The 49,825-nt window shown below is 74.0% G+C and carries 40 protein-coding genes and 1 pseudogene; 13 read left to right on the forward strand and 28 right to left on the reverse strand.

Features of this window, described 5'->3' with window-relative positions:
* The 5 genes and pseudogenes from ACPYOM_RS02690 to ACPYOM_RS02710 form a co-directional block, all read right to left on the reverse strand.
* Positions 1-482: pseudogene (locus ACPYOM_RS02690) on the reverse strand (hypothetical protein); the annotation flags it as partial.
* Positions 483-496: 14 nt separating this feature from the next.
* Positions 497-1,402 carry a hypothetical protein gene (locus ACPYOM_RS02695; protein WP_481340301.1) on the reverse strand — a complete coding sequence of 302 codons (906 nt, stop codon included), beginning with the start codon at positions 1,400-1,402 and terminating at the stop codon, positions 497-499.
* A 47-nt stretch (positions 1,403-1,449) separates the two neighbouring features.
* Entirely contained in the window at positions 1,450-2,550 is a 1,101-nt protein-coding gene (locus ACPYOM_RS02700) for a hypothetical protein (protein WP_481344796.1), read from the reverse strand.
* 82 nt (positions 2,551-2,632) lie between these two features.
* A complete protein-coding gene (locus ACPYOM_RS02705) occupies positions 2,633-4,744 on the reverse strand; it encodes a S8 family serine peptidase (protein ID WP_481344797.1) in 2,112 nt (703 codons plus the stop codon).
* A gap of 183 nt (positions 4,745-4,927) precedes the next feature.
* Complete coding sequence (locus ACPYOM_RS02710; RefSeq protein ID WP_481344798.1) at positions 4,928-5,560, reverse strand: thymidine kinase; 633 nt, start codon at positions 5,558-5,560, stop codon at positions 4,928-4,930.
* Positions 5,561-5,675: 115 nt separating this feature from the next.
* On the opposite strand from ACPYOM_RS02710, the gene ACPYOM_RS02715 reads away from it, so the two are divergent.
* Positions 5,676-6,578 carry an aminoglycoside phosphotransferase family protein gene (locus tag ACPYOM_RS02715; RefSeq protein WP_481344822.1) on the forward strand — a complete coding sequence of 301 codons (903 nt, stop codon included), beginning with the start codon at positions 5,676-5,678 and terminating at the stop codon, positions 6,576-6,578.
* 210 nt (positions 6,579-6,788) lie between these two features.
* Positions 6,789-7,463, forward strand: coding sequence for a hemerythrin domain-containing protein (locus ACPYOM_RS02720; RefSeq protein ID WP_481344799.1), 675 nt, complete (start codon positions 6,789-6,791; stop codon positions 7,461-7,463).
* On the opposite strand, the gene ACPYOM_RS02725 is transcribed toward ACPYOM_RS02720, so the two are convergent.
* Positions 7,444-9,915 carry an ATP-binding protein gene (locus ACPYOM_RS02725; RefSeq protein WP_481344800.1) on the reverse strand — a complete coding sequence of 824 codons (2,472 nt, stop codon included), beginning with the start codon at positions 9,913-9,915 and terminating at the stop codon, positions 7,444-7,446. The genes ACPYOM_RS02720 and ACPYOM_RS02725 overlap by 20 nt on opposite strands.
* 137 nt (positions 9,916-10,052) lie before the next feature.
* Between ACPYOM_RS02725 and ACPYOM_RS02730 the strand changes: the two genes are divergently transcribed.
* The gene (locus tag ACPYOM_RS02730; protein WP_481344801.1) at positions 10,053-15,611 is read left to right on the forward strand and encodes an ATP-binding protein; all 5,559 of its coding nucleotides are present in this window, start codon (positions 10,053-10,055) and stop codon (positions 15,609-15,611) included.
* 28 nt (positions 15,612-15,639) lie between these two features.
* Here ACPYOM_RS02730 and ACPYOM_RS02735 read toward each other — a convergent pair whose 3' ends face one another.
* From ACPYOM_RS02735 to pdxY, 4 genes are all read right to left on the reverse strand, one after another.
* On the reverse strand, positions 15,640-16,728 hold the full coding sequence (locus ACPYOM_RS02735; RefSeq protein ID WP_481344802.1) for a YdcF family protein: 1,089 nt from the start codon (positions 16,726-16,728) through the stop codon (positions 15,640-15,642).
* Between the two features lie 96 nt (positions 16,729-16,824).
* Positions 16,825-17,286: a hypothetical protein gene (locus tag ACPYOM_RS02740; RefSeq protein ID WP_481340286.1), complete on the reverse strand. Its 462-nt coding sequence runs from the start codon at positions 17,284-17,286 to the stop codon at positions 16,825-16,827.
* A gap of 121 nt (positions 17,287-17,407) precedes the next feature.
* Positions 17,408-18,628 (reverse strand): ATP-binding protein, encoded by a 1,221-nt coding sequence (locus tag ACPYOM_RS02745; RefSeq protein WP_481344803.1) that lies wholly within the window; start codon positions 18,626-18,628, stop codon positions 17,408-17,410.
* Between the two features lie 224 nt (positions 18,629-18,852).
* Entirely contained in the window at positions 18,853-19,701 is an 849-nt protein-coding gene (gene pdxY, locus ACPYOM_RS02750) for a pyridoxal kinase PdxY (RefSeq protein WP_481340282.1), read from the reverse strand.
* A 94-nt stretch (positions 19,702-19,795) separates the two neighbouring features.
* Between pdxY and ACPYOM_RS02755 the strand changes: the two genes are divergently transcribed.
* Positions 19,796-20,125, forward strand: coding sequence for a rhodanese-like domain-containing protein (locus ACPYOM_RS02755; protein ID WP_481340280.1), 330 nt, complete (start codon positions 19,796-19,798; stop codon positions 20,123-20,125).
* A gap of 27 nt (positions 20,126-20,152) precedes the next feature.
* Here ACPYOM_RS02755 and ACPYOM_RS02760 read toward each other — a convergent pair whose 3' ends face one another.
* Genes ACPYOM_RS02760 through ACPYOM_RS02770 form a run of 3 tightly spaced genes read right to left on the reverse strand, consistent with a single transcriptional unit; the run spans position 20,153 to position 22,934 of the window.
* Complete coding sequence (locus tag ACPYOM_RS02760) at positions 20,153-20,905, reverse strand: hypothetical protein (protein ID WP_481340278.1); 753 nt, start codon at positions 20,903-20,905, stop codon at positions 20,153-20,155.
* A gap of 52 nt (positions 20,906-20,957) precedes the next feature.
* Entirely contained in the window at positions 20,958-21,818 is an 861-nt protein-coding gene (locus ACPYOM_RS02765; RefSeq protein ID WP_481340276.1) for an Fpg/Nei family DNA glycosylase, read from the reverse strand.
* A 12-nt stretch (positions 21,819-21,830) separates the two neighbouring features.
* The gene (locus tag ACPYOM_RS02770) at positions 21,831-22,934 is read right to left on the reverse strand and encodes an App1 family protein (RefSeq protein ID WP_481340274.1); all 1,104 of its coding nucleotides are present in this window, start codon (positions 22,932-22,934) and stop codon (positions 21,831-21,833) included.
* A gap of 68 nt (positions 22,935-23,002) precedes the next feature.
* On the opposite strand from ACPYOM_RS02770, the gene ACPYOM_RS02775 reads away from it, so the two are divergent.
* The 3 genes from ACPYOM_RS02775 (at position 23,003) to ACPYOM_RS02785 (ending at position 27,415) form a co-directional block, all read left to right on the forward strand.
* Positions 23,003-23,647 carry an N-acetyltransferase gene (locus ACPYOM_RS02775; protein WP_481340272.1) on the forward strand — a complete coding sequence of 215 codons (645 nt, stop codon included), beginning with the start codon at positions 23,003-23,005 and terminating at the stop codon, positions 23,645-23,647.
* 50 nt (positions 23,648-23,697) lie between these two features.
* Positions 23,698-26,700, forward strand: coding sequence for a penicillin-binding transpeptidase domain-containing protein (locus ACPYOM_RS02780; RefSeq protein ID WP_481344804.1), 3,003 nt, complete (start codon positions 23,698-23,700; stop codon positions 26,698-26,700).
* A 127-nt stretch (positions 26,701-26,827) separates the two neighbouring features.
* Positions 26,828-27,415, forward strand: coding sequence for a hypothetical protein (locus tag ACPYOM_RS02785; RefSeq protein WP_481340266.1), 588 nt, complete (start codon positions 26,828-26,830; stop codon positions 27,413-27,415).
* A gap of 80 nt (positions 27,416-27,495) precedes the next feature.
* Here ACPYOM_RS02785 and ACPYOM_RS02790 read toward each other — a convergent pair whose 3' ends face one another.
* Entirely contained in the window at positions 27,496-29,556 is a 2,061-nt protein-coding gene (locus ACPYOM_RS02790) for a M4 family metallopeptidase (RefSeq protein WP_481340264.1), read from the reverse strand.
* Positions 29,557-29,890: 334 nt separating this feature from the next.
* Here ACPYOM_RS02790 and fdhD point away from each other — a divergent pair, with 334 nt between their 5' ends.
* Positions 29,891-30,742, forward strand: coding sequence for a formate dehydrogenase accessory sulfurtransferase FdhD (gene fdhD / locus ACPYOM_RS02795; protein WP_481340262.1), 852 nt, complete (start codon positions 29,891-29,893; stop codon positions 30,740-30,742).
* A 46-nt stretch (positions 30,743-30,788) separates the two neighbouring features.
* Positions 30,789-31,127, forward strand: coding sequence for a YciI family protein (locus tag ACPYOM_RS02800; protein ID WP_481340260.1), 339 nt, complete (start codon positions 30,789-30,791; stop codon positions 31,125-31,127).
* 139 nt (positions 31,128-31,266) lie between these two features.
* On the opposite strand, the gene ACPYOM_RS02805 is transcribed toward ACPYOM_RS02800, so the two are convergent.
* Both ACPYOM_RS02805 and ACPYOM_RS02810 read right to left on the reverse strand, forming a co-directional pair.
* On the reverse strand, positions 31,267-32,901 hold the full coding sequence (locus tag ACPYOM_RS02805; protein ID WP_481344805.1) for an ABC-F family ATP-binding cassette domain-containing protein: 1,635 nt from the start codon (positions 32,899-32,901) through the stop codon (positions 31,267-31,269).
* The gene (locus ACPYOM_RS02810; RefSeq protein ID WP_481344806.1) at positions 32,898-34,112 is read right to left on the reverse strand and encodes a molybdopterin molybdotransferase MoeA; all 1,215 of its coding nucleotides are present in this window, start codon (positions 34,110-34,112) and stop codon (positions 32,898-32,900) included. The genes ACPYOM_RS02805 and ACPYOM_RS02810 overlap by 4 nt, the downstream gene beginning before the upstream one ends.
* Before the next feature lie 101 nt (positions 34,113-34,213).
* Between ACPYOM_RS02810 and ACPYOM_RS02815 the strand changes: the two genes are divergently transcribed.
* Complete coding sequence (locus ACPYOM_RS02815) at positions 34,214-34,441, forward strand: VOC family protein (protein WP_481344807.1); 228 nt, start codon at positions 34,214-34,216, stop codon at positions 34,439-34,441.
* On the opposite strand, the gene ACPYOM_RS02820 is transcribed toward ACPYOM_RS02815, so the two are convergent.
* Positions 34,428-35,801, reverse strand: coding sequence for an L-serine ammonia-lyase (locus tag ACPYOM_RS02820; protein ID WP_481344808.1), 1,374 nt, complete (start codon positions 35,799-35,801; stop codon positions 34,428-34,430). The genes ACPYOM_RS02815 and ACPYOM_RS02820 overlap by 14 nt on opposite strands.
* Before the next feature lie 167 nt (positions 35,802-35,968).
* Between ACPYOM_RS02820 and ACPYOM_RS02825 the strand changes: the two genes are divergently transcribed.
* On the forward strand, positions 35,969-36,937 hold the full coding sequence (locus tag ACPYOM_RS02825) for an ornithine cyclodeaminase family protein (protein ID WP_481344809.1): 969 nt from the start codon (positions 35,969-35,971) through the stop codon (positions 36,935-36,937).
* A 177-nt stretch (positions 36,938-37,114) separates the two neighbouring features.
* On the opposite strand, the gene ACPYOM_RS02830 is transcribed toward ACPYOM_RS02825, so the two are convergent.
* From ACPYOM_RS02830 to ACPYOM_RS02845, 4 genes are read right to left on the reverse strand one after another with little or no spacing between them, the layout of a single operon-like run.
* Positions 37,115-37,861 carry an SRPBCC family protein gene (locus tag ACPYOM_RS02830; protein ID WP_481344810.1) on the reverse strand — a complete coding sequence of 249 codons (747 nt, stop codon included), beginning with the start codon at positions 37,859-37,861 and terminating at the stop codon, positions 37,115-37,117.
* 6 nt (positions 37,862-37,867) lie between these two features.
* The gene (locus ACPYOM_RS02835) at positions 37,868-38,725 is read right to left on the reverse strand and encodes an FAD binding domain-containing protein (protein ID WP_481344811.1); all 858 of its coding nucleotides are present in this window, start codon (positions 38,723-38,725) and stop codon (positions 37,868-37,870) included.
* Positions 38,722-41,208 (reverse strand): xanthine dehydrogenase family protein molybdopterin-binding subunit, encoded by a 2,487-nt coding sequence (locus ACPYOM_RS02840; protein WP_481344812.1) that lies wholly within the window; start codon positions 41,206-41,208, stop codon positions 38,722-38,724. The genes ACPYOM_RS02835 and ACPYOM_RS02840 overlap by 4 nt, the downstream gene beginning before the upstream one ends.
* Positions 41,205-41,687 (reverse strand): (2Fe-2S)-binding protein, encoded by a 483-nt coding sequence (locus ACPYOM_RS02845; protein ID WP_481340242.1) that lies wholly within the window; start codon positions 41,685-41,687, stop codon positions 41,205-41,207. Before ACPYOM_RS02845 ends, ACPYOM_RS02840 begins: the two co-directional genes overlap by 4 nt.
* A gap of 191 nt (positions 41,688-41,878) precedes the next feature.
* Between ACPYOM_RS02845 and mgrA the strand changes: the two genes are divergently transcribed.
* The gene (gene mgrA / locus ACPYOM_RS02850) at positions 41,879-42,922 is read left to right on the forward strand and encodes an L-glyceraldehyde 3-phosphate reductase (RefSeq protein ID WP_481344813.1); all 1,044 of its coding nucleotides are present in this window, start codon (positions 41,879-41,881) and stop codon (positions 42,920-42,922) included.
* Positions 42,923-43,050: 128 nt separating this feature from the next.
* Here the strand turns inward: mgrA and ACPYOM_RS02855 are convergent, their stop codons facing one another.
* From ACPYOM_RS02855 to ACPYOM_RS02865, 3 genes are all read right to left on the reverse strand, one after another.
* Complete coding sequence (locus ACPYOM_RS02855) at positions 43,051-43,842, reverse strand: S1 family peptidase (RefSeq protein ID WP_481344814.1); 792 nt, start codon at positions 43,840-43,842, stop codon at positions 43,051-43,053.
* Positions 43,843-43,978: 136 nt separating this feature from the next.
* Positions 43,979-44,815: a sterol desaturase family protein gene (locus ACPYOM_RS02860; RefSeq protein WP_481344815.1), complete on the reverse strand. Its 837-nt coding sequence runs from the start codon at positions 44,813-44,815 to the stop codon at positions 43,979-43,981.
* Positions 44,815-45,558, reverse strand: coding sequence for a FadR/GntR family transcriptional regulator (locus ACPYOM_RS02865; RefSeq protein ID WP_481344816.1), 744 nt, complete (start codon positions 45,556-45,558; stop codon positions 44,815-44,817). Before ACPYOM_RS02865 ends, ACPYOM_RS02860 begins: the two co-directional genes overlap by 1 nt.
* Positions 45,559-45,642: 84 nt before the next feature.
* On the opposite strand from ACPYOM_RS02865, the gene ACPYOM_RS02870 reads away from it, so the two are divergent.
* Positions 45,643-46,125 (forward strand): PaaI family thioesterase, encoded by a 483-nt coding sequence (locus tag ACPYOM_RS02870; protein WP_481344817.1) that lies wholly within the window; start codon positions 45,643-45,645, stop codon positions 46,123-46,125.
* A 4-nt stretch (positions 46,126-46,129) separates the two neighbouring features.
* Here ACPYOM_RS02870 and ACPYOM_RS02875 read toward each other — a convergent pair whose 3' ends face one another.
* The 4 genes from ACPYOM_RS02875 to ACPYOM_RS02890 form a co-directional block, all read right to left on the reverse strand.
* Entirely contained in the window at positions 46,130-47,332 is a 1,203-nt protein-coding gene (locus ACPYOM_RS02875; RefSeq protein ID WP_481344818.1) for an XdhC family protein, read from the reverse strand.
* Positions 47,325-48,452: a vWA domain-containing protein gene (locus ACPYOM_RS02880; RefSeq protein ID WP_481344819.1), complete on the reverse strand. Its 1,128-nt coding sequence runs from the start codon at positions 48,450-48,452 to the stop codon at positions 47,325-47,327. Before ACPYOM_RS02880 ends, ACPYOM_RS02875 begins: the two co-directional genes overlap by 8 nt.
* Positions 48,449-49,336 (reverse strand): AAA family ATPase, encoded by an 888-nt coding sequence (locus ACPYOM_RS02885; RefSeq protein WP_481344820.1) that lies wholly within the window; start codon positions 49,334-49,336, stop codon positions 48,449-48,451. Before ACPYOM_RS02885 ends, ACPYOM_RS02880 begins: the two co-directional genes overlap by 4 nt.
* A 79-nt stretch (positions 49,337-49,415) precedes the next feature.
* The coding region (locus ACPYOM_RS02890; RefSeq protein WP_481344821.1) for a nucleotidyltransferase family protein at positions 49,416-49,825 on the reverse strand (410 nt) is incomplete at its 5' end.

Raw genomic sequence — 49,825 nt, forward strand, 5'->3', positions numbered from 1 at the left:
TCCGTCGTCGGCAGCGTCAGATGTGTATAAGAGACAGGATCGGGGTCGGCCGGGAGAGCGCTGCGCGGCCGGGTGGGGTCGGGGTCGGCCGGGTCGGCCGGGTCGGCCGGGTCGGCCGGGTCGGCCGGGTCGGCCGGGAGAGCGCTGCGCGGCCGGGCGTCCATGACGACCCGGAGCCGCATCTGCGTCGAGGCCTCGTAGCCCAGGAGCGCCGCGTCGACCGGGTTCGCGGTGCGCACGATCAGGCTCGGCCGCCCCGGCACCGTCGCGGAGACCCGCGCCGCCAGCTGCACCTCGAGGGCCGTCGAACCGACGGTGAACCAGAGCGGCGGTGGCACCGGCACGTCCCCTGGGGGGTCGTTGAGCCACGCGTCGGTGCGGGTTTGCGCATCGGCGTCGATCGTCGCCTGCGCGTCGACGACCGCGCCGAGGAGCCCGGCGACGAGGTCGCCGAGCTCCGCGGCCGGGCTGCTGCTGCCCATGGCGGTCGCGGCCGTCAGAAGACGACGGTCGTGTCGTTGGAGACGATGCCGATGCGCGCCGAGACGATCGACTCGACCGGCGAGCGGTCCGCCGCCTCGTCGAGGAAGGTCCGCCGCAGCAGGATCTGCACGGTGCCGTCCGCGTCGGTCTGGTCGACGCCGCCGACGTACTCGAACGGCACGCCGGAGGTCTCGATCGAGATGGTCTTGCCCGCGATCGGCGTGCTGTCACGGCGGAAGTACTCGACCGTCACCTGCATCGTCCGCTGGGCCGGCGTGCCGCCTGCCGCGGGGATGTCGATGATCTCGCCGGCACTGACCGCCAGGCGTGGCCCTTGGACCGCCTGGCGCGGCTTCGGCACCCCGATGTCGTGCCGCGGGGTCAGCTCCGAGTACATGCGGATCCGGCCGCGGGAGACGTCGGAGGTCACCTCGCTCGTGCCCGTCGTCGTCGTGCGGTCGTAGTCGAGGTAGGTGCGACCGCCGCCGAGGATGACGAACAGGCCGCCCTGGCTCGACCCGTCGCTGTCGGTCGTGGTCGTCGAGGTGCTCGATGCCCCGGCCGACAGCTCGCTGGCGACGAAGCTGCCCTGCAGGCGCACCTGGCTCCACTGGTAGAGGACCGGGTCGATGAAAGTGATGAGCGGCAGGCGCTGCTCGTGCGACACCGACTCGTCGATGTTGCCGTCGTCGTCGTAGACGGTCTCCTGGACCGCGAGCACGTCGACGGTGGTCTCGGCGAGCGCCGTCGTCGTCGTGACGGCGGTGTCGTTGAGCTTGCGCTGCGTCGTGGCGACGGCCTGGCCGACGCCCGCGACGAGGTCGCCGAAGGACGTCCCGGCGCGCGCGAGCTCGTCGCTGACGTCGGAGTTGGGGATGTCGAGCGGGGCCGTACCGGCCCCGACCGGGATGATGCTCATGGTGTGCTCCTCGTGGTGGGGGCTCCGCGCGTCGCTGCTGCGACGCGTCAGAGCGTGACCTGGCTGCTCTGGCGGACCTGCCCCAGCGAGGCGGTGACCGGGAACTGGCGGGGCGTGACGGTGGCCCCGACGGGGACGACGCGCGAGAGGGTGACCTCGACCTCGCCGTCCGTGTTGGTGGTGCTGCCGCCGAAGCCACCACCCGTCGTGAAGCTGATCCCGAGCCCGGTCGCCTCGACGACGAGGTTCTTGCTCGGGTTGACGGCGCCGGACGCCTTGAGGACCTTGATGCGGACCTTGACCGAGCGCGTCCGCACGCCGGCAGCCGTCGTGTCGGTGACCGACCCCTGCGAGAAGTAGAGGCGCGGGCCGATGTCGACGTTGGCCGGCGGGGTGAACCCGTTCGCCTCGCGCGGCGCGAGGAGCGCGTCGACGCGGACCTGCCCCTGTGACCAGTCGACCTCCTGCTCGGAGCTCGACGTGACGGTCGTCGTCCTCGACTCGTCGTGGGTGTCGAACCAGCCGAGGAAGCCCCAGAACATGCCGACGGCGTTCGAGCCGATCGAGACCTGCTCGCGCTTGAACGTCATGGCCTGGGTGTTGTCGATCTCGCCGACCTCGAGGTCCATCGCGAGGCGCACGAACTTCCACTCGTGCACCGTCGGGGTGATGAAGTTGAGCACCGAGACCTCGGAGGTGACGAGCTCGGTGGCATCGAGGTCGGGCAGGCCGTCGTCGTCGAGCGTCTGGATGACGTCGGTGACGACCTTGACCTTCTTGTCCGAGAGCGCCTTGACGCTGTCGACGAGCCCCTTGTCGAGGGCGGTCTGCGACGTGGCGACGCCGAGACCGATCGAGGACAGGACGTTGCCGAACGTCGGGGCGACGCGGCCGAGCTCGTCGGTCACGTCGGCGCCGAGGGCGGCGGGCGTCGTGGCGGCGCCCGCCGGCACGGTGTCGTCGAGCGCGACCCCGCCTGCCGGACGCGTCGCGCCTCGGGTGAGCGCCGTCGACGTGCGCGACGCCGTCGACCCGTTGGCGCCGTCGGCGCCGCCGGTGGTTGCCGATGCGCTCGCCGCCGGGGACGCCGTCGTGGGACGGCGTGCCGAGGTGCGGCGGGCGCGCGGCGCTGTCTTCGTCTCAGCCATGATGTGGCTCCTGCCTTGTGCGTGGCCGGTCTGCCTCGCAGACCGTCACGGGGGCGGACCCGTGCCCCCGTGGGAGTCAGAGTCAGGACGGCGGTGGGGTGATACGTCCGGATGTGCGCCGTAGCCGGCTGCCGCGCGGGGTGCGCACGGCGAGCGCGAACCGGCGGGGCCCGGTCATGACACGGCTGCCGGCGACCTCGATGCGGTACAGCCCCTCGGCCGCGGCCGGCAGGTCGACGACCTCGACGGTGTGCACGGTGTCCGGTCGGCCGGGCGCACCGTCGGGGTGGTTGCCCCACCACGCCGTGCCGTCGGGGGTGGCGACGACCAGGTCGAGGTCGTCGACGAGGCGCGGGTCGGGCGCGTCGTACCAGGCCAGCGCCACCCGGACCGCACCTCCACCGGGCGGCACCCGCAGCGTCCAGGCGCGTCGGTCACCGGTGTCGAGGGCGTCGGCGTCGGTGTCGACGAGCCAGGCCACGTGCGCGGGTCCCGAGGGCAGCGAGCCGGCGACGTCGAGGCGTCCCCAGCCGCACACCTGCGGGTCCTCGCGCTGCCCGGTCGTCGAGCCACGTCGCAGCACGGGCGCCGCACCCATGAGGAGAATCGCCTTGAGCCCCAGGCCGGTCGGGCGCCGACGCGTCCGCTGCCAGCCCTGGAGCACGAGGGCTGCGCCGCCGCCGAGGACCCCGACGGCGATCGACGTGCCCGACCGGTAGCAGTAGTACGGCTGGGGCGAAGCGATGCCGTTGCCGATGTCCGGCGACACGAGGCTGCGCAGGCCCACGAGGTTCGTCCCGGGGGCGCACAGGTCGGGTTTGCGGCGTCCGTCCGGGGTCGGGCCGGTCGAGGTGAGCAGCGCGATGCGGTCGGGCTCGCCACTGACCGGGTCGACGCGGTCGGCGGGGTTGGGATACCGGCGGGACGCGTTCTCGAAGGCGGCCCACCCCCGACGCTCCCCGACGCCCGCCGTCGGACCCTCGGTCGCGCCGACGGCGAGGACGTTCTTCGCGCAGGCGGGCGAGTAGACGGTCGTCCCGTCGGGCGCTCGGTCGGCGTCGGGGTCGGAGCCGAGGTTGCCGGACGCGTAGAGGATGAGGTGGTCGGGGTGCTCGGCGAGGAAGAGGTCGACCTCGTGCGCGTCGTCGGTGTACGCGCCGGCGACGGCGTCGCCCCACGCGTTGACGTGGACCCGTGCGCCCTGCCCGGCGGCCGTCTCGAAGAGGTCGCGCAGGTCGAGGGGCCGGCCGGCCAGGTAGTAGCCGTCCGGAAAGGCCTTCTCCTGCAGGGGTTTTGCATCGACGTACTGCTCGATGGCCTGCACGACGACGCGCGCGCCGGGGGCGACCCCGTGCTTGACCCCCTGGCTCGCCGCACCCGTGCCCACGACGGTCCCGGTGACGAAGGTCCCGTGGCCGCGGTTGGTGTCGGCCGCCCCGTCGTCGGCACCGGGGTGCACCGCGACGGCGTCCCAGCTGGCGTCGATCGGTCGGCTGACGAGGCCTGCCACGCGGCCGCGCAGGTCGGGGTGCAGGTCGTCGAGGCGTCCGGAGTCGAGGCCGGTGTCGACGACGCCGACGACGACGCCGCTGCCGTCGAGACCGTCCTGCCGCGGCAGGGTCGCACCGACGGCGGTGTCGAGCGGGTCGTCGAGGACGTGCGGCAGGCGCGGCGTCGTCACGAGCTTGACGCCGACGACCGCGGCGAGGTCGGCCCGCGTCGTTCCGGCCGCGAGCTGCACCCGCAGCTTGCTCCGGTCCTGGGCGAGCACCCGGTGCCCGGCGTCCCGGAGCCGTCGCGCGACCGCGTCGCGCTCGGCCCGCTCGAAGACGACCACGTCGACGACGTCCGGGCCGGCCACCGAGGGAGGCACGACCTCGCGGGTGCAGTCGGCGGCCCGGTACGGGACGGCACCGACGGCTCCCGGCACGGAGTCCTCGAGCGGGCCCGACGCGTCGGGCAGGTCGACGCACGCGCCCGACGGCGGGCACCAGAACCGGACGGTCACACCCGCGCGGGCGAGCGCCGCCCGCAGTCCGGCGTCGACGGGCGTACCGAAGCGGACGACGACCCTCGGGCCCTCGCCGCGGCGCCACTCACCGCCCGGCACCCGCACCGGGGTGCCGTGCACGAACACGACGTCGTGGCTCATCACCGACAGTGGCCCGAGCGCGCCGCGCTGATACGTGCGCACAGCGGCCGCGTCGTCGCGTGCGCCGTGGACACGGGCCGCGCGCCGCCGTTCCGGATGACGACCACCATCGGCCGGTGGCCGTGTCCGGTGTGCTCAGCGTCGCGCAGGCGCGGGGGTCGTGGTCGTCATCCGGTGACGCCGCGGAGCCTCGGGCGCCCATGGCGAGCGCCATGACGAGCGCCGTCAGTCGCGCGGGCGGACGAAGCACGTGCGGCAGCGTGCCTCGTAGGAGAACGTGCCGTCGTCCGGAAGGGCCTGCGTGCCGCCCGATCCGCCCGATCCGCCCGCTCCGCCGAGCCGGTCGAGGAACGGCACTCCACCACGCAGCACCTGGGTGTGGGTGGCGCTGAAGTCGCGGCACACGTCGCACACGGCTCGCCGGTACGTCACGGCGTCGGGTCCGAGCTCGAGCAGGGCCCGGACCGGCGCGAAGAGCTCGCCGCGGTGGTCGAGGTCGATGCCCGCGACGACGACGCGCGTGCCGCGACGCAGCAGCTGGCCGACGACCTCGATGTCGGCGACGTCGAACATGTGGACCTCGTCGACGGCGACGAGGTCGAGCTCGGCGTCGAGCGCCTCGGCGAGGGCGAGGGTCTTGGTCGTCGTGAGGACGCCGCCGCTGCGCGAGGTGACGCCGGTGTCGCGCACGTGCCGGGCCGACTGGTAGACCCGGTGCCTGACGCGCGTGTACTGCAACGGCGACAGCAGGGAGATGAGCTCGAGGCTCTTGCCCGACTTCATCGGCCCGAGGACGACGTCGAGCGACACCTCGCTCGCGGTGCGGACGGCCTGCCTGACGTCGTCGATCGTGGTCACGGGCCGCAACGCTATCCGTCGGCGCCGACGGTCCTGGCCCGCTCCCGACCCCCGCGCTCGGGACGCAAAGGGTTCGCCCGTCGCAGGCGTCGGCGCCTAGGGTGGCCGGGTGCCGATGCACGCCGACGAGGTCCGGGCCACTCCCGCGCTGGTGCGCCGACTCGTCGAGGACCAGTGCCCGCAGTGGGCCGGGCGGCCGGTGACGCCGCTGCCCGACGACGCGGAGGGCACGGACAACGTGCTCTTCCGGCTCGGCGAGGACCTCGTGGTGCGGATGCCGAAGGTGGCCCACGCGGCTGGGCAGGCCGCGTCGGACGCGCGCTGGCTCCCGGGGCTGGCGCCGCACCTGCCTGCCGAGGTCCCGGTGCCGGCGCACCTCGGTCACCCGGGAGGGCGTTACCCGTGGGCCTGGGCCGTGGTGCCGTGGCTGCGCGGCACGACGCCGCCACGGCTCGGCTCCGACGACGTGCCGCTCGCGCGCGACCTGGCTGCCTTCACCCGCGCCCTGCACGCGGTCGACGCCACCGGCGGCCCCTCCCGGCAACCGGGCTCACGCGGCGCGCCGCTGCGGCACGTCGACGACGCCGTCCGCGGAGCGCTCGGGCGGCTGCAGGACCAGGACGACGGCCTCGACCTCCGGGCCGCCGAACGCGCCTGGGAGACCTGCCTCGCCGCGCCCGACTGGGACGCTGCGCCGGTGTGGATCCACGGTGACCTGCAGCCCGGCAACCTCGTCGTCGACGCGGGCCGCCTCGTCGGCGTCATCGACTGGGGCGGGCTCGGGGTCGGCGACCCTGCCCCGGACGTCGCCGCCGCCCTCTGGACGTTCACCGGCGCCGCCCGCGACGCGTACCGTGAGGCGGTCGCCCCCGACGACGCCACCTGGCTCCGGGCGTGCGGCTGGGCGCTCGCGCCGTCGCTGACCGGCGTCGACTACTACCGGCACACCTTCCCGCGGATGGTCGAGCACGGCCGGCGGATGGTCCGGGCCGTCGTCGCCGAGCTCGCGTCCGCCTGACCGACCACCGGCACCGTCGTCCGGCACCTACGTCCGGGCACCGGGTCGCGCACGAGGTCCGGCAGCGGCCGGCTCGTTCCGGCTCGTTCGGGCGTGGTGCGTGGTGCGTGGAGGTGGTGTGGGTGCGCTGTGGAGCCGCCGTGGCTGGGGTGTGCCGCACCCGCCGCCCACGCTGGACAGGTCAGCACCACGCCAGTGAAAGGGCTTGTCGTGAGCGCCACCACCTTCAGCACCACCCCGACGTCGGACCGCCCGTGGGTCCACGAGATGGTCATCGTCCACCGCGCCTTCCGGCGCGAGACGCGCCTGCTGCCGGGGCTCGTGCGCCAGGTCGCCGACGGGGACGTCGAACGGGCCGGGACCGTGGCCGGGGCCGTGCGCCTCGTCCTCGCCGGTCTCGAGATGCACCACACCGGTGAGGACGCGGTGCTGTGGCCCGCGCTGCTGGAGCGGGCCGCGCCCTCCACCGGGCTCGTCGAGACGATGCAGGCGCAGCACCACGGCATCGAGGACCACCTCCAGCGCGTCGAGCACCTGCTGCCCACCTGGGAGGCGGCACCCACCCGGGCCCGCGGCGCGGCGCTGGCCGACGTCCTCGAGCGTTTCGCCGCCGATCTCGCCCAGCACCTGGACCTCGAGGAGCGCGAGATCCTGCCCCTGTGCCTGCGGTACCTCACCGTCGCCGAGTGGGACAGCCTCGGCGAGCACGGGATCGAGAAGATGACGCGGTCCCAGCTGCCGCTGCTCTTCGGGGCGCTGCTGGAGGAGTGCACCCCGGAGGAGCGCCGGGCGATGCTCGCGAAGCTGCCCCTGCCGGTCCGGCTGCTCGTGCGCACGGTCGGCGCGCGGCAGTACCGACGCTTCGTCAGCCGCGTCCGGGGCTGACGTGCGCTTCGCCTTGGGAGGTGATCGCGTCCGCGACCTCTGCCGCGAAACGGCTCACCTCCTCCGGGGTCGCGGTCCGACCCGCCTCCCACGCGGCGGCGAACTCGTCGGGACCCAACCGCGTCCGGGCGGCGACCAGCCCGGCGTCCACCGTGGCGCGCGAGGGCGGGTAGTGCGGGTCCACCGCCGTTGTGTCACCGAGCGTGGCGGCCGCCCCGAAGAGGAACGCTGCGGCCTCGGGCCGCCCCGACCGTGCGGCCACACCGGCCATCTCCGGGACGGCGTACCCGAGCGTCCAGGCGAGGCGTAGCGGAAAGGAGACGGCGAGGGACTCGCCGAGCAGGGCCGCTGCGTCGGCATCCGCACCGGCGTGCTGTCGGGCCGTCGCCAGCGTGTTGAGCGCGGTGGCGAGGCCGAACTCGTTGCCGAGCGCTCTCGCCGCCGAGACCGCCTCCTCGAGCAGTCCGGTCGCAGCCTCGGCGTCGCCCGCGAGCAGGACCGCCTGCCCACGGCCGAGCTGCACGTGCAGCCGGACCCAGCGGCGCGGGTCGCCGTCGCCGCCCTCCTCACCGCCCAGGTCCGCGGCGCGGCCCTCTGCCTGCGCCAGGAGCCGCTCCCCTGGGACCAGGTCCCCGGCGAACAGCGCGCCGAGCCCACTGAGCAGGGTGGCCTCGACGACGAGGAGGGTCTCGCCGGCCCGGTCGGCCAGGCCGGTCGCGACCTCGCCCAGCCGGCGCAGGCCGACGACGTCACCGACGACGAGCAGCAGGCCCATCCGACCGACGGCGGCCCGCGCGGCCGCCGACGGTGTGCCCGCGCCCGCGGCCCGGTCGAGCCACTCGAGCCCCTCGCGCACGCGTCCCCTCATCGCGAAGTACGGCCAGAGCGAGCCGGCGAGGTCGGCCGCATCGGCGACGCGGTCCAGCTCGAGGAGCCGGAGGAACCCTGTCCGGAGGTTGCCGTGGTCGGCCTCGAGGCGGTCGAGCACCGGCCCGACGTCGCGGGCCCAGAGCCGGCGGTGCGCGGCGAGGGCCACCTCGCGCGCCTGGACGGCGTGCGCCTCGGCCGCGGCGAGCGCGTGGCCCTCGACGTGCGCCCGTGCGATCGCGTACTGCCGGACGGGCTCGAGGAGACGGAACCGCGGAGTGCCGTCGGGCGAGGGCACCGGCAGGACGAGGGCCTGCTCGACGAGGGCCGCCACGCCGGGCAGCGCGGCGTCACCGTGCAGCGCGGCACCGGGCAGCGCGGCGTCGCCGGGACGGCCGGTGACGCCCGCCTCCACGGCCTCGAGCCAGTCCAGGGAGAACCCGCCGGTGAAGACGGCGGAGCGCAGGAACAGGGCCCGGTGCCGCGGCTGGAGCAGCTCGACGCTGCCGTCCAGGACCGTCGCCATGCTGCGCTGCCGGTCCGGCAGGTCGCGTGGACCGGGCACGCCGACGTCGGCGCTGCCGGACTCGAGCCGGGCGAGAAGGGCGTCGGCGGGCAGCACGCGGGTGGCCGCGGCGGCGAGCTCGATGGCGAGCGGGAGCCCGTCGAGGTGGCGGGCGATCGCGGCGAGCGTCGCGGGCGCCGTGTCGTCCCGCAGCGTGTGCGCGCCCGCGGCGGACGCCCGGTCGAGGAACATCGCGACCGCGGGCGAGTCCGCCACGTCACGCCCGTCCCCGGCCAGGGGCAGGGCGAGCGCTGCCAGCGGCACCTCCTGCTCGGCGCGCACCCGCAGGGGCGCGCGGCTCGTGGCCAGGACGGTGAGCCCCGGCGCGAGCGCGACGAGCTCGGCGAGCCCGGGCCCGCACCCGGTCACCTGCTCGACGTTGTCGAGGACGAGCAGGACGCGGCGGTCGGCGAGGTGGGCGGCCACCTGCTCGACGAGCGGGACCGTCCCGGCCGGCTGCTCGACGACGCCGAGCGCCACGGCGACGTGCGGCAGCACCTGCGACGGCTCGCGCACGGCCGCGAGGTCGACGAGCCGGACGCCGCCCGTGAAGAGGTCGGTGACGCGCGTCGCGAGCTCCGTCGCCAGCCGCGTCTTGCCGACGCCACCCGGGCCGGTGAGGGTCACCAGCCGCGCACCGTGCCCCGCCAGCAGCCCCTCCAGGCGGAGGAGGTCCTCGTCCCGGCCGAAGAGCGGCGCCACGGCGGCCGGAGCGAGCCGACCGGTGGTGGCCGGTGGGACCCACGTGGGTGGGGCGCCGGTCCCCGCCTCCGACGGCTCACCCCGGGACGGCACGGCCCGCACGAGCCCGGCGCGTTCGGCGTCGTCGAGCCGCAGCGCGTCCGCGAGGGCACGGACCGTGTGCGGGTGGGGACGTCGTCGCTCCCCGCGCTCGAGCGCCCCGATCGCCTTGGCGCTCACGCCGGACCGGCCGGCGAGCTCCTCCTGGGTCAGCGCCCGCGTCTCGCGCAGCCGTCGGAGCACCGCACCGAAGCCGCTGCCGGACGCCGACCACTCCACGGGAGCGACGGTAGCGCCCGAGGGGTGGGACGGCGGGCGAACGACGCGGGCGGCCGTTCTACTCGCCGGTCACCGAGGTGGCGTGGAAGGCTGCAGGGTGCGACACCACCCCGTCAGCACCCTGTGAAGGAGACTCGATGATCTCGCGCATCGCCATCGTGAACCGTGGAGAGGCCGCCATGCGGCTCATCCACGCGGTGCGTGACCTCAACGCCGCGGCGGGCCCGGACGGTCACCGCATCGAGACGGTCGCGCTGCACACCGAGGGCGAGCGCCGGGCCATGTTCGTCCGCGAGGCCGACCTCGCGTACGACCTCGGCCCGGCGGCGAACCGCCCCTACCTCGACCACACCGTCCTCGAGCGCGCGCTCCGGGCGACCGGCGCCGACGCCGCGTGGGTCGGCTGGGGTTTCGTCGCCGAGGACCCGACGTTCGCCGAGCTGTGCGACCGCATCGGTGTCACCTTCATCGGCCCGAGCGCCGAGGCGATGCGCAAGCTCGGCGACAAGATCGGCAGCAAGCTCATCGCCGAGGAGGTCGGCGTGCCGGTCGCGCCGTGGAGCCGCGGCGGCGTCGACACCCTCGCGGACGCCACGGCCGCGGCGGCCCGCATCGGCTACCCCCTCATGCTCAAGGCGACGGCCGGCGGCGGCGGCCGCGGCATCCGCCGCGTCGACTCCGATGCCGACCTCACCGACGCGTACGAGCGCACCCGCGACGAGGCGCAGCGGGCCTTCGGGTCGGGCGTCGTCTTCCTCGAGAAGCTCGTCACCGGCGCCCGGCACATCGAGGTGCAGGTCATCGCCGACGGGCAGGGCACCGCCTGGGCCATCGGCGTGCGGGACTGCTCGATCCAGCGCCGCAACCAGAAGGTCATCGAGGAGTCGGCCTCCCCCGTCCTGACGCCCGAGCAGGCGCAGGAGGTCAAGGACAGCGCCGAGCGGCTCGCCGTCGCGGTCGGCTACGCCGGTGCCGGCACGGTGGAGTTCCTCTACCACCCGGGCGAGCGCTTCTTCGCCTTCCTCGAGGTCAACACCCGGCTGCAGGTCGAGCACCCGATCACCGAGTCCGTCACCGACACCGACCTCGTCAAGCTGCAGATCCACGTCGCGAACGGTGGGCGCCTCGACGACCTCCCGCAGGGCCGGCCCACCGAGCGTGGCCACGCCGTCGAGGCCCGGCTCAACGCCGAGGACCCCGACCGCGACTTCGCCCCGAGCCCGGGCCGCATCAGCCTGCTGCAGTTCCCGGCCGGTCCCGGCATCCGCGTCGACACCGGTGTCGGAGAAGGCGACTCGATCCCGGCCGACTTCGACTCGATGATCGCCAAGATCATCGCCTACGGCCGCGACCGCGACGAGGCGCTGGCCCGGCTGCGCCGCGCCATGGCCGAGACGACCGTCGTCATCGAGGGCGGCTCGACGAACAAGTCGTTCATCCTCGACCTGCTCGACCAGCCCGAGGTCGTCGACGGGTCGGCCGACACCGGGTGGATCGACCGGGTCCGTGCCGAGGGCCGCCTCGTGTCGCACCGGCACTCCGGCGTCGCGCTGGTCGCCGCCGGCATCGAGGCCTACGAGGACGCCGAGGCCATCGAGCGGGCGCGGCTGTTCGAGTCCGCCCGGGGTGGCCGCCCCCAGGTCCAGCACACCGTCGGCCGCGCCATCGACCTCAAGCTGCGCGGCACCGCGTACAAGGTCACCGTCCTGCGCACCGCCTCGCACCGCTACCGCGTCACCGTCACCGGCGGGGGCGCCGAGCACCTCGTCGACGCCGAGCTCGACCTCATCGACGAGTACGCCGGGCGCATCAGCGTCGAGGGCCGCAGCCACCGCCTCGTCACGGCCACGCACGGTCCCGTGCAGCTCGTCGAGGTCGACGGCGTCACGCACCGCGTCTCGCGGGACGAGGGCGGCGTCGTCCGCTCGCCCGCGCCGGCGCTCGTCGTCGCGACGCCGGTCGAGGTCGGTGCCGAGGTGGCGGCGGGCGCCCCCGTGCTCGTCCTCGAGTCGATGAAGATGGAGACGGTGCTGGCCGCGCCCGTCGCCTCGCGGGTCCGCGCGATCCTCGCGAGCGTCGGCAGCCAGGTCGAGACCGGTGCGCCCCTCGTGCGCCTCGAGCCCCTCGAGGACGCCGACGAGGCCGCGGACGCCGCACCGGCCGCCGAGGAGAGCGTCGACCTCGACCTGCCCGAGCCGACCAACGGCACCGCTGGCGCGGACCGGCGGGCGGCGCGGGCCCTGGCCGACCTGTCGGCAACCGTCCTCGGCTTCGACGGCGGCACCGACAGCGGCGAGGGCGGCACGCTCGCCGCCTACCTCGCCGCGCGGGACGAGCTCGCGGCCGAGGGGCGCGTGCCGCTCGCCCAGGAGATCGCGATCCTCGACCTCATCAGCGACTTCGCCGAGCTGAGCCGCAACCGGCCGGCGCTCGAGGAGCGCCACACCGAGCTGCTCGTGCACAGCCCCAAGGAGTTCTTCCACTCCTACCTGCAGAGCCTCGACCCGGACCGAGCCGGCCTGCCGACCGACTTCCGCGACAAGCTCGCCCGCGTCCTGCGCCACTACGGCCTCACCGACGTCGAGCGCACGCCCGAGCTGGAGGAGGCGGTGTTCCGCATCTTCCTGTCGCAGCAGCGCTCGGCCCCCGAGGTGGCGTTCGCGACGTCGGTGCTCCAGCGCTGGCTCGGCGAACCGGCCCCGGCGGCGCCGCTCGACGCCGCGGCCCGCGACGCCCTCGACCGGCTCGTCGTCGCGACCCAGCTGCGCTTCCCGGTCGTCGGCGACCTGGCCCGCAGCGTCCGGTTCCGCTGGTTCGACCAACCGCTCGTCGACGCCGAGCGCGCGAGCGTCCTGGCCGGCGTCCGTGACAAGGTGGCCGCGCTCGCGGCCGACCCCGACGCCCCCGACCGCTCCCTGCGCGTCGACGAGCTCGCGGTGATCCCGGAGCAGATCGTCCGGTTCCTCGCCGAGCGGCTGCACGCGTCGGTCGACACCGAGGCCGGCCTGCAGCAGCACGAGCCGATGCTCGAGGTGCTCATCAAGCGGCACTACCGCGAGCACGAGCTGCACGCCCTTCGCACCTTCACCGAGGCCGGCCGCCCGTTCGCCACGGCCGACTACACCCTCGACGGCCGCCCGACGCACCTGACCTCGAGCATCGGTGCCGTCGACGAGCTCACCCCCGGCAGCGCCCTCGACACCGCGGTGTCGGCCGACGTCTGGGCCCGCCCCGAGGGCAGCCAGTCCGTCGTCGACCTCTACCTGCGGTGGCCCGACGAGCCGGAGTCGCCGGACGAGGCGAGCGACCTCCTCGCGGCGCTGCTCCAGGAGCTGCCGTTCGCGCGCGACACACGGCGCGTGGCCGTGTGCGTCAGCGGCGGCACCGACCGGCACGTCGACTACTTCACCTTCCGGCCCGTCGAGGGGCGCCTCGTCGAGGACCGCCTCGTCCGCGGGGTGCACCCGATGGTCGGCCGCCGCCTCAACCTGTGGCGGCTCAGCGCGTTCGACGTGACGCGCCTCGAGGCCCCCGAGGACGTCCTGCTCTACGAGTGCGTCGCCAAGGACAACCCCGAGGACCGACGCCTCGTCGCGCTCGCCCAGGTCCGCCAGGTCGTCGTCGTCCGCGACGAGCACGGCCAGGTGTCCGGCCTGCCGCACGTCGAGCGTGCCATCGCCCAGTGCCTCGAGGCCGTCCGCCGGGTCCGGGCCGCCCGTGGTCCCGGCGGCTCGCGCCTCGACATGAACCACGTGTGGGTGCAGATCTGGCCGACCATCGAGGCCGACCTCGGCCAGCTGACCGCGCTGCGCGGGAAGATCGCGCCGCTCACCGCCGGCGCCGGCATCGAGGAGGTCCTCGTCCAGGCGAACGTCACCACCGCCGCGGACCAGAAGCCGGTCCCCATCGCCGGTCGCTTCTTCTACCAGCCGGGCTCGGGCGTCGAGGCGGCCGTCGGCGCCCCGCCCACCGAGCCGCTCGCTCCCCTCGACGACTACGCGTCGAAGGTCGTCCGGGCGCGCCGCCGGGGCCTCGTCTACCCGTACGAGCTGCAGTCGATGATCGCCGGCCAGGGCGGCACCGTCGTCGAGCACGACCTCGACGACACCGGTGTCCTCGTGCCCGTCGACCGTCCCGTCGGGCTGAACAAGGCGGGCATCATCGTCGCCGTCGTCACGACGCCGACGCAGCGGCACCCGCAGGGTGTGACGCGCGTGGTGCTGTCGGGCGACCCGCTGCGCTCGCTCGGCTCCGTCGCCGAGGCCGAGTGCGCGCGGGTCATCGCCGCCATCGACCTCGCCGAGGCGATGAAGGTGCCGCTCGAGTGGTACTCGCTGTCGGCCGGCGCCCGCATCTCGATGGACTCGGGCACCGAGAACATGGACTGGGTGGCCCGCGCCCTCAAGCGGATCATCGAGTTCACGCAGGCGGGCGGCGAGATCAACATCGTCGTCGCCGGCATCAACGTCGGCGCCCAGCCGTACTGGAACGCCGAGGCGACGATGCTCATGCACACCAAGGGCATCCTCGTCATGACGCCCGACAGCGCCATGGTCCTGACCGGCAAGCAGTCGCTCGACTTCTCCGGTGGCGTCAGCGCCGAGGACAACTTCGGCATCGGCGGCTACGACCGCGTCATGGGCCCCAACGGCCAGGCCCAGTACTGGGCCAAGGACCTCGTCGAGGCCCGCGAGATCCTCATGGCGCACTACGAGCACGCCTACGTCGCCCCCGGCGAGGCCGGCCCGCGCCGCGTGCCGACGAGCGACCCCGCCCACCGCGACGTCACGCTCTTCCCGCACACGTTGCCCGAGTCGGGGTTCACGACGGTCGGCGACATCTTCTCGGCCGTCACCAACCCCGACCGCAAGAAGCCGTTCGACATCCGCACCCTGATGCGGGCCGTCAGCGACCAGGACCACGAGCCGCTCGAGCGCTGGGCCGGCATGGCCGACGCCGGGACCGCCGTCGTCCAGGACGCGCACCTCGGCGGCTTCCCGGTCACCCTCATCGGCATCGAGTCCAAGCCGGTTCCGCGCCGCGGGTTCCCACCCACCGACGGCCCGGACACGTACACGGCCGGCACGCTGTTCCCACGGTCGAGCAAGAAGGTGGCCCGTGCGATCAACGCCGCGAGCGGCAACCGCCCCGTCGTCGTGCTCGCGAACCTGTCCGGCTTCGACGGCTCGCCGGAGTCGATGCGTGAGCTCCAGCTCGAGTACGGCGCCGAGATCGGCCGGGCCATCGTCAACTTCGAGGGCCCGATCGTCTTCACGGTCGTCTCGCGGTACCACGGCGGCGCGTTCGTCGTCTTCTCCAAGACGCTGAACCCGCGCATGACGGTGCTGGCGGTCGAGGGGTCGTTCGCGTCGGTGCTCGGGGGCGCGCCCGCGGCCGCCGTCGTCTTCTCGCGTGACGTCGACGCCCGCACCGCCGCCGACCCGCGCGTCGCGCAGCTGGCGGAGCAGGTCGCCGGGGCGTCAGGCGTCGAGCGCGCCCGCCTGGCCACCGAGCTCGCCGAGGTGCGCAGCTCGGTGCGGGCCGAGAAGCTCGGCCAGGTGGCCGCGGAGTTCGACGCCGTGCACAGCATCCAGCGCGCCGTCACCGTGGGGTCGGTCGACGCCGTCATCGCGCCGCACGACCTGCGCCCGCGCATCATCGCCGCGGTCGAGGCCGGGCTGGCCGGCACACCCTGACGGGCCGGGGGACGGCGTCGGCCCGGCGTCAGCCGGCGACCGCCCGGGCCGCTCCGGCGCTGGAGGCCACCCACAGCAGCAGGCCGACGGCGTTGACCCACGGGTGGTGGGTGACGGCGGCGGCGACCTCGCGCAGGAAGGCGCTCGGCAGGAAGGACCACGGGGTGCGGGCCGGGCTGACGTCGGCGTCGATGCCGAGGCGACGGGTCAGCAGCGCCGCGCGGCCGGCGTGGTAGCTCGACGTCACGACGCGCAGCCGCCCGGTGACGCCACGCTCCTCGAGCAGGCGCAGCGACCGGACGAGGTTCTCCTCGGTGGTCGTCGCCCGGTCCTCGGTGACGATGCGCGCCGGGTCGACGCCGCGGTCGAGGAGGTAGGCCGTCATCGCCGCACCCTCGGACACCGGCTCGTCCTCACCCTGGCCGCCCGAGGGCACGAGCAGGGGGCAGCGTCCGTGGGCCTCCTCCGCGCGGAGCAGCGCGAGCGCGGCATCGAGCCGGTGGGCGAGCAGCCGCGGGACCTGGCCGCCCACGAGCCCCGACCCGAGCACGACGATCGCGACGGGCGCGGGACGCGGCGCGCGACGCAGGTAGGCGACGCAGTACAGCAGGTAGCTGACGATCACGAGGGCCGGGTAGCCGGGCAGGAGCAGCACGACGAGGCAGACCGCCGGCAGGGCGGTCGACCCGGCGCCGGCGCGGGTGCCCGAGCCCGCGCCGAACCAGACGAGAGCCACGCCGAGGGCCGTGACCCCCGTCATCGCGACGCCGACGACGAAGGACAGGAGCGTGCCGAGGGTGCGGCCCTCGGGGCCCACCAGGCGCGCGCCGTTGACGACGAGCACGGTGCCGACGACGAGTGACACCGCCCACGGCAGGGTGAGCGCGACGACGCCGTCACCGAGCGGGCCGTCGAGTGCGTCGAGCGGCTGGAGGAGCGCCACGGCGGCAAGCCAGCCCGCGGCGGTGAGCGCAACACCGATGCGCCACCGCCGGGGGTCGCGGCGCCGCCACCACCCGGCGAGGCGGAGGAACCCCAGGGCGAGCGCGAGTGCGACAGCGGAACCGACGAGGTGGGTCACGAGGTGGGTCACGAGGTGGGTCACGAGGTGGGTCACGCGGCCGGACCCCGGGCGACCCCGTCACCGCACCGACGCCCCGGTCCGCTCATGCGCCCCACCCTAGGGTGCGCACCCACTACGGCCGTGTCCCCGTCAGGAGCCGGGCTCGTCGGTGTTCTCCAGGTGCGCCGCGAGGGCGCCGAGCGCGGCCGGCTCGCAACCCGCGGCCCACGCCGCGTAGGCCGACTCGCGCGCGGCGGTGTGCGCGTCGGGCTTGAGCGCGGCGATGACCGAGGCGACCGCCTTGGCCTCTGCGCACTCGTCGTGCAGCCGCAACGTCTCGGGGTCGGGGTAGCCGGCGTCGGGGTCCAGGCCCCCGTCGCACGCGGCGTCGAGGCGGCGCTCGAGCTCCCACAGGCTGACGAGCTCGTCGATGCCGGGCCCCGCGGCGATGCCGTCGCGCGCGATGTCGAGGGCGGTCCGGTCATGGACGCCGGCGACCCCGCACGCGAGCCGCGCCGCGGCGAAGGCGAACCGACGGGCACCGCCGCTGCTCGCGCGACCGATGCGCGCCGCGAGCGCGGGCGCGACCGATTCGAGGCGATGCGTCGGCACGACGTCTCCCGGGGTGGACGGCGGGTCTGCGGACGCTCCCGTACGTACCCGGTCGCGGCTACCCGTCGTCATCGTCGCGGGTCCAGGCGCCGGCGAGGCGCTGGGCCCGGCCCGAGCCCGGTCAGGACTGCGTGCGCAGGTAGCGGCCGAAGTGCGGGACGGTGAAGGCGATGAGGCCGCGCTCACCGGAGTAGATGAGGCCCTTCTTGATGAGCGAGTCACGGGCCGGTGACAGCGACTGCGGCTTCCGGCCGAGCACCTCGGCGACGGCCGACGTCGGTACGGCCTCACGTTCCTCTGCGTGGGAGTCCTCCTGCGGCGCAGCGGGTTCGGCGATGGCGGCGTCGGCCATGGCCCGCAGGTACTCCCGCTCGGCGGGGGTCGCGCGCTCGAAGCGGGAGCCGAAGAACCCGACCGCGAGCTCGCTCTCGGCCTCGGGTACCGCGACCCGGATGTCCTGGGCGGTGACCGGCGAGGTGGGGGCGACGTCCCACACGACCTTGCCGTAGGCCTGGATGAAGTACGGGTAGCCGGCGGTCACGGCGTACATCTCGTCGAGCGCCTCCGGCGTGAACGCGCAGCCCTCCTCGGCCGCCGGCCCGACGAGGGCGTGGTCGGCGGCCTCACGCGGCAACCGGTCGATGCGCGAGTAGCGGAACAGCCTCTCGGAGTAGGACTTCGAGGCGGACAGCACCGCGGGCAGGTGGGGCAGGCCGGCGCCGACGACGATGACCGGGAGCCCCGACTGGGAGATCTCGTGGCAGGCCGCGCACAGCGCCGAGACGTCGTCGGGGTCGAGGTCCTGCATCTCGTCGATGAAGAACGCGATGCCCTTGCCGACGTCGGCCGCGAGCCCCCCGATGTCGGTGAACAGCTCGACGAGGTCGATCTCGATGTCACCGCTGTCGGCCCGGCCGGACACGGTCGGCACGTCGATGCCCGGCTGCCACCGGTCGCGCAGCCGGGCACCCGGCGGGTTGTCGCGCAGGGCGAAGGCCTTGATCGTGCCGAGCACCTGGTCCACGACCTCGCCGCGGGGGTGGCCCAGCTCACGGACGGCCTGGTGAGCGGCCGCGGCGAGCGGGCGGCGCAGCCGCTGGTCGGGCCGCGCCTCGAACTTGCCGGTGCCCCAGTCGGCCCGCACGGCAGATGACCGCAGGGCGTTGAGCAGGACGGTCTTGCCGACGCCGCGCAGGCCGGTGAGCACGATCGAGCGCTCGGAGCGTCCGCGCGCGATGCGCTCGAGGACGACGTCGAAGGTGCGCAGCTGCTCGTCGCGGCCCGCGAGCTCGGGCGGACGCTGGCCCGCGCCCGGGGCGTACGGGTTGGTGATCGGGTCCACGCTCGGAGGCTATACGTCTGTCTACGCTTCACCGGAGACATCCGCATACGGGGCGAGAGCGTGTCGGCGGTTGCGCCGGAGCCTGGCCGGGTCCGTGGGGGGTCACTCTTCGGTGGAAGCGAATTCCACTGAAAACAGGACAAAAAGGCGCCGTTCCGCACGGTCAGGGGTGGTCATGCGGAACGGCGCGCCTGTGACTATAACGGCTCTGGGGGCCGAGTGGGTCATCGAACCCGCACGATCTCGAATTTCTCGTCGGGGTCGGCGATGGCGTCCTGCTCGGCGACGAGCAGCATCTCGTCGGAGCCGCTGGCGTGGGTCCGCTCGAGCACCGCGTACATCGTGGCGGCGGTGCGCCGCAGCGCCGCCTCGGGCCCGTCCGTGAGGTGGTGGGCGAGGAAGACCGCCGCGGTGACGTCACCACCTCCGCGGACCGTCATCGGCAGCATCGGCGTCGTCACGAGCCAGGCGCCGTCGGCGGTGACGCACGCCATCTGGATCGAGCCCTCCGGGGTGTCGGAGGTCAGGGCGCTCGTCACCAGCACGACGGCGGGTCCCGACGCGCGCAGGTGGTCGGCGGCCGCGAGGAGGTCGTCCTGGCTCTCGACGCTCCGGCCCGAGAGGAACTCGAGCTCGAACTGGTTCGGCGTCACGATGTCGGCCCGCGGGACGACGTGGTCGCGCATGTACTCGGGGATGCCCTCGCGGACGAAGAACCCGCGCCCGACGTCGCCCATGACCGGGTCGCAGCAGTAGACCGCGTCGGGGTTGGCGGCCTTGACACGGGCCACCGCGTCGAGCACGACCTCGCCGACGGACTCGGCACCCTGGTAGCCGGAGAGCACCGCGTCGATCGAGGGGAAGGCGCCCCGCTCCTCGACACCGGTGATCACCTCGGCGACGTCGGCCGGCGGGATGAGCGGGCCGCGGGTCGCGCCGTAGCCGGTGTGGTTCGAGAACGTCACGGTGAGCACCGGGTAGACGTCGTGGCCGAGGCGCTGGAGCGGGAAGACCGCCGCCGAGTTGCCGGCATGGCCGTACGCGACGTGAGACTGGATCGACAGGATCTTCACCGCGCTCACGATAGTGCCGGCCCGTGGTGGCCCGGTCCTGCCTCGGCCGTGGCTCGGCCGAGGCTCGGTCGTGGCCCGGTCCGGTCGTGTCACGATGGAGGGCATGAGCATCCCGACGACGACCGTCTCCCAGCTGCCCGACGACGCCGTCATGGTCGACGTGCGCGAGCCCGACGAGTGGGCCGCCGGCCACGCCCCCAACGCCGTCCACATCCCGCTCGGTGAGCTGCCCGCCCGCCTCGGTGAGCTGCCCGACACCGACGAGACCGTCGGCATCGTGTGCCGCATGGGCGGCCGCTCGGCCCGGGCCGTCCAGTGGCTCGTCATGCAGGGCTACGACGTCGCCAACGTCGAGGGCGGCATGCTCGAGTGGGAGCGTGCGGGCAAGAAGGTCGTCGCCGACGGCGACCCCCGCATCATCTAGCCCCAGGGCGGGGGCGACTGAGCTGGCTCAGGACACCGGCACCGTCAGCGGGTCGGTGCACACGAGAGCGGCACCCGACGGGGCGGCCACCGGGGCCTGGAGGACGCCGCGCACCGTCGGTGAGGGCCGCAGCTGCGGCCCCGCCGGGCCGACCTGCACGCAGAAGGAGAAGGCACCTGCGGCCGGCGGCAGCGGGTCCTGCGGCGCGGTGAAGGCGGCACCCGGGACCGCGAGGGCGAGCGGCGTCGGCACGAAGGCGCGGCCGGTGAGCGTCCCTCCGGCGGGCAGCGCGCGGGCCCCCATCGTCGGCGCCGCGGCGAAGCGCACGTTCGGCGCCGTGGCGAACCCCTGCTTGCTGACGCGCACCGTGCCCTCGTGCGCGTAGACCCACGCGTGCTCGCGGTCGACGTCGGCCGGCAGGACCGCCGAGCCGAGCGAGTCCGGCACGATGTCGTAGGCGGCGAGTGGCCTCGACCCGGTGTTGGTCAACGTGTACTCCACGACGACGCCGGGCTCGGCCTTGACACCGCTCGCGTGCGCCGGTGCGCCGGGTGCCGCGCTCGCGACGAGCCGTACCCCTCCGGCGCTGCCCGTGGCCCGACCCGATGCACCCGCGCCGGTGCCGTCGGTCGGCGCCGGCAGGGTGGAGCCGACGACCGTCGTACCGTCGGAGGACCCCGAACCTGGCGACGCGACGGAGCCGCACGCCGCCGTGGCGAGGACGGTCAGCAGGGCGGCCGGCAGCAGGGCGGTGGAGGGGGCGCGAAGGATCGGCTTCATGACGGTGCAGACAACCACGGCGACCGAACCGTTGCACTCCGGACGAACCGGGTCACTTGAGCAGCTTGGACATCCGCCGGTCGGCGAGCGGCTTGCCACCGGTCTGGCACGTGGCGCAGTACTGCAACGACGTGTCGGCGAACGAGACCTCCCGCACGACGTCGCCGCACTCGGGACACGTCTGCCCGGTGCGGGCGTGCACGCGCATGCCGGCGCGCTTGGCGTCCTTGAGCTCCTTGGCCGGCTTGCCCGACGCCGTGGCGACGGCCGAGGCGAGCGTCTCGCGCAGCGCACGGTAGAGCCGGTCGACGACGTCGGGCGCGAGCGACCCGGCGATGGCGAAGGGGCTGACCTTCGCGACGTGCAGCACCTCGTCGGAGTAGGCGTTGCCGACCCCGGCGATGACCTCCTGGTCGCGCAGCAGACCCTTGATCTGGGTGCGGCGACCCTCGAGGATCTCGCCGAACCGCTCGCGGGTGAAGTCCTCGGCGAGGGGGTCCGGGCCGAGGCGGGCGATGCCCGGCACCTCGTTCGGGTCGCGGACGATGTAGGCCGCGAGCGACTTCTTCGTGCCCGCCTCGGTCAGGTCGAAGCCCGAGCCGTCCGACAGCCGCACCCGCAGGGCGATGGGCGACTTGCCCGGCCGCAGGACCGTCGCCGGCAGCTGGTCGGACCAGCGCAGCCAGCCGGCGCGCGCGAGGTGGAAGACGAGGTGGGTGCCGTCGGCGTCGATGTCGAGGAACTTGCCGTGCCGGTGGACGCCGTCGACGGGCACGCCCTCGAGCGCCTGCGGCGGCGGGTCGAACGTCTTGAGGACGCTGAACGAGGCGAGCTCGACCGTGGCGACGGCAAGACCGGCCGTCCGCTCGACGAGGAAGTCGACGAGTGCCTGCACCTCGGGCAGCTCCGGCATGGCGTCAGTCTGTCACCCGGTGGCGACGTCGCGGCCCGGACGCGACGGCTGCTGGTCGGCCGCGACCGGCTCGCCGACCCGTCCGTGGTCCTCGAGGAGGCGCAGCAGCTCGTGCCCGTCCGGCGCCGAGAACGTCTGGACCGTGCGCGCGGCCCACGGCCGCAGCGGCGGGTCGAGCTTGATGGGGTTGGACAGGACCTGCTCGGCCGGCGTCAGCTGCCGGATGCAGATGGCGTCGACCCGGTCCGGGCGTGCCTCCGCGAACTCGGAGTAGAGCGCGGGGTCGTGCTGGCCGTCGTCGCCGACGAGCAGCCACGTGATGTCCGGGAAGTCGCGGGCCAGGCGGTGCAGGCAGGTGCGCTTGTGGTCCTGCCCGCTGCGGAACCAGCCGGTGTTCGTCGGACCCCAGTCGGTGAGCAGCAGCGGCCCGAGCGGGAACCCGTTGTCGACGAGGAACCGGGTCAGGGTCGGCGTCGTGTTCCACGCGCCCGTCGACACGTAGACGATGGGTGCACCCGGGTGGGCGGCGAGCACGCGCCGGTAGAAGGGCGCCATGCCGCTGACGGCGCGGCGCGTCTTGCCTCGGCGCACGAAGGTGTTCCACGCCGCGATCATCGGGCGGGGCAGCATCGTCGTGATGACGGTGTCGTCGATGTCGCTGACGATGCCGAACCGCACGTCGTCGCCGACGATGAACACGTCCGCCGGCACCGGGTCGGCCCCGCGCGCCTGGACGACCACCTGCTGCCACCCCGGCGCCAGGCCGTGGTCGTGGGCGACGAGGTCGACGTACCCGCCGCGGTCGGTGCGGCCGTAGACCTCACGGTCGCCGATCGTCACCGTGACGGGGACACCGCTCGCGTGGGCCGTGACGAAGACGCGCCAGCCGCGGTCGTAGCGCGCGGGAGCGAGCGCGCCGGTGGCGTCCTGACGGCTCGGCGGGCCGGCCTTGCCCCTGCGCTGCAGGATGACTCGGGCGAAGACGCGGACGAAGTCGGTGGACCCGTAGCCGATGTGCGTGACGACCTTGTTGCCCCATCCACGTCCGCGCAGGACGCGCTCGACCTGGCGGTCGACCGCGTCCTCGACGACGGCGGCCGCGTGCGGTCGGGACATGACCCGACCCTACCGGCAGTGGTCATCCCGTGGACGACGGCGAGCGCCCGGCGGACCGGAGGGGTTGTATGGAGCGCGTGCACCCGATCGCCTCCGTCCTGACCCACGCCGCCACGGGCCACTTCCCCGCCGTCGACGGTGCCTGGCGGCGCGTCCCACCGTGGCGCGAGGGCATCGAGGGCGTCATCGCCTTCACGGGCCACGCCGTGCTCGCGGTCGCCGACGACGTCCACGACGACCACCTCGACGGGCTCGGGGCGGACGGCTTCGGCGGCGCGAGCAACCCGCGCGTCGTGTCGGCCCTCGCCGCGGGCGGCTGGATCGACTCCCTCGACGTCGTGCTCGTCGCGCGCGGCCGCGGCGGCGAGCCGGCCCTCGTGCCCCGCAGCGACCTGCGCAACCACCCGCGCGCCGAGCACGCCACCGCGGTCCGCAGCAGCGTCCGCACCTTCGGCTACCCGCAGGCCCGCGACAAGACCCTCGTCACCCTGTCGCTGGGGCTCGGTGGGCTGCCCGAGGTCGGCGTCGAGACCGACCCGGCGCGGGAGCGGTCCGGCACCGAGGTCGTCCGCGACAGCCTGACCCTCGTCCCCGAGGACGAGGTCGTCGTCGCGACGTGTGCGCCGGGCAACGCGCGGGCCCTGCGCGCTTTCCTCTCAGCGGGATTCGAGCCGGTCGCGTCGGTGCAGCTGTGGCGTCCGGAGCGGGGTTGACGGTCGTCGGAGGACTGGCGCGGGCGCGCCCGACGTGATCGGATCTCCCGGTGGACACCGCTGCCCGCCGCTTCAGCCCAGAGGCACGACTCCGGTACGCCCGCACCCTCGTCTGGCCCGTCGCGCCCCTCGCCGCGACCGCCTGGTGGGTCGTCGGGGCGCTGCCCTGGATCGTCGACGCCCTCGGCGCGTCCTCACCCCGGTACTGGGTCGCCGACGCCGTCACGGGTGAGGCGAGCGGGGGCTACGTCACGCTCCTGCCGTTCCGGACGGTGTTCCTCCCGCTGCTGCTGGCGATGACGCTCGTCGGCGGCGCCGCTGCCGGTCTCTGCGTCCGTTGGGTGCGCCGCGACGCGGGACGAAGGGTGCTGCCCGCGGCAGCCGCCGTGGTGGGTGCGCTCGCCGCCACGGCCTACTCGGTGGTCCAGTCGGCGGGCGCGACCCGGCAGCTCGGCAGCGACTTCGACCGGGACGACCGCGTCCTGGTCGGCATCGCGGCCGTCGCCGTCGCCGGTTCCCTCCTCGGGGCCGGGCTCGGTGCGGTCATGGCCCTCGCACGGCCGGGCGTCGCGGCCCTCGCCGCGGCGCCGGTGGCCGTGGCGGCCGGGGCCTGGACGACGCGCCTCGTCGTCGTGGCCCTCGGCGCCGAGGATGCCGGCTCGGTCGTCCAGTGGACCGCGCCCGCCACCGTCGGCCTCGTCGCCGGTCTCGCTCTGGCCCGGGTCGGCGGCACGAGCCGCCGACGCGTCGCCGGGTGGGCCGGCGTCGTCGTCGCCGTCGCCGTGACCCAGGCCGCCTCGGCCGCGTTCGAGCACCTCGCCGGCGGGCTGCGCACGGGTGTCGGCCTCCCCGGGACGCTGGGCGGGCTCGCGGCGGACGCGCGCGGTGTCTTCGTCACCGCCCTGCTGCCCACCCACCTGTCGTGGTGGTGGCTGCCCGTGGCCCTCGGCGTGGCCCTCGTCGTCGCGCCGCTCCGGTCCCCGGTCCCCGGTGCCCGTCGCTCCCGTCGTCACCGGCGCCACCGGCGCCACCGAAGCCACCGGCGCCGCGCCGGGGCGTGTGCCGGTCGACAGCACGACGCGGCGACCGGCCGATCCGGCGTGGCGCCCGCCCCGTACGGTGGGGCCATGCTGCCCAGGACCGGGATGAGGAGAGCCGCGGCCGCCGCTGTGGCTGCGGCCGTCGTCGGCGGCCTCGGCGCCGGCTGCTCGATGTTCGAGCAGCCGCCCGCGCCCGACGACACCGCTCGCGCGCTCGCGGCCGGCCTGAGCAGGGCCGACGTGACGGGCGTCGCCCTCAGGGGCACCACGGCGCAGAAGGTCAACGCCTTCCTCGCGGCCGCCTTCAAGGGCATGGACGGCAAGCGTCCGGCCGTGACCCTCCAGCGGATGACCCACGCCGAGGGGTCCGAGCGGGCCACGGCCACCTTCGCGACGACGTGGGACGTGTCCGCGTCCCCGACCGACTGGACGTACACGACGCAGGCCGACCTCACCCTCGTCGACGGCACGTGGCAGGTGACGTGGAGCCCGCGGGTCGTCGCGCCCGACCTGCGCTCCGACGAGGGCCTCGCCCTGGCGCGCACGTGGCCGCGACGCGCCGACATCCTCGACCGCAACGGCGCCAAGCTCATGACCGAGCGCGAGGTGGCCGTCGTCGGCATCGACAAGACGAAGGCGTCGGGGTCCGCCGCCACGGCGTCGGCGCGCCGGCTGGCGGCGCTCGTCGGCGTCGACCCCGGCCGCTACGCCGCGAAGGTGTCGCAGGCGGGCAGCAAGGCCTTCGTCGAGGCCATCACCTTCCGCGCGGACGACCCGACGCTGACGAGGAACGCCCAGGCCATCGACCGGGTCCCGGGCGCCGTCACCGTGCCGGCGCTCCAGGTGCTCGGTCCCAGCCGCACCTTCGCGGCGCCCATCCTCGGCACCGTCGGGGAGGTGTCCGCCGAGGACGTCACGCGGTCCAAGGGCGTCCTCGAGGCCGGCGACACCATCGGCAAGAACGGCCTCGAGTACCGCTACGACGCCCGGCTGCGCGGTCGGCCGGGCCTCGCCGTGCAGGCGGTCCGGCGCGGCGCAGACGGCAGCGTCCTCGACAAGCGGGAGGTCTTCGCCGAGCAGTCCACGGACGGTACCCCCGTCACCGTGACGCTCGACGAGAAGCTGCAGGCCGCCGCCGAGGCGGCGCTCGCCCGCCAGACCCAGCGCCCCACGGCCCTCGTGGCCGTCCGCATCTCGACCGGTGAGGTGCTCGCCGCCGCGGTCGGCCCCGGAGCGAACGGCTCGACGCTCGCGCTCGCCGGCCGCAACCCTCCCGGCTCGACGTTCAAGATCGCGAGCTCGCTCGCCCTGGTCCGCAAGGGTGCGACGGCCGCGACGACGCTGCCGTGCACCGACTCGATCACCGTCGACGGCCGGCGCTTCAGCAACTACACGACCTACCCGAAGCAGCACCTCGGTGACATCCCGATGCAGACCGCCCTCGCGTTCTCGTGCAACACGGCCTTCATCAGCCAGTACCGGAAGGTGAGCCAGGCCGAGCTGGCCACGGCCGCGCAGTCGCTCGGCATGGGCGAGAAGCTCGACCTGCCCTTCACCGGCTTCCTCGGTTCGGTGCCCGCCACCGACGACACCGTCGAGCACGCGGCGTCGTTCATCGGGCAGGGACGCGTCGAGGCGTCGCCGCTGACGATGGCCCTCGTCGTCGCATCGGTCGTCAAGGGCCAGACGGTCCGGCCGGTGCTCGTCAAGGGCAGCCCGGCGCTGCCGGCGCCGGCGACGCCCCTGCGGCCGGAGGAGGCGCAGGTGCTGCGCCAGGAGATGCGGGCCGTCGTGCAGGAGGGCTCCGGCACCGTGCTCGCGCCGCTCGGTGTCGAGTACGCCAAGACCGGCACGGCCGAGTTCGGCACGAAGAACCCGCCGGACACCCACACGTGGATGGTCGCCGCACGCGGCGACATCGCCGTCGCCGCCTACAACGAGGTGGGCGACAACGGCGTCACCGGCTCGGCGCCGTTCATCATCGACTTCCTCAAGCGGACGAACGTCCGCTGACGCCCCACGCCCGAGACGCCACCCCCGCGGCCGGACGTGGCCCGCCACCGGAAAGTTGATCGAAGCGTTGCCTCAACCGACCGCGTCCTCCGTGCGCCGGCCACGGCCGGGGTCCACGATGGGACCCATGGGGCGCGCAGGCCGGTGCCTGGGACTGGCAGCCGTGGCACTCCTGCTCGCAGGGTGCGGCGTCGACGTGCCCTCCACCGACGGCGACTTCACGACACCACCCGCACCCGCCGGCGCCGAGGCGTCGACGTCGCCGGCCTCGACGAGCGCCGAGGACAGCATCGGACCCGAGTACGGGCCACAGTTCCCGCTGACGCTGCGCCGCACCGGGGGCGTCGCCGGCTTCGACGACCGCATCGTGCTGCGCGCCGACGGCAGGCTCCTCGTGGAGACCCGATCGGTGCACGGCCGCGTCTGCACCCTCAGCGGCCCGCAGCTGCGCCAGGTCGTCGGTGCGCTGAGCACCCTGCGTCTGGGGCCCTGGAGCGGCACCGTCGGCCCCGCGGGTGGGAGCGGCTCCGCCGACCCGGCCACCACGGCCGCGAGCGACCCCATCACCATCTCGGTCACCGACGACCGCTCGCGGGCCGTCGACCTCACCGACCCCTCGGTGGGCGAGGCCGCGGGCCTCGTCGGCTCGCTCGTCGCGGACGTGACCCTGTCCTCGCCCGCCACGACGCGCTGCGCCGACCCGCCCCCTCCCTGAGGACGCGGCGAGGCCGGTGTGCCGCGTGGGCGACACACCGGCCTCGCGTCGAAGCGGTGGAGGGGAGGTGACAGGGTGGGTCAGAAGTTCGTCGACACGTCGTCGACGACGAAGCTCGTCTGGAGCGAGGAGTCCTCGTTCATCGCGAACTTCAGGGTCACGTTGGTGCCCTTGTAGGCGGTGAGGTCGATCGTCTTCTGGACGTAGGAGGCCTTCGGCGTCGACAGGTTCGAGTAGCTGTGCTTCGTCACGCCGTTGATCTGCACGGTGGCCGTGTCGTAGGCGGTCGTGGTCGTCGTCTCGGCCGTGTCGATGCGGATGTAGTACGTCAGCGTCGGGGACGTCGCCGTCGAGGGGACCGCGAACGTCTGCGACTCGTTCTCCGAGGCGGTGCTGCCGTTGCCACCGAGCCACAGCTTCCAGGACCCGGTGCGTGCGGGACGGCCCGTGTTGTTGGTGATCGGGCCGGACGTGCCGGTCCAGCCGGTCTGGCCGGACTCGAAGCCACCGTTGGTCAGCGAGCCGCCGGTGGGCGGGGGCGTCGTGCCGCCGCAGGTCTCGGTGCTGGCCGGGGCGGCGATGGCGCCCATGGCCTTGTCGACCGCGGTGCACTCGGCCGAGCCGGCGCCGTAGAGGTCCTTGGCCGCCTTGATGACGCCGGTGCGGGCCGCCGCGTAGTTGCTGCTCGAGGTCAGGTACGTCGAGAGGGTGCGGTACCAGATCTTCTCCGCCTTGAGGTGGCCGATGCCGGTCACCGTCGAGCCGTCGCACGTCGGGCTGTTGTAGCTGACGCCGTTGATCGTCTTGGCGCCCGAGCCCTCCGAGGCCAGGTAGTACCAGTGGTTGAGGGGGCCGGAGGAGTAGTGCGGGTCGAGGCCGCCGAGCGAGCTGCTCCAGCAGTCCTTGGAGCCGCCGTCCTTGCTCGGCTTGTCCATGTAGCGCAGCGGCGTGCCGTTGCCGTTGATGTCGATCTCTTCACCGATGAGGTAGTCGGGCACGTCGCTCGGGTTGTTGGCGTACCACTCGACGCCCGTGCCGAAGATGTCCGAGGTCGCCTCGTTGAGGCCGCCCGCGTCGCCGGTGTAGGCCAGGCCCGCGGTGTTCTCCGTGACGCCGTGGCTCATCTCGTGCCCGGCCACGTCGAGCTCGACGAGCGGGGAGGCGTTGTTCGCGCCGTCGCCGTACGTCATCTGCGTCCCGTCCCAGAAGGCGTTGACGTAGTTCTGGCCGTAGTGGACACGGCTGCGGGCGCCGGTGCCGTTGTTCCAGATGCCGGCCCGGCCGAGCTGGGTGTTGTAGTAGTCGTAGGTCTTGCCGGCGCCGTAGTGGGCGTCGACGGCCGCCGACTGGCGGTTGCTCTGCGACCCGGTGCCCCAGACGTCGTCCGCGTCGGTGAAGGTCGTGCCGTTGCCGCTCGTTGCCTGGTTGAGGTCGGTCGCGTAGTTGCCGTGCGTGTCCTTCATCGTGTACGCGCCGGACGTGCCCGACGTCGCGAGGGACACGGTGCCGACGAAGATGCCGTTGCCCGTCCCCTCCTTGATGTCGTCCCAGCTCGTCAGCGTCCTGCCCGTGTTCGCGTCGACGATCGTGTGCAGGCGCGTCGGCGTCTGGTCGGCCTTGATGCCCTCGGTGACGACCTCGTAGGCCAGCTTCGGGCCGGTTGCCGACTGGAAGACGACGAGCTCGCCGGGGGTGGCCCTCTCGTCCCGAGTCGCCTGGGCGGCGGCCAGGCCGGCGGCGTGCGCCGTGCTGCGGGCGATCTTCGGCGAGAACGAGGCCGGGGTGACGTCCTTGCGGATGTTCCAGGTCACGCTCCGGACGGCGCCGGACGCGTCCTTGTGGCTGACGAAGTCGCCGCCGATGACGCGCAGGCCGCCCACCGTGCGCTCGTACCGGACGTGCGTGGCACCGTTCGGGTCGGCGATGACCGACTTGACGGTGAGCGCCTCCCCCTTGAGGCCGAGGGCGCTCGCGGTGGCCGCCGCGCGGGACTGCTCGGTCGCCTTGAGGGTCTGCGACTCGGGGGCGGGTGCCTTGTCGTGGCCGCCACCTGCCGCTGCACCCGCCGGGATTGCCGGCGAGATGGCCAGCGCGAGGGCCAGCAGGCCCCCGGTCGCCAGCCCGGACTTCAGTCGATTCACTGGGAACTCCTTGTCAGGATGCGGCTCGGTCGGCCGCCTCGGAGAGGTGTCCCGGCCGTCTCGCTGGGTGAGATGCGGCGGAACGAGCGCGACGCTCCCAGCCGTCCGGAATTCCGGTCAACGGGGCTTACCAAGTCTTTGCCAAACCCGGTCCAAACGCTGAGTAACGCCTGGCGACAGGGAGATTCGCGACTGGCGGGCGCTTGGCCGATCTCCCAGACTGACCCGCCGAGAGGCCGTGACGACCCCCCGCCACCGGCGTCGGCGCGGGGCTCGTGACGGCGTCGGTGGACGGCGGGCCGCACGGCCCGTCGGGTCTCCTAGGCTGGACGGCATGGGACGGGTCACGGTGCGGCGGAAGGTGACGACGGTCGACGTCGCCGCACCCCCGGAGCGCACCCGGACGACCCGACCGGACACCCTGACCGTCGAGGAGCCGCTCGAGATCCGCGTCGGGGACACTCCCCTGACGGTGACGATGCGCACGCCCGGGCACGACATCGAGCTCGTCCACGGGTTCCTCCTGTCCGAGGGCATCATCGGCGCGGCCGAGGACGTCTCGCTGGCCCGGTACTGCGCCGGCGCGGTCACCTCCTCCGACAGCGGTTTCGACGAGAACACCTACAACGTCATCGACGTGACGCTCGCCCCGGGCGTGGCACCGCCCGAGGCGTCTGCGGCCCGGGCCTTCCTCACCTCCTCGTCCTGTGGCGTGTGCGGCACCGCGAGCATCGAGCAGCTGCGCACCCGGACCGCCTTCGACGTCGCGGCCGACCCGATGACCGTCACCGCATCGACGCTGCTCGGCCTGCCCGACGCACTGCGCGCCAGGCAGCAGTCCTTCGACCGCACGGGCGGCCTGCACGCGGCGGGCCTGTTCACCTCCGACGGCGAGCTGCTCGCGGTGCGGGAGGACGTCGGGCGGCACAACGCCGTCGACAAGGTCGTCGGCTGGGCCATGCTCCAGGGGCGGCTGCCGGCCGCCGGGTGCATCCTCATGGTGTCGGGTCGCGCCTCGTTCGAGCTGGTCCAGAAGGCCGTCGTGGCAGGGATCCCCTGCCTCGCCGCAGTCTCGGCTCCGTCCTCGTTGGCCGTCGAGCTCGCCGAGGACGCCGGCGCGACCCTCGCCGGCTTCGTGCGCGGCACCCGCTTCAACGTCTACACCGGCGCCCACCGCGTCACCTGACCCGCCCGCTGCCGCACACAGCCGCACAGCCGCCCGAGGAGCAACCGTGCCCGTCTTCGCGATCCACTACACCTACCCCGACGACCCCACCGAGATGCTGACGGTGCGGCCGGCGCACCGCGAGTGGCTCACCTCCCAGCCCGGTCTCCTCGTCGGAGGCATGTACCAGGCCGGGCTCGACGAGGTGAGCGAGGGCGAGACGACCGACCAGGAGCCCGCCAACGCCGCCCTCATCGTGTGGTCGGGCGAGTCGCTCGAGGCGGTCAGCGCCACCTTCGACCAGGACCCGTACTGGCAGGGCGGCTACGTGCTGCGGCGCGTCATCCGCGAGTGGGACCCGCCGCTCGGCCCGTGGGTCGCCGACGCGACGAACTCCCCCGCCTGACGCGTCGGACCTCCCTGCTCGACGCGGCGGTCACGGCGACAGCGCACCGACGGCGCCACGTCGAGGCACCACGTGGCGCCCTGTTGCGGCGCGTCGCCGCCGATCGCCACGACAGGACGCCATCTGGCGCGTCGTCGCGTCAGAGGCGGGTGACGCGACCGTGCTCGACGTGCCAGCGCTCGTCGAGACGGACGTTCTCGAGCAGGCGACGGTCGTGGCTGACGAGCAGCAGCGCGCCGTCGTAGGACTCGAGCGCCTCCTCGAGCTGCTCGATGGCCGGCAGGTCGAGGTGGTTGGTCGGCTCGTCGAGGACGAGGAGGTTGACGCCGCGGGCCTGCAGCAGCGCCATCGCGGCGCGGGTGCGCTCACCGGGCGACAGGCGCCCGACCCGGCTGGCGACGTGGTCGGCCTTGAGCCCGAACTTCGCGAGCAGCGTCCGCGCGTCGGCGGGTGCGAGGTCGGGCAGCGCGTCGCCGAACGCGTCACCGAGCGGAAGATCCTCGCGCAGGCCGGTTCGGCCCTGGTCGATCTCTCCGACCGCGACGCTGGCCCCGAGCGAGGCCCGACCCTCGTCGGGGGCGACCCGGCCGAGGAGCAGTGACAGCAGGGTCGTCTTGCCGGCACCGTTCGGGCCGGTGATGCCGATACGTCGGCGCGCCTCGACCTGAAGGGACGCCGGCCCGAGCGTCCAGTCACCTCGGCGCACGAGGGCTCCGTCGAGCGTCGACACGACGCTGCTCGACCGCGGCGCGGCGGCGATGCCGAACTTCAGCACCCACTCCTTGCGCGGCTCGGCGACCTCGTCGAGCCGGGCGATCCGCGACTCCATCTGGCGCACCTTGCGGGCCTGCTTCTCGGCGGAGTCCTGCTGGGCGGCGCGACGGACCTTGTCGTTGTCGGGGCTCTTGCGCATCGCGTTGCGCACGCCCTTGGACGACCACTCGCGCACCGTACGGGCGCGCGCCTCGAGCCCGGCCTTCGTGCCGGCGTACTCGTCGTAGGCCTCGCGCGCGTGCCGCCGTGCGCGCTCACGCTCGTCGAGGTAGGACTCGTAGCCGCCGTCGTGGACGTGGACGGCGTTCTGGTGCAGGTCGAGCTCGACGACCCGGGTGACGCACCGGGCGAGGAACTCCCGGTCGTGGGACACGACGACGATGCCGCGACGCTGGCCGGCGACGAACGCCTCGAGCCGGTCCAGCCCCGCGAGGTCGAGGTCGTTCGTGGGCTCGTCGAGCAGCACGACGTCGAACCGGCTGAGCAGGAGCGCGGCGAGCGCGACGCGAGCCGCCTGGCCGCCGGACAGCGACGTCATCGGGGCGTCGGTGCCGACGTCGAGGCCGAGCTCGGCGAGGACGGCCGGCAGCCGGTCCTCGAGGTCCGGTGCGCCGCTGGCCAGCCAGTGCTCGAGGGCGACCGCGTACCGGTCGTCGGCGGCCGGGTCCGTGCCCAGCTGCGACGCGGCCTGCTCCATCTCCGCGGTCGCCGCTGCCGCGCCGGTGCGGCGCGCCACGTGGCCGGCCACCGTCTCACCGGTCACGCGCTCGTGCTCCTGGGGCAGCCAGCCGACGAACGCGTCGGCCGGCGCGGTCGTGACGCTCCCGGCGAGCGGCACGTCCACACCGGCGAGCAGGCGCAGCAGCGTCGACTTGCCGGCGCCGTTGGGGCCGACGACACCGACGACGTCCCCGGGCGCGACGGTCAGGTCGAGGTGCTCGAAGAGGGTGCGGTGCGCGTGGCCGCCGGCGAGGTCCTTGGCGACGAGGGTCGCGGTCACAGCGGGTGCACCGTGACGACGTCGCCGTCGATGAGCTCGTCGACCGGCTCGGGCACCTCGACGAGGCAGTTGGCCGCCGCGAGCGCCGTGAGGTGACGCGCGTCGGGCGCACGCACCGTGCCGTCGGGCGACAGGACGCTCGTCAGCAGCTGGAGTCGTCCCGCTCGGGTGCGCCGGCGGGGCCCCCGGTACGTCGCGCTGACCGGCACGCGCGGCGGCGCACCGTGCCGGGCGTCGAGCGCGGGCCGGACCAGCACGTGGAAGGCGACGAACGCGCCGGTCGGCGTGCCGGGCAGGCAGACGACCGGCGTGGAGCCCCAGCGCCCGAGGCCCTGCGGCCCGCCGGGCTGGAGCGCGAGGTGGACGAAGCGGAAGCCGTCGACGGGCTCGCACACCTGCCGGACGACCTCGTGCGCCCCCGCGCTGACGCCGCCGGTCGTCACGACGAGGTCGACGGTCGGTGACGCGTCGAGCTGCTCGAGCAGCCCGCGGAGCACGGCCGGCTCGTCGGGGCAGGTGTCGATCCGGGCGAGGGTGGCGCCGGCGGCCTCGAGGAGGGCGGCGACCATGTCGGAGTTCGACTCGTGGATGCCTCCCGGACCGGGGTCGAGGCCGGGGTCGGTCAGCTCGGCCCCGGTGGCGACGACGGCGACCCGGGTGCGCCCGTGGACCTCGGCGTGGACGCAACCGGCGGAGCGGGCGAGCGCGATCACCCCCGGCGTCAGGACGGCGCCGGCCACCGCGACGACGCCGCCGGCGCACAGGTCCTCGCCGCGCAGGCGGACGTGCTGGCCGGGCTCGACCGGTCCGGTGACGGTGACCGACGCCGGCGCCGGACCGGTGCGGGCGGCGTCGGTGCGCTCGACCGGAACGACCGCCCGGGTCCCCTCCGGCAGCCGGGCGCCGGTCATGACCCGCGCGGCCTGGCCCGGGCCGAGGCTGAACGTCGGCGCGTCACCGGCGGCGACGTCGCCCACGACGGGAAGGGTGGCGGTGGGCGCGTCATCCGGGTCGTCGGTCAGGTCGGCGGTCAGGTCGGCGGTCAGGTGCACCGCGTAGCCGTCCATGGCGCTGTTGTCGAAGCGCGGGAGGTCGTCGCGGGCGAGGAGGTCGGCCGCGAGGTACCGGCCGCGCGCACGGTGGTCGAGCGCGACGCGCTCCACGGGCGCGACACCGAGCAGCTCCGCCACTGCGGCGCGGTGCTCAGCCACGGAGACGTGGTGTGGGTGGTCGCTCGGCACGCGGCAAGTCTGCCGCACCGCGGGCGGACACCGCGGCCGGGTCTGCGCCGGTGGCTCGTTACGGTCGGTGGATGCCTTCCGCACCCATCCGGCGGCACGGCGGCCAGGTCGTCGTCCCGGTCCGCGACCTGGCGCGCTCCGCGCGCTGGTACGGCGAGGTGCTCGGCGTCGAGCCGGACGCCGCGTCGCACGACGGCACGATCCTCGACATCCCCGTGCACGACGGCCCAGGGATCGCGCTCGACGCCACCCGCCCCGACTTCACTCCCGAGCGCACCCGACGCGTCAGCACTCGATGACGTTGACGGCGAGGCCACCACGGGCGGTCTCCTTGTACTTCACCTTCATGTCGCGGCCGGTCTCACGCATCGTCTTGATGACCTTGTCGAGGCTGACGACGTGCGAGCCGTCGCCACGCAGCGCCGTGCGGGCCGCCGTGATGGCCTTGACCGAGGCGATGGCGTTGCGCTCGATGCACGGGATCTGGACCAGCCCGCCGACCGGGTCGCAGGTCAGGCCGAGGTTGTGCTCCATGCCGATCTCGGCGGCGTTCTCGACCTGCTCGGGGGTGCCGCCCATGACGGCGGCCATCGCCCCGGCCGCCATCGAGCACGCCGAGCCGACCTCGCCCTGGCAGCCCACCTCGGCGCCGGAGATCGAGGCGGTCTCCTTGTAGATGACGCCGATGGCGCCGGCCGTCAGCAGGAACCGGACGATGCCGTCGCGGTTGGCGCCCGGCACGAAGTTGGCGTAGTAGTGCAGCACGGCCGGGATGATGCCGGCGGCGCCGTTGGTCGGGGCGGTGACGACGCGTCCGCCCGAGGCGTTCTCCTCGTTGACGGCGAGGGCGTAGAGGGTGATCCAGTCCATGCCGCGCAGCGGGTCATCGGTGCTGCCCTCGACCCGCAGCCGCCGGGCCAGCTCGGGGGCGCGACGCCGCACGCGCAGGCCGCCGGGGAGCACGCCCTCGGTCTCGATGCCGTTGCGGACACACTCCTTCATGACGGCCCAGATCTCGAGGAGCCGCTCGCGGACCTGCTCCTCGGTGCGCCACGACAGCTCGTTCTCGAGCATGATCCGGGCGATCGACTTGCCCGTCTCGCGGCAGTGCGCGAGCAGCTCGTCGGCGGTCCGGAACGGGTGCGCGACCGGCGTCGAGTCCTCGACGATCCTCGAGGACCCGTCGGCGTCCTCGCCGACGACGAACCCGCCGCCGACCGAGTAGTACGTGTGCGAGGCGACGACCTCGCCGGACCCGTCGAGCGCGGTGAACGTCATGCCGTTCGGGTGCAGCGGGAGGGCCTTGCGCCGGTGCAGCACGAGGTCCTCGTCCTCCACGAGGTCGATCTCGTGCTCGCCGAGGAGGCTGAGGCGCCGGCGCGACCGGATGTCGGCCAGGCGACCCTCGACGGCCCGCGGGTCGCACGACTCCGGCCGCTCGCCCGTGAGGCCGAGCAGGACCGCCTTGTCGCTCCCGTGCCCGTGGCCGGTGGCGCCGAGGGACCCGAACAGCTCGGACCGCACGCGCGCGACCTCCCCCAGGCGTCCCTCCTCGCGCAGCCCCTCGGCGAACAGCGCGGCGGCCCGCATGGGCCCGACGGTGTGTGAGCTCGACGGCCCGATGCCGATCGAGAAGAGGTCGAAAACGCTGAGCGCCATGCTGTCCTGACTTCGTGTCGTCGTTGACGTCTGCCACCCGGGGTGGTGGGTGACCGCTCGACTCTACGTCCAGCCGCTGGCCGGACGCACACGCCTCGACGCGGCCCCTCCGAGCGGCGCCGCTGCCCTGCCGCGCGGACGGCCCGCGGGTGACCTAGATTCGAGCCGTGCCGCACCCCACGCCAGCGCAGCCGCGCTGGGTCGACGCCACGGCCGTGCGCCGGGCGCTCTCGCCGGACCGGGCCCGCCGCCTGCTCCGGCAGGCGCTCGTCGACGGCCTCGACCCGGCCGTCGACCCGCCCCGCCAGGCCCTCGGCACCGACGCGGGACAGCTGCTCGTCATGCCCTCGGCCAGCCGCACCGCCGCGGGCGTCAAGGTGCTGTCGGTCGCGCCGGGCAACGGCGCCCGCGGGCTCGAGCGCATCCAGGCCGTGTACGTGCTCATGGACGGCGAGACGTTGACGCCGAGCGCACTCCTCGACGGCGCGGCGATCACCTCGCTGCGCACACCCGCGGTGTCGGCGGTCGCGGTCGACGCGCTGTCCGCGCCGGAGGTCGAGTCCGTCGTCATCTTCGGCAGCGGACCCCAGGCGCTCGGGCATGCCGAGGCGCTGCTCGCCATCCGGCGTCCGTCGTCGGTGACCGTCGTCGGACGCCGACGCGACGCCGCCCGGGCCACGGCCCAGCGGCTGTCGGGTCTCGGCACGAGCACCCACCTCGGGACGCGAGCCCTGACGGCCGACGACCACGAGGTCGAGCAGGCCGTCCGCGAGGCGCAGGTCGTCGTCACCGCGACGTCGTCCGCGACCCCGGTCCTCGAGGACGCGTGGGTCACCGACGGCACCTGCGTCGTGGCCATCGGCTCCCACGAGGCACATCGGCGTGAGCTGCCGGGCCGGCTCCTCGGGCGCTCCCTCGTCGTCGTCGAGGACGTCGCCACGGCCCGCCGTGAGGCGGGGGACGTCATCCTCGCCGCGGCGCAGGGCCACCTCGCCTGGGGGGACGTGCGTGACCTCCGGGACGTCGTCCTCGGCCGGGTCGAGCGGGTGACCGACCGGCCCACGGTCTTCAAGAGCGTCGGCATGGCGTGGCAGGACCTCGTCGTCGCCGAGCACGCCGCGCGCAGCCGGGACTGACCCCGTGTTGCGCGCCCGCGGGTTCGGCGCAATTCCTGCGACGCCGCCGCCGTTCCGAGCGACGATGGCCTCCGCGCCACTACTGGCCCGTCACCCGGCGTCGAGCAGCGGCCGGGCGACGGACGAGGGCCCATCCACCGGATGCGGATGGGCCCTCGTGTCGTGCGTGCGCCCTGGTCAGTCGCCGCGCCGGCCGATGAGCCAGCCGACGAGGGCGCCGACGAGCGCCGCCCCCGCGTACGGCGCGTAGCGCTGCACGAGGACGGGCAGGACCGCGGTGCCGAGGTCGAGCGCGTCCTGGCCACCTGCCCGGGCCGTCGACGCCTCGGGCGCGGCGTCGGCCGAGGTGACGCCCGCGGCCGGCTCCGACGTCTGCGACGCACCCGACGGCTGTGACGCCCCCGACGCCTCCGACGCCCCCGACGACGCCGAGGCCTCGGCCGTGACCGGCGCCCCTGTCGCGTCGGCCTGCTCCGTACCCGCGCCGCCGAGCTGCTTCTCGATGCACGCGACGAAGGCCTGGAGCAGCTTGTCCGAGACGTCCTGCATGACCCCGCGGCCGAACTGCGCCGGCTTGCCGGTCACGGCGAGGTCGGTGACGACCTCCGCCCGGGTGCCGTCGAGGTCGGGACGCAGGGTGATCGTCACCGTGGCCCCGGCCGTTCCGTTGCCCCGCTTGTCCTTGCCCTTGGCCTCGATGACCGCGTGGTGCACGAGGTCGTCGCGTTGCACGATCGACCCCGACCCGGAGTACACGAGGGCGATGGGCCCGAGCTTGACCTTGACCGTGCCCGAGAAGGTGTCGTGCGTCGTGTCGGTGACCGTGGCACCGGGGAAGCAGCCGCCGACGCGCTCGAGGTCCATGAACAGGGCCCACGCGTCCTCGACCGAGGTCGGCACCGTGAAGGAATGGGTCAGCTCCACCGGCGATCACGCCCCCGCCGCGGCGAGGACGGCCCGGCGCGTCAGGACCGTCGCCAGGTGCCGCCGGTAGTCGGCGTCGCCGTTGAGGTCCGAGGGCGGGTCGGTGCCCTCGGCGACGGACGCCACGGCCTCGCGGACCGCCTCGTCGGTGGCCTGCTTGCCGACGAGCGCCTCCTCGACCGCCCTCGCGCGCAACGGCGTCGAGCCCATGTTCGTCAGGCCGACGCGGGCCTCGGCGATCGAGCCGCCGTCGGTCCGGACCGCCGCCGCGACCCCGACGATCGACCACTGGTGGCTGACCCGCACGAACTTCTCGTAGTGCGCCCCCCACCCGGTGTGCTTCGGGATGCGGATCTGCGTCAGCAGCTCGCCGTCGCCGACGGCCGTGGTGAAGAGGTCCTCGAAGAAGTCGTCCGCCGCGACCGTGCGCGTCGACCCACCCGGGCCGGCGATGACGAGCTCGGCGCCGAGCGCAAGCGCCGGCGCCCCGACGTCCCCGGCCGGGTCGGCGTGCACGAGCGCCCCACCGATGGTGCCCCGGTGGCGGATCTGGGGGTCGGCGACGGTGCGGATCGCCTTGGAGAGCAGGGCCGCGTGCGTCGACACCGCCTCGGACGCCAGCACGGCGGCATACGTCGTCATGGCGCCGATGACGAGATGGTCACCCTCCTCCGAGATGCCCCGCAGCTCCGGGATGCGGCCGAGGTCGACGACGACGCCGGGGGCGTTGAGCCGCATCCGCAGGATCGGCAGCAGGGACTGCCCGCCGGCGAGGACCTTGGCCTCGTCGCCGTGCTCGGCGAGCGCGGCGACGGCCTCCTCGACGCTCGACGGGGCGAGGTAGTCGAACGATGCGGGGATCACTGGTCGCTCCCTTCACCGAGGCCGGCGGCCGGGTCGGCGTTCGGCGCTCCCTCGTCGAAGTGGGGTTGGGCGTCGCGGTCGCCCTCGGTCGTGACGGCTGCCCCCGCCTGGATGGCCTTCCACACCCGCTCGGGGGTGCACGGCATGACGAGGTCGTCGACGCCGAGGTGGCGCACGGCGTCGACGATGGCGTTGACGACGGCCGGCGTCGACGCGATGGCTCCGGCCTCACCCACCCCCTTGGTGCCGAGCTTGGTGTACGTGGAGGGCGAGGTGGTGTGGTCGGTGACGAAGCTGATCGTGTCGGCCGTCGTGGGCAGCGTGTAGTCGACGAAGGAGCCCGTGACGAGCGTGCCCTGGTCGTCGTACTCGGCGCCCTCCCACAGAGCCTGCGAGATGCCCTGGACGAGGCCGCCGTGCACCTGGCCCTCGACGATGAGCGGGTTGATGATGGTGCCGATGTCGTCGACGCACACGTATTTGCGCATCGTCGTGGCGCCCGTCTCGGTGTCGACCTCCATGGCGCACAGGTGGGTGCCGTGCGGGAACGAGAAGTTCTCGGGGTCGAAGGTCGCGTCCGCGTCGATGCTCGGCTCGACACCGTCGGGCAGGTTGTGGCCGGTCCACGTCGCGAGCGCGACGTCGGCCATCCCGACCCCCTTGTCGGTGCCCTTGACCCCGAAGCGACCCCCGGTGAACTCGATGTCGTCGACACTCGCCTCGAGCAGGTGCGCCGCGATCGGCTTCGCCTTCTCGATGACCTTGTCGGCGGCCCTGACGACGGCCTCGGCCCCGACGACGAGCGAGCGCGAGCCGTAGGTGTCCATGCCCTTGGGGGCGATCTGGGTGTCGCCGTGGAGCACCTCGACGTCCTCGAACGGCACGCCGAGGCGGTCGGCGACGATCTGGCTCCACGCCGTCTCGTGCCCCTGGCCGTGCGGCGAGGTACCGGTGAGGACCTCGACCTTGCCGGTGGCGAGCATCCGGATGCTCGCCGACTCCCAGCCGCCCGCGGCGTAGTTGAGCGCGCCGAGGATGCGCGAGGGCGCCAGGCCACACATCTCGGTGAACGTCGAGATGCCGATGCCCAGCTGAACCGGGTCGCCGGACTCACGGCGCCGCTTCTGCTCGGCGCGCAGCTCGTCGTAGCCGAAGAGCTCCTTGGCCTTGGCCGTCGCGGCCTCGTAGTTGCCGGAGTCGTACGTCATGCCCGCCACGGTCGTGAACGGGAACTCCTCGTGCGTGATCCAGTTCTTCTCGCGGATCTCGAGCGGGTCGACGCCGACCTCGACGGCGAGCTCGTCCATGAGCCGCTCGATGGCATACGTCGCCTCCGGGCGGCCCGCGCCGCGGTACGCGTCGACCCACGTCTTGTTCGTCAGCAGCGTGCGGACGGTGAAGTGGTAGGCGGCGAACTTGTAGATCGAGTTGAACATCCACGCGCCGAGCACCGGCACGCCACCGCCCACGAGGCCGACGTAGGCGCCGAGGTCGGCCAGCAGCTCGACCTTGAGCCCGGTGACGGTGCCGTCCTTCTCGGCGGCGAGGGTCAGCTTCTGCCACTGGTCGCGCCCGTGGTGGCCCGACAGCAGCGACTCGGAGCGGGTCTCGGTGTACTTGCACGGCTTGCCGACGAGCCGGGCGACGGCGATGGTCGCGAACTCCTCCGGCGTCGTCTGCAGCTTGCCGCCGAAGCCGCCGCCGACGTCGGGCGCGATGACACGCACCTTGGACTCGGGCATGCCGGTGGTGGCCGCGACGAGGAACTTGAGGATGTGCGGCACCTGCGTCGAGGTCCACACGGTCAGCTGCTCGCCGGTCGGGTCGCAGACGGTCGAACGCGGCTCCATGAAGGCAGGCAGCAGCCGCTGCTGGCGGTACTCCCGCTCGATGAGGATGCCGCCCTCGCGCGCCTTCGCGATGGCCTCCTCGACGTCGCCGCCCGAACCCTGGGCCGCCGAGTCGAGCGTCCAGACGGCGCTCGTGTTGGTGCCGAGGTCGGGGTGGGCGAGGACCTCGTCCTTCGCGGCCTCCTTGAGGTCGAGGACCGCCGGCAGCTCCTCGTAGTCGACGTCGACGAGCTCGACGGCGTCGCGGGCGGCCGCCGCGGAGCGCGCGACGACGACCGCGACGATCTCGCCGGAGCACGCGACGTGCTCGACGACGATCGGCAGGTGGTCCGGGGTCTTCTGCTCGGCGTTGAGCGGCCACGCCGTGGCGACGAGGCCCTGCTTGCCCTCGACGTCGGCGCCCGTGACGACGGCGACGACGCCCGGGGCCGCCTTGGCAGCGGCCGTGTCGATGGCGGTGATCCGGGCGTGCGCGAAGGGGCTGCGCACCATGGCGAGGTGGAGCATGCCGGGCAGCTGGATGTTGTCGGTCCAGCGGGTGCGGCCGGTGATGAGGCGCTGGTCCTCCTTGCGGCGTCGGGCCCTGCCGATCTCGCCGCCCGCCTCGGTGGGCCGGTCCTCGGTGATCGTCATGAGGACACCGCCTGCGAGCTGAGGTCCCTGGCCGCCTGCTGCACGGCCTTGACGATGTTGTGGTAGCCCGTGCAGCGGCACAGGTTGCCCTCGAGGCCCTCGCGGATCTCCTGCTCGCTCGGGTCGGGGTTGTCCTTGAGCACGTCGCAGGCCTGCATGATCATGCCCGGGGTGCAGTAGCCGCACTGGAGCGCGTGGCACTCGTGGAAGGCCTTCTGGACGGGGTGGAGCTCGCCGTCGGTGGCGAGCCCCTCGATGGTGGTGACCTCGTGGCCGTCCGCCTGCACGGCGAGGACGTTGCACGACTTGACGCTCGTGCCGTCGAGGTGGACGGTGCACGCGCCGCAGTTGCTCGTGTCGCACCCGATGACGGTCCCGGTCTTGCCGAGCGTCTCGCGCAGGTAGTGGACCAAGAGGGTCCGGGGCTCGACGTCGTCGGAGTACTCGACCCCGTCGACGTTCACGGTGATACGGGTCATTCGCTGTGTCCTCCTGCCGCGCTGCAGTTGACTTCCCACGGTGAGTCTTTGCCACAAGCGGTTCGCGCACAAGGGGCTGTCGCCACGGACGCCGGACGGACCCCGGACGAGGCGGCCGCCGGACGCAGACCCGGCCGCCGGACCGGGACGCGGCCTCGTCGGCGCCTGCCCCGCGGGGCAGACTGTCGCCCATGACGTTCCACGCCGACGACTACCAGGCGCTCCCCTCGCGCTACGACTCGATGACCTACCGCCGGACCGGCCGCTCCGGCCTCGACCTGCCGGCCGTCTCGCTCGGCCTCTGGCACAACTTCGGCGACGACGTGCCGCTCGAGAACCAGCGCGCGACGCTGCGCCGGGCCTTCGACCTCGGCGTCACCCACTTCGACCTCGCGAACAACTACGGTCCGCCCTACGGCAGCGCCGAGCGCAACTTCGGCACGATCTTCGCCCAGGACTTCAGGCGCTACCGCGACGAGCTCGTCATCAGCAGCAAGGCCGGCTACGACATGTGGCCGGGCCCCTACGGCCAGGGCGGCGGCAGCCGCAAGTATGTCCTCGCGTCGCTCGACCAGTCGCTGCAGCGGATGGGTCTGGACTACGTCGACATCTTCTACAGCCACCGCTTCGACGACACGACGCCGCTGGAGGAGACCATGGGCGCGCTCGACACCGCGGTGCGCCAGGGCAAGGCCCTCTACGTCGGCATCTCGAGCTACTCGGGGGCGCGCACGCGGGAGGCCGTCGAGATCCTGCGCTCCCTCGGCACGCCGCTGCTCATCCACCAGCCGAGCTACTCGATGCTCAACCGCTGGGTGGAGGAGGACCTGCTCGACGTCCTCGGCGAGGAGGGTGTCGGGTGCATCGCGTTCAGCCCGCTCGCGCAGGGGATGCTCACCGACCGGTACCTCGACGGCGTCCCCGAGGGCTCGCGCGCCTCGCAGGGCAAGTCGCTGTCGACCGACCTGCTGACCGAGCAGAACCTCAAGCACGTCCGCGCCCTGAACGACATGGCGAAGGAGCGGGGCCAGTCACTGGCGCAGATGGCGCTGGCCTGGGTGCTGCGCGACGATCGGGTCACCTCGGTGCTCGTCGGCGCCTCGTCGGTGCGCCAGCTGGAGAACAGCCTCGGCTGCCTCGACAACCTCGCGTTCACCGACGACGAGCTGCGCCGCATCGACGAGCACGCCGTCGAGGGCGGCATCAACCTCTGGAAGACCTCCAGCGCCCACTGACCCGAGCCCACCGACGACCGTTGGTCACCGAACCGTTCCGACATGCCGCGTCGACACGCGGGTGCGGCGAGGACGGCGAGGACGGTGGATCAACGGTCGTCGGTCGGGCCGAGGCGCTCCGCCTCCGCTCAGTCGAGGAAGCTGCCGACGAACGCGAGGACGTCGGGCCGGTCGACGCGGAAGACGCCGCCCGTGCCACCGCACGTCGAGTTGATCCCGAACGAGGTCACGGCCGCGACGACGTTCGAGCTGCCGAGGAAGTTCGGCCCGCCCGAGTCACCGAAGCACGTGCCGCCCGAGCTCCCGTTGTTCGACAGCAGCAGCGACTGCGGGCCGGTGAACCCGGTGTTGACCTGGAGCAGGTACGGGTGCGCCACCATGCGGATGCGCAGGGCCTGCTCCTTCCACGACGCGGCGTCCGGGAACGACTGCTGCAGGCCGTAGCCCACGGCCGTGAACGTCGTCGAGCGGCGCGGCTTGAGCGCGTCGAGCTGGTTGCTCGACGGCAGCGCACCGTAGGCCGGCATCGCCATCGGCTCGTCGAGGACGACGACGCCGACGTCGTGCAGGTAGAACGCGTCGGTGTCGAAGTCGGGGTGCGTGTACGGCGTGCCGCCGACCTGTCCCGTCGTGGGGTAGCCATTCTGCGGGCGGCCGTTCTCGACGTCGGACTGGAACCAGATCTCGACGTGGGCGGCAGGCGCCTCGGTGCAGTGCCCGGCGGTGAGGTACACCGTCGGGCTGAGCAGCGTGCCGGAGCAGCGCCAGAGCGGGTTGCCCTTGGCGTCCTGGGCGACCATGAGCCCGACGAACGGGTGGGCGTCCCCGTCGAGCGCCCCGTCGGTGATGGCGCCGGCCGGGGCCGCTGCCCCGGAGACGAGCGCGAGGGTCGCGACGAGCGCGAGCCAGAGCTTCTTCATGAGCTGACCTTTCGAGGGCTGGCACGCCGCGGCGAGCGGCGCGTCCCCCCGAGGGATGCCGCCACCGTAGGCCAGCCCGGGCGTCCGCGTCTCGCCGTTCCCGAGAGTTTCCCGGGAGTTCGGTGGGAGCCCGCCGTCAGGCGACGCCGCCGCGCGGCCGCCAGCCCGGGCCGCGGAGCAGGTACCCGACGCGGTCGCGCCACGAGGCGGCGGCCCGTACGTCCGACCAGATCGACGCGTACTCGTGCGTCGCGACGACGATGGGGTTGTACGTGCGCAGCTGCGTGGTCAAGCCGTAGAGGACGCGCTCGCCCTCGGGCTCGAAGGTGCCGAAGAGCCGGTCCCAGACGATGAGGATGCCGCCGTAGTTGCGGTCGAGGTACGCGTCGTTCGTCCCGTGGTGGACGCGGTGGTGCGACGGCGTGTTGAGGACGAGCTCCACCGGGCGCCAGAGGGTCCCGACGCGCTCGGTGTGGAGGAAGAACTGGTAGACCAGCGAGACGGACTGCTGCAGGAAGATGGCCCAGGGCGGCACCCCGAGGATCGCGAGCGGCGCCCAGAACGGCACGCCACCGAACGGCGTCCACGTCTGGCGGAGCGCGGTCGAGAGGTTGTAGCGCCGGCTCGAGTGGTGCACGACGTGGCTGGCCCAGAGGATCCGCACCTCGTGGTGCGCCCGGTGGTACCAGTAGTAGGCGAGGTCCTCGGCGAGGACGATGACGACCCACGTCCACCACAGCGCCGTGTCCAGGCGCAGCGGGCTCAGCTCGTAGAGGGCCGCGTAGACGACGAGCTGGACCGCCTTGTAGCCGACGCCGACGCCGACGCTGCCCAGACCCATGGCGAGGCTGGTGACCGTGTCCCGCACCTCGTAGCCCACGACGTCGTCGTCGGGCGCGAACCACAGCGAGGCGACCTCGACGACGATGAACAGGACGAAGAACGGGATCGCCGCGAGGATGAGGTCGATCATCACGCCCCCTCGGCCGCGCCGGCACGGACGCGGGACGTGCCGCTCTCGCCGAGCGCCTCCCAGACGTCGAGGGCCTGGCGCAGGATGGCGTCGGCGAGGCGGGCCGCCTCGTCGCCGTCGCCGGACGCGATGGCCGCCCCGAGCGGTCGGTGCGGCAGCAGGTCGGCGCGGTCGGCCGCGAGCAGCGCCTCCATGACCTCGGGCCGGGCGTCGATCGCGTGGACGAGCGAGTTGAGCGCGAGGCGGAACGCGAGGTTGCCGGACGCCTCGACCACCTCGAGCCAGAAGGCGCGGTCGGCGTCCGTCGACGAGGCGTCGTCGTAGGCGGCCGCTGCCGCGGTGACGCGCCCGCGGGCCTCGGGCGTCGCCCGGAGCGCCGCGAGCCGTGCCGCGTCGACCCCGATGCAGCGACGCATCTCCAGCCCGTCGCGCAGGACGCCGGGCTCGAGCGCGCCGCCCGAGCGGGCCAGGTGGGCGAGCAGGTCGAGGCCCGCGCTGCTGCGCACGTCGAGGACACGGGTGCCGCCACCGTGGACGACGCGGACGAAGCCCGCCGCCTGCAGGCGCTGGAGCGCCTCGCGGACCGCGTGCCGGTTGACGGCGAAGGAGGCCGCGAGCTCGCGCTCGGGCGGGAGGTTCTCGCCGGAGGCGAAGCGACGCGTCAGGACGGCATCGCGCAGCTCGGCGAAGACCTCGTCGGAGACCGACCGTCGGGCCACGGGGGTGAATCCATGCTCGTCCATGCGCGACACCCTGCCCGACGAGTGGCGCACTCATCAAGAGGTTGGACCAATTTCGCGAGGCGGTCCGCCCGGTAGGTTGGCGCCGTGCCCGACACCGACGTCACGACCCTCAGCATCCAGGAGCGGCTCTACCCGGACCTGCCCTGCTTCGGCTGCGGCCAGGCCAACGAGCGCGGACTGCGCCTGCGCAGCTACCCGCTCGGCGCGGCGGCGGCCGACGGCGTCACCGCGTCGTTCACGCCGTGGCCGGAGCACGACAACGGCCTCGGCTACCTCAACGGCGGCATCATCAGCACGGTCCTCGACTGCCACAGCGCGGCCGCGGTCATGCTCGAGGCGGAGCGCGGCGGGTGGCCACCACTGCCCGGCGCCGACCTGTCGTACGTCACGGCCGGGCTCGACGTGCGCTACCTGCGCCCGGCGCCGCTGCACGACACCGTCGAGCTGTTCGCGGCGGTCGTCCACGCGTCCGAGCCGCAGATGACCGTCGAGGTGCAGCTGCGCTGGGACGGCAAGGTGCGCGCGCAGGCCACCGCGCTGTGGAAGCGCTGGCGGCCGCGCGCCTGAACGTTCAGGTCGACGCCCCGGCGTCCGGCTCCGTGTCGTGCGCGGGATGGTGGTGGTGGATCGGGCCGGCGAGGTCGCCGAGACGCTCGCCCCCACCGCCCCACCGCAGGGCGATGATCTCGGCGGCGATCGAGACGGCGGTCTCCTCGGGCGTGCGCGCGCCGAGGTCGAGCCCGATCGGCGAGCTCATCCGCGCCAGCTCGGCATCGGTGAGGCCGGCCTCCCGCAGCCGCGCCAGCCGGTCCTCGTGGGTGCGCCGCGAGCCCATCGCCCCGATGTAGGCGACGTGGGGCAGGCGCAGCGCCACCTCGAGCAGCGGAACGTCGAACTTCGGGTCGTGGGTCAGCACCGCGATGACGGTGCGGGCGTCGACGCGCCCCGCGTCGACCTCGGCGGTGAGGTAGTCGTGCGGCCACGTGACGACGACCTCGTCGGCCCCGGGGAAGCGGGACGCCGTCGCGAAGACGGGTCGGGCGTCGCACACGGTGACGTGGTAGCCGAGGAACCCCCCGACACGGGCGACCGCGGCGGCGAAGTCGATGGCGCCGAAGACGAGCATGCGCGGCTTGGGCGCGTGCGCGGCGACGAAGACCCGCATGCCCTCGCCCCGACGCTCACCGTCCGGCCCGTAGGTCAGCGTGCCGGTCGTGCCCTGGGCGAGCATGCCGCGCGCGTCGTCGCGCACCGCGTCGTCGGCGCGTTCGCTGCCGAGGGTCGAGACGGACCGGGCGTCCCCGGCCTCCTCGGCCCCCTCGGCCTCCTCGGCCTCCTCGGCGTGGATGACGAGGCGGCGCCCGACCCGTGACGGGTCGGGGTGCTCGATGACGGTCGCGACGGCGACCGGGCGCCCCGCCGCGATGTCGGCGGCGACCTCGCCGAGCTCGGGGAAGGTGTCGCGCGAGACCTTCTCGACGAAGACGTCGAGGATGCCGCCACACGTCAGGCCGACGGCGAAGGCGTCGTCGTCGCTGACCCCGTACCGCTGCAGCACGGGCGTGCCGGACGCGACGACCTCCTGGCCCAGCTCGTACACGGCACCCTCGACGCAGCCGCCCGACACCGACCCGACGGCCTCGCCGCCGGGACCGACGAGCATCGAGGCGCCCGGCTGGCGCGGCGCCGAGCGCCACGTGCCCACGACCGTGCCCACGCCGACGGTCTCGCCGGCCGACCACCAGCGCATCAGGTCCGGGAGCACCTCACGCACGGGCCACCACCTCGATCAGCTCCTCGAACGCGGCGAGCGAGTGGCCCGCCACGAAGTCGTCAACGTGCGGCAGGGCCGCGACGATTCCCTGCTGCACCGGCTCGTAGCCGACCTTGCCGCGGTGCGGGTTGGCCCAGACGACGCGATGGGCGAGCCCGGCCAGGCGGCGCATCTGCTCGCCGAGCACCTCGGGCCCGTCGCGCTCCCAGCCGTCGGAGACGACGACGACGACGGCGCCCCGGGCCATGCCGCGCCGGCCCCACCGGTCGAGGAAGGCGCCCACGGAGTCGCCCAGGCGGGTGCCGCCGGACCAGTCCGGCACGACGCGTCCCGCGGCCGTGAGCGCGCGGTCCGGGTCGCGCTCGTGCAGGGCCCGGGTCACGTGCGTGAGCCGGGTGCCCATGGTGAACACCTCGACGTGGTCACAGCGGCGGACGTAGGCGTGCGCGAGCCGTAGCAGGCTGTCGGCGTAGGGACTCATCGAACCGGACACGTCGACGAGGAGCACGACGCGTCGGGCCCGGACTCCCCTGCGCCGGTGGCGGATCCGGCCCGGCTCACCCATCCGGCGCAGCTGTTCGCGCAGCGTCGCCGGGCCGTCCACCGTGCCCGACCGCGCCCGCACGTGGCGTCGGGCCCGCCGGCGCGGGGACCGCGGGTCGAGCGCGTCGAAGAGCCGCGCCGCGGCCGCGCGCTCGGCGGCGCTCAACGTGGCGAGGTCCCGGTGCCGGAGCACCTCGGTGTCGCTGGCGCGGGCCCGGACCGTGTCGCCGGCCGACGAGTCCTCGCCCTCGGTCTCGGCACCGAGCGGCGCCCGGCGCACCGGCGGACGGGCGACATCCGCGCGCGAGCCCCGGCGCACCTCCTCCGGGCCGAACCAGCGCTCGAACACCTCGTCGTAGACCGGGAAGTCGGCGGGCACCGACGTCAGCGTGGCCCGCCCGGCCCAGTAGACGCCCGTCCGCCGCGCGACGCCGACCGTGGCGACCGCCACGAGGAAGGTGCGCTCGCGGTCGGCGGTCACGGCCAGTCCCGCCGCCCGCAGGGCCCGGGCGAAGCCGAGCAGCCACGCGTCCGGCGGCGCCTCGGCCGGCCGGTCGGCGAGCGCCCCCGAGGTCATGCCGTGAGCAGCCTGTCGAGCGCGGCGCGGACCCGCTCGGAGTCCTCGCGGTACTTCAGGGCGGCACCGAGCGTCGCAGCAGCCACCTCGGTGTCGAGGCGGGTGGCGCCGACGGCCTCGAGGGCGCGGGCCCAGTCGAGGGTCTCGGCGACGCCGGGCACCTTGATGAGCTCGCCCGACGCGCGCAGCCGCTGGACCACGGCCACGACCTGGCCCGCCAGCGCCTCGGACACCTCGGGCAGCCGGGACCGCACGATCTCGAGCTCGCGGGCCAGGCCGGGGTGGTCGATCCAGTGGTAGAGGCAGCGACGCTTCAGCGCGTCGTGCAGCTCCCGGGTGCGGTTGGAGGTGAGCACGACGAGCGGCGGGGTGGCGGCACCGATGGTGCCGAGCTCGGGGACGGTGACCTGCCACGTCGAGAGCACCTCGAGCAGGAACGCCTCGAACTCGTCGTCGGCGCGGTCGATCTCGTCGACGAGCAGGACGCAGGGCGCCGAGCGCAGGGCCTCGAGGACCGGCCGCGCGAGGAGGAACCGCTCGTCGAAGAGCTCCTCCTCCAGGGTCCGGGCGTCGCCGCCCGCGTCGCGCGAGACCGCCTCGACGGCCCGCAGGTGCAGGATCTGGCGCGGGAAGTCCCAGTCGTAGAGGGCCTGGGTGGCGTCGATGCCCTCGTAGCACTGCAGCCGGATCAGCCGCAGGCCGAGCGCCTCGGCGAGGGCCTCGGCGAGGGCCGTCTTGCCCGTCCCCGGCTCGCCCTCGAGCAGCAGCGGACGCGAGAGCCGCCCGGCCAGGAAGGTGACGGTGGAGAGCGCCTCGTCGGCGAGGTAGCCGGTGCGGGCGAGGGCCGACGCGACGTCGGCGGGGCTGGCGAGGGCGGGCTCCATGCCCCGAGCATCGCCGATGAGCGGCCCCGGTGGAAGCGGGGCGGGGCGTCGACGGCCCGGCAGCTGCCGGGGAACGGCGTCAGGGGCTCGCGTCGAGCTCGCTCCAGGTGTCGGCGTCGCGGCCGGTCGCGAGGTCGCCGCACTCGACGAGCTCGTGCGCGTGGGTGCGGAAGTGGTCCCGCGCGCCACGGTCGCCCACCGCGGTGGCGACGACGCTCTCCCAGTGGTCGCGACCGATGAGGGCCGGGTGGCCGGGCACGCCGTCGTAGACGGCGCGGCGCAGCACCGCCCGGCGGTGCCCGTCCGCGGCGTCCGGGGCCAGGGCGTGGCCGGCACCGACGACGGTGCCCTCGTCGGCGCCGAGGACGCGGGCGACGACCTCGGCCGTCAGGTCCGGCAGGTCCACGAGGCTGACGAGGACCGCGTCGACGACGCCGGCGCCCTCGTGCGCGGCGCGCGCGAGGCCGGTGAGCCCGGCCCGAAGCGAGG

It is taken from the genome of Monashia sp. HAY1-2A, from assembly GCF_056755315.1.

Excerpts from the sequence above, each read along its gene's own strand:
- ACPYOM_RS02845 (WP_481340242.1), bottom strand. The coding sequence starts at position 41,687 with ATGACCCGTATCACCGTGAACGTCGACGGGGTCGAGTACTCCGACGAC.
- ACPYOM_RS02785 (WP_481340266.1), top strand. The coding sequence starts at position 26,828 with ATGGGGCGCGCAGGCCGGTGCCTGGGACTGGCAGCCGTGGCACTCCTG.
- ACPYOM_RS02760 (WP_481340278.1), bottom strand. The coding sequence starts at position 20,905 with ATGAAGCCGATCCTTCGCGCCCCCTCCACCGCCCTGCTGCCGGCCGCC.
- ACPYOM_RS02880 (WP_481344819.1), bottom strand. The coding sequence starts at position 48,452 with ATGACCTCGGGGGCGCTCGCCGACCGGCCGGCCGAGGCGCCGCCGGAC.
- fdhD (WP_481340262.1), top strand. The coding sequence starts at position 29,891 with ATGGGACGGGTCACGGTGCGGCGGAAGGTGACGACGGTCGACGTCGCC.
- ACPYOM_RS02820 (WP_481344808.1), bottom strand. The coding sequence starts at position 35,801 with ATGGCGCTCAGCGTTTTCGACCTCTTCTCGATCGGCATCGGGCCGTCG.
- ACPYOM_RS02775 (WP_481340272.1), top strand. The coding sequence starts at position 23,003 with ATGGAGCGCGTGCACCCGATCGCCTCCGTCCTGACCCACGCCGCCACG.
- mgrA (WP_481344813.1), top strand. The coding sequence starts at position 41,879 with ATGACGTTCCACGCCGACGACTACCAGGCGCTCCCCTCGCGCTACGAC.
- ACPYOM_RS02815 (WP_481344807.1), top strand. The coding sequence starts at position 34,214 with ATGCCTTCCGCACCCATCCGGCGGCACGGCGGCCAGGTCGTCGTCCCG.
- ACPYOM_RS02860 (WP_481344815.1), bottom strand. The coding sequence starts at position 44,815 with ATGATCGACCTCATCCTCGCGGCGATCCCGTTCTTCGTCCTGTTCATC.
- ACPYOM_RS02755 (WP_481340280.1), top strand. The coding sequence starts at position 19,796 with ATGGAGGGCATGAGCATCCCGACGACGACCGTCTCCCAGCTGCCCGAC.
- ACPYOM_RS02715 (WP_481344822.1), top strand. The coding sequence starts at position 5,676 with ATGCACGCCGACGAGGTCCGGGCCACTCCCGCGCTGGTGCGCCGACTC.
- ACPYOM_RS02765 (WP_481340276.1), bottom strand. The coding sequence starts at position 21,818 with ATGCCGGAGCTGCCCGAGGTGCAGGCACTCGTCGACTTCCTCGTCGAG.
- ACPYOM_RS02885 (WP_481344820.1), bottom strand. The coding sequence starts at position 49,336 with ATGGAGCCCGCCCTCGCCAGCCCCGCCGACGTCGCGTCGGCCCTCGCC.
- ACPYOM_RS02855 (WP_481344814.1), bottom strand. The coding sequence starts at position 43,842 with ATGAAGAAGCTCTGGCTCGCGCTCGTCGCGACCCTCGCGCTCGTCTCC.
- ACPYOM_RS02840 (WP_481344812.1), bottom strand. The coding sequence starts at position 41,208 with ATGACGATCACCGAGGACCGGCCCACCGAGGCGGGCGGCGAGATCGGC.
- ACPYOM_RS02730 (WP_481344801.1), top strand. The coding sequence starts at position 10,053 with ATGATCTCGCGCATCGCCATCGTGAACCGTGGAGAGGCCGCCATGCGG.
- ACPYOM_RS02770 (WP_481340274.1), bottom strand. The coding sequence starts at position 22,934 with ATGTCCCGACCGCACGCGGCCGCCGTCGTCGAGGACGCGGTCGACCGC.
- ACPYOM_RS02700 (WP_481344796.1), bottom strand. The coding sequence starts at position 2,550 with ATGGCTGAGACGAAGACAGCGCCGCGCGCCCGCCGCACCTCGGCACGC.
- ACPYOM_RS02695 (WP_481340301.1), bottom strand. The coding sequence starts at position 1,402 with ATGAGCATCATCCCGGTCGGGGCCGGTACGGCCCCGCTCGACATCCCC.
- ACPYOM_RS02865 (WP_481344816.1), bottom strand. The coding sequence starts at position 45,558 with ATGGACGAGCATGGATTCACCCCCGTGGCCCGACGGTCGGTCTCCGAC.